Here is a 57,671-nt window from a genome sequence, read left to right as displayed (position 1 = left end):
TGCCAAACAGCGGTCGGACGCCAGGCCCAAGGCTAGAACAATAACCGGCGTAACGAGATGTTTTAGTTGGACTATCGGCGTCATGGGTAGGACAACTCGAAGTTGGCTACTGCAGAAAAACTGCCTGCCTCGATGGTTCTATTCGGCAGCTTGAGCACGTAGGCCTTGAAGGGCAACCGCTCCTGGGTGCCCCCGGAAATGTTGAAACTAAGGGTGTCACTGTTAAGTTTGATGGGCTCGTCCGCCGATGTTTCAAGACTGATGGCGATTCCGGAAGCAGCACCAGTGATTGCTAATGCCCCGCTGGCCAGCGCTTCCTCCTGCCCTTTGAAGATGATATTGATCTTGCTGGCGGATGCGCAGGTTTTTACCGTAATGAAAAACGGCATTGCCGCGCTCTTGCCGGTCAGCATCAAGTCCTTCTTGCTGTAGTCATCAAACTTTACCGTCTGCTCCGGGTTATCCACGGTGAGTTCGCAGGTTGGCACAATCAGATTTCCTGAAAAGTTCAAGCGTATTTCATCGGCGATGACATCGCTGCCCGACAGCAGCAGAGCACTTAATGTGCCTAGCCCTATGAGTATTTTTTTCATTGCGTCAACCTGAAAACCCAGCACAGTGTATGAATACGTTATTCATTTTTCGGATCAGGACTTCTGTGCTTCCTTGTTTAACTGGCAGGTGCTGGTGTCACAGCGGTATTTGAGTTGGTGATAGCCGCCAAAGTCATTGATGTAGGTCAAAACCGGCTGAGTGACCTTGCCGTCGGGAACAACCTCTAGAGTGGAGAAGGGCGCAAGCATGACCGGACTGAAGTCTGTCTCGCCACGGAGGTTCGAGGCATCGACGATCTCGTTGATGGTGATGTAGTAGGGCGTCGGGTTCTCAAGAGTGAAACCACGACCGTTTTTCTTCACCGTCAAGCGCTCCTGCCAGATATCACCTCGTTCCGGGGCGATGTTAGCCGGGCGATAGAAGAGTTTGACTTTTGTTTGTAGCGCGATTTGCATGGTGTTGCTGGTTTCCGCGCGCGGGGGAACTTCACGCAGGTTGAAGTAAAAGAGGGTTTCGCGGTCTTTTGGCAACTGCTCGACTTCAGCGGACTTCAATATTTTTACCTGCCCACCGGAGGTCGGTTCCAGCCGTTGCAAAGGCGGTAAAACGATGAGCGGCCCGGTTACTTTTTTTTGCTGGTCGTTCTCGATCCACGACTGAGCCAGAAACGGCAGCTCTTTGTTGTCGTTACGGATACTGAGACTCAACGATTTGTTTTCGCCGTTGAAAATGACCCGAGTACGGTCCAGCGAAATCGCTGCCTGAGGCGCGAGCCCGGGGGCGATTAAACATCCGGCAACTGCCAGGTATTTGAAGAACTGCGTATTGATCAGCATATAAGATCCTCAAGTCAGGATTGGGGTTGGCAGAGCAGGGTGTAGCGCTGCTCCGACTGCAGGTTGTCGGGCAGGTTGAGGTTGCAGCGTTTGTTGCGGCCCCAGACCACTTGGAACTCGGAGTTGGTATTGATACCGGTGAGATAGGCGAACCCACTGTCGGCGACAATCGCGACTTCACGCCCGGATGCATCCAGCAGGCTGGCACCGAAAGGTGGGTATGAGCCATCTGGCAATTTCAGGGTAACCATTGCCTTTTTGCCCTGAATCACGGTGAGCTTGCGATAACCAATGGCGCCTTCAGTCAAGGTGGCTTCGGTAACCGATTTGCTCGCGTCCATGTCATCGGGCAGGCGATTCAGGTCGATCTGAACATCGGTACGGTAATAGCTGTTGAAGGTTGGCAATACCGCCACCCCCATGGCGTTGGTGCGGGTCTCACCATTTTGCAGCGGCACCCCGGCAACACCGTCAGTGTCGAGCATGATCCGCGTGCCGCCGTTGAGCGCAGGTGGGTGCAAGGCCGCGCCTTTGGCCGTGACGGTAGCCCCCCCGCGCACGGACAGGCCGACACTTTGGCTGCCGTTCTCGCGGTAACTGCCGTTGAGGCTGTAGTCGGCCTGAGCGGTATGCTGGCTGTAGTAACCCTGAATACCGTCACCATCGAGCCCAGTGGTACCGCGGATCTGGTAGTTGTGATCTGGCGTGTATTTCGAGTAGCTGGCGCCGTGACGCACCCCACCTCTGCTGGCGTAGGCGTCGTAACCGATACGTTGACCGTCACCAAAGGGCAGGGTCAACGACAGCGACAGGCTATTGTCGGACTCCCAATTGTTACGGGTCCGATTCAAAGACAGGGTCATGGAGAGGCCTTTGAACCTACCCACATCGAAGTAGCGGCTCAAGTAAGCACTCACGTTTTCGCTGGAGCTTTGATCCCAGTAATTCTCATGGGTGTAGGACACGTGGGTGCTGAAGCCCAGGTCGCGGAACGACTTGCTGGCCAGTAGGGTATAGGCGGTTTTGCTGTTGCGCTGGACGCCATCGTTATTACGCGCGTTGAGAAAGTCATCCATGGTCATGAACTGACGCTGGGAGAAGCGATACCCGGCAAAGTTGAGTTCGCTGTCGTATTCATCAAAGCGCTTCGCATAGTTCAGGCGCAGGGAGCTACCGCGCAGTTCACCACGCTCAGGGACTTCTGCGTTGGTGTGGGTGACGTCCACAGACACCACGCCAAACTCATGGAGGTTGCGGCCAATACCGCCAGCGACCGCGGTGTAGTCTTGGGTCAGCAGGCTGCCACCGAACAGCGACCAGTCGCTGTTCATGCCCCAGGACATTTCGCCGGCGGCAAAGGTCGGTCCGGTGTCTTCCCGGTCATAGCTGGACGGCCGGCCCACTGTCATGTTGTAGCGAAAATATCCCGGCCGACTCAGGTAAGGGACGTTTGCCGTTTCGGTCTGGTAGCTCTGGGTGCTGCCATCATCCTCGCTGATCTCGATGTCCAGCTTGCCGCTGACCGCGCTATTAATGTCGCGAATGCGAAAGGGCCCCGGTGGCACCGTGGTTTCATAGAGCACGCGATCATCCTGGCGCACCGTAACCCGTGCGTTACCTTTGGCTACGCCCACGACTTCCGGGGCATAGCCGCGCAGGCTCGGCGGCAGCATTTGATCGTCGGTGGCCAAGTTGATGCCCTGGTAGCGGAAGGAGTCGAACAGTTTCGAGTTCAGGTTGACTTCACCAACCATCAGCTTTGCCCCTTGCCGTGGCAGGGGGCGATAGGCATAGAAGCTGCTCCAGGAAAAGTCCTGACTCTTATAGGCACGGGACTGCGAGCTGCTGCCCTGAAAGTCGCCGCGCAGACGCCATGCGCCCGCGTTGAAGCCCATGGTGCCGTTACCGCTGATCTGGCGGGTGGTGCCGGAGCTGCTGTACTGGCTTAACGAGGAGTTAAGGTTGTAGTCCAGAATGAAACCGGGGATGCCTTCATCCCATTCACTGATCGGGCTCCAGTTAGGATCGCGATACTCCATCCAGGCCTGTGGAACACTCAAGCGCAGCACGCTGTGCTCCATGTCAGGCGTTAGCCGCAAGCCTTGAATACTTTCCAGATCCGCACAGTTGTCCTCGCCATGCCAGCTGGCGAGCTTTTTCAGAATGTCTTCTTTCAGGCCCAGGCTGGGTGCCTGGGACATGGGCACGCAAACCCGGGTAGTAGTAGCGTCCGGGTCTGTGGCATAGAAATGCAGGCTGCGTTCCGCGAGTTTTCGATCATTGACCTGAATACCCATCAGGTACTCGCCGGGCATGACGTAGTTCGCCGTTTTGAAACGGCTGAGGTCGATGCTGCCGCGCTCGTCCACATCCATGACGTCGAGGTTGAAGTCGACGGCCAAGGACGTCAGCGGCAAAGCCAGTGAACTGATCAGTACCCCCAGCGAAAGAGTGATCTTGCCTGCAGTCATATTAATTCAAATAAAAAATGGAAGTTATCGACTGTTTATCCAGTCAATCGACGGCAACTAAATAACTTCATGCTCGGCACGTGGCAAAGTAAAAGTACGAAAATACGGGGCGAGCTAACTTAGTCACGGTCGGCGCTAATGCTCGGCATGTGAATATATGTTGATAAAAACTTTTATAGTTTGCCGATGCGGCCAAATTGAAAGGATTAATAATATCGAGACTGTAAAGTCTCGATATTATTGAAAATCACAACCTAGGAGAGAGCGCACGCTCTCGGCGGTTGCTTTATTCGTAAGCCAGCATGAAGTTGGCAGTGGCGGTGAATTCGCCTGGGGTAACCGCTACGTCTTTAGCGGTGGTACCACGCAGGAAGGCGCCGAATGCCAGGGTGTTGTTGCCTTCCAGCAGGGTACGGGCTGCAGACGCTTCACCCAGCTTGACTTGAGCACCGGAACCGTTGGTCAGAGCAATGCCTGCGCCTTTTGCCGAACCGGCGATACCCAGAAGAGTCGGGTCGGTCAGGTCGGCGTCGCCACCGAAGGTGACCTTGACCTTCTTCAGTTTGCTGATATCGCACTGCTTGAGCTCAATGTTGAAGCTCTGCATCGACGATTCGCCTTGGTCTGCCAGCGTTTTGTTGGAGATTTCATCCATGCGAACAGTCTGGTCCTTGCTTTCTGCATCCAGCGAGCATGGCGCGTCGATAATGCTACCGACAAAGTTGACTTTGCCACTACCACCGACTGCAGAAGCTGCTGCGGGCGGAGTTACAGTGTCTTCAGCATAAGCGGCGCCGCTAGCCAGTACCAAAGCAGCCAACATTGCCAGAGGAGTTTTATGGAATTTCATTCTTCATCCTTAATTTAAAACCGGGGGAGCAGTGCGTCACATGAAGCCTCCTTGGAGTAACGGAAGAGTGATCGCACGGGTTTCAATACTAAAGATTCGAACAACGGGTTCTAAGAGGGCCGCTCCTACAGCTTAGTGGGACGATTCCTACAGGCCAGTATGTAATTCTTAACCTGAGATCTAAAACAGCGAAACAACTCGAAAGAGGAGAGGCCACTGGCTGAACAGGCGATCTGAGGCCCGTTTCAGCCAACGCGGGCCAGCATGAAAGACATAGCCAGACTCAATCTGAGGGGAGGTTTGCCAACGCTTGTTCCAGTTCAAAGATCGCCTGTTCAACTGAATCACTTACTTCCAACAGAACCTCGTAAGGCTGATCTTGGCGAGTGCAGACCTGCTCCAAGTGTGAGCAGCAGGTGATCAACCGGTTGGCGGTCACCACTCGAGCAGCGCCTTTTAACCTGTGTCCAAGTTCCGACAAACCAGCGCGGTCCTGATCCTCAACCATCTGGATCAATTCCTCCAAGTCCTTGCGATTGCTGGCCAACAGCTGGTCGACAAGATGCTTGATCAACGTGGGGTCGCCGTTAGTGAGTTCCACCAATGGCGCAAGATCAAACAGTACAGTCTGATCAAAGTACAACGCAGGCAACGACATACTGATCGGTTGGGCATCAGCGTTTTGCCGAACCACTCGGTAAATGCTGGTGATGCGTTCCGCGAGTTGATCCAGCCCTACTGGCTTGATCAAGCAATCGTTCATACCGGCCTGAATACTACGCTCTAGTTCTTCGGGCTGAGCATCGGCGGTGAGACCGACAATCACGCAGGCTGGGCGTTGTTGTTCACTCTCTTCCTGACGTATCGCTATGGCCAGTTCCGGGCCGCTCAACAGAGGCATGTGACAGTCGGTCAGCACTACATCAAAGTCGCCCTTACGCCACTTGTCCAAAGCCACCGAGCCATTGTCGGCCTCCGTCACTACGTGCCCAAGGAAGTTCATCTGCTGGCGTAGGATTTCCCGGTTGATAGCGTGATCATCTACTACTAGCACCCTCCAGCACTGCCTGATTTCTGATAGTGGTTTGACGCTATCTATCGGATGAGTCTCGACTGGCTCAAGGACGTTGACCAGCAGTTCGACTTGAACAAGCGTACCTTTGCCACGGGTACTGGTCATGGCCAGGCGACCTCCCATGAGTTCACACAGAGAACGGCTGATCAACAGTCCTAGACCGGCACCCTCCTGACCTTTGTGGACACCGTCGGCAGCCTGGGAAAATGGCTTGAACAGCTTTTTTTGATCTTCGGCCGATATGCCGATGCCGGTGTCTTCGATCTGTAGGTACACATTGATGCGCCCCTGCTCGATGATTTCACCTCTGAGGTTTACTTTGACACTGCCTTCGTCGGTGAACTTGATGGCGTTGCTCAGGAGGTTGGACAACACCTGTTTGAAGCGCAGCGGATCAATCCAGACATCGCAGTGGGTGCTGGAGTCGATATCCAGTTGTAAATCCAAGCCCTTCTGTAAGGACAGGCTTTCGAACACCAGCACCACCGATTCCATCAACTCTCGAAGGTTGGCCCGCTTTGGTGACAAGCTCAAGCGTCCGGACTCGATGCGGGCGATGTCGAGAATGTCACCGATCAACCCCAACAGGCTCTTGGCCGATGAGTACGCAATCTCGATGCTGGCCTGATCAAAGGTGCCTTGCTCACTTCGTTTGAGTACCAGCTCAAGAATTCCGATCACCGCGTTCATTGGTGTACGAATTTCATGACTCATCGAAGCCAAAAAGGTAGTTTTGGTGCGGCTGGCTTCATCAGCGATATTCTTCGCGGTTTCCAGCTCATCCATCATCCGGCGATGTTCTGTAATGTCCAGCCAGCCACAGTTCACGCCATTAACCGCTCCAGAGCTATCATGGAAGGGTTGAATCCAGTGCTCGATCCACAGCGTTTTCCCGCTAAGTTCAACGACACATGAACCGCTGATGACGCGATCTTCATCCATAGCTATCAAGTAACTACCGTGTAGATCGGGGATCGAGGCACTATAGCTATCAATGATCTGCTCGACAGTCTGTCCCAGCACCTGGTCCAGGGACAGCCCTGTCGCCTGCAAATAGCTGTGGTTGCACGACAGCATACGACCTTCACGGTCGCGCACATACACCGGGTGCGGCATGCCGTCGGTCAAGGTCTGCATGAGTGTCAGCTGTGCACGTAATGTCTGTTCGCTGGCGGCACGTTTGATGATCTGACGACGTAATAGAAAGATCAAACCCAACGCCATCAATGCTATCAACATGGCGCCGGCTACGATGGCGGCGATTACTCCCCGATAGTCTCGCCAGTTCTGCCCGCTCATAGAGGCGTTGGCTCGCCAGCGATTGGACACTTCGCTCAATTGGTCTGGTGGAATACTCTGCAAAGCCTTGTCCAATATGGACTGCAGTTCGGTTTCGCTGCGGCTCATGGCAAAGGAACCGCTTGCCTGACCGTTATCAATGATATTGGCAACTTTGAGCTCTTGCTCATAGAGCCGCGCCACGTAGTAGCGTGCAACACTCAAAGACATGAGTGCCGCATCGGCCTCACCATCGTTGACCAGGCTCAGTGCGTCGATCGAAGTGGAAGTAGAGACTAATCGGATCTGTGGAAATTCCTCAGCGATCTTGTTGAACAGCACATGCCCCTCGGCAATTGCCAAACGTTTGCCTTGCAGGCTCGCGAGATCGACGGCAGCATTGGAGGATTTGGCGCTTGTCACCAGCGAGAACGTGGTCACGCCAAATGGGCGGCTAAAGCGTAGGAACGCCTCCCGATCAGGGCTGGCAGTCAAAATTCCCAGGTCTGCCTGCTTATTCTTGAGGGCCTTCATGATGTTGGTGAAACTGGCGCTGCGTTGCACCTCAAATTGCAGGCCGGTGCGCATGGAAATCATCACCAGCAAATCGGCGACGATGCCGCTGAAGTTGCCATCGGTGTTGTAGTAAGCGATGGGCGCCAGATCGTCGTTGATCACCAGGCGCACTTTCGGATGGCGATCGATCCAGCGCTTTTCCTGAGGAGTCAGTGCCAGCTTACCTTCTGCCAGAGCGACATCACCGCCGGTCCAGAGTTTGACGATGGCTTGTTGCCGGTCCTCTCCCAGCGTATCAATCACCCGATCGATGATACGCCGCAAGCGCGGATTACTTTTATTGATGGCAAAGCTGAAACCAGCAGTATCCAGGTCGAGCAAGCGCTCGAAACGCACTTCATTGTAGAAGCTCTGGTTGATCATATTGAATGCAGAGAGGTTATCACCTAGATACAGGTCAGCCCTGCCAAACGCCAGCTCAGCCATGGCCTCCAGGTGCGACTTCATCGGCTTTATGTGTGCCGTAGGGAAACGACTCTGTAACTCGGCCAGTTGAATGTAGTCAACGGGCGTGACGATCGTCAATCCATTCAAGTCTTTGGGGAAACTACGCATTTCGCCTTGGCGCCTGAACAGTGCCGGCCGATCCTTAACATAAGGTTTACTGAGTACCACCGACGGATCGCGCCGTTCAAAGCTGTTTGAGCTGCCTAGCAGGTCTATCTTTCCCGAGGCCAGGAGTGCGAGCCCGGTGGCCCTGTCAGGTACAGTGACTACTTGCAACTCGATATTCAGCAGTCGGCCGGCCAAGGCGAAGTAGTCGGCGGTGATACCTTCGTAGTCCTGGTTGCTATAGAGGTTGTCATAGGGCGGAAAGCGCGATGCCGACACCCCTAACACCAATCGCTGTTTTTGCCGCAGCCAATGCCAGTCACTTCCCTCTAGCTCTATTTCAGTTGAACCGATAGTCATTCGACTGTTGATGTTGAGCTGCTGGAATGTAGCGTCTTTGGCCCAAACGAGGCTGCTAAACAGCCCAAGGCAAGCCAGGAGCAAAATTCGCCGTAAGCGATTGAAAATAGGCAAAGCAGACAATTGGGACTACCTGGTTGGAGCGGGGAACTGCTAGTAAGCTAGTTCAGGCAAGAGTGAAATGTACGAGGCGCTCGCAGAAGCTACTGACAACCATAATTGTCCGGCGACCGAGTCATTTTCCCTCACTCGGGATCAATTTGGCTTATGCATTTTAATATTTTGGTCTTGGCAGTAGGAGATAAAATGCTTGCCGGGCATCGGACGGGCGAAGAGAAAACCCTGGGCTAAGGTACAGCCAAGACCGAGTAACAGTTGTACCTGTTCCTGCGTTTCTACGCCCTCGACCACCAACGACAGTCCAAGAGCTTCGGCGAGCGTTACGGCGCTACGGATGATTGCTTTGCTTCGCGGCTGAAAGTCCAGTTTGCGAACGAAAGAGGCGTCAAGCTTGATCTGGCTGAACGGAAACTCGCATAGCCGCTCAAGGGAAGAGTAACCGGCCCCAAAATCGTCCATGGCCAGACCGCATCCCAGCAGCCGCAGCCTGAGTAAGGTTTCCAAACTACTGGCCGGTGCTTGTATCAATCCCGACTCGGTCACTTCAAACAACAAGCCACTGGCGGGCAACTGGAACTGCTCCAAAGATTGCCTGACTTGGTTTACCAGCTCGACAAATGCTAGCTGCGAGACGTGCAGGTTGAAGGCCAGCTCTACGGGGTACTGCAGGTGCGTCAACTGGCGCTGCAGAGCAATTCCCTGGCCTAGCAAAGCCGTGAACAACTGGCCAATCAGCTCGTTGGCTTCCATGACCGCAAGAAAGCGCGCGGGCGGTAAAATTCCCAATTGCGGGTGGTTCCAGCGGGCCAATACTTCGGCGCCGCGCAACTGCCCGCTGCTCAGGTCCACCTTGGGTTGGTAGTAGGCCTCGAACTCGCCGTTATTCAGGCCGCGTACGATATCTGAAACAGATAATGGCTTAGGGTTTTCTGTAGGCGCGGCCAAGTGTGGCTGTGGGCGACTGTAGCGCTCCAGCAATGACTTGAACCTGCCAAGATTGAAGGGCTTACCCAAGTCACCGAGAAACTCCAGGCCCAGGGACTGAATCATCGAAGCTGTAGCCTGGCGAAGGACCGGGTCCAGATCACTGCTAAGAATTACCGAGCTCAACAGGCCACTCTGACTGGCATGATGCAAAAATGTCAGGCCATCCATGCCGCTCATGTGCAGATCACAAATGGCCACATCGACCCCACCACTGGCTTTGAGGGCCGCAAGTGCTTCGTCTCCGTCGGCCGCCTCATAAACCTGGCCGATTTCGGCTTTCCTTAACGCCGAGACAGCAACCAGTCTCTGAAAGGGCTGGTCCTCAAGTACCAATATGCGGATTTTGGGCATGAAAGACTGTCTGAAAAAAGGTGGATAACACTATCTTCAGCGATTTTTCGTACAAAAGCTTTCAGCCCGTTCCTGCATGTGCTGTGGGAAATTTCCCACAAGAAAGAAGAAAATCTTCGCCACCTGTAAATACATCTTGTTTATCCAAGAATGCATAGATTTTCACAAAATTGCAAAATCCGGAGCCTTTACAAAAAATCCTCAGTACTTCTTAATATATAGATGGATTACGGTTTTAGGTCGTTCTAAATGTGGAATCCTATCGACTGCTCAGCGCAACGAACGTTAATCAGTTCCACTGGAAGCCGAAACTCCAATATTTTGTCAGTGATGTGAAAAATGAAAAGAGCATTGATTGTCGATGATCATCCAGTCATTAGATCCGCACTAAGAATTTCGTTGACTAACCATGGTCTGGAAGTTGTCGGCGACACCGATAATGGCGTTGATGCCGTGGGCCTTGTCAGACAGCTTCAGCCAGACATAGTGATTCTCGATATTGGCATTCCGAAGCAAGATGGCCTGGAAGTCATCACTCGGATTCGCGCTCAGGAGCAGCCGGTATTAATCCTGGTGTTCACCTCACTGCCAGTGGACGTCTATCTCAACCGCTGCATAGCGCTCGGTGCCAATGGTTTTGTCAGCAAGGAGGAAAATATGCATAGCCTGAACAATGCAATCACCGCCTTGCTTGATGGCTATTCATACTTCCCGAACCGCTCCTTGAACGCTTCAAGCGTAAGTGAGATCAAAGCCGGTGATGCGGCTCGGGTAAGGAAGCTCACAGACAGAGAAGTGGTGATTCTGCAACAGCTTGCACTGGGCTATAGCAACAAGGTTATCGCGGAAAAGATGTTGCTCAGCAACAAGACCATTAGCACCTATAAGACCAGAATATTACGCAAAATTAATGCTGACTCGTTCTTGGAGCTCGTTGATTTCGCCAAGCGCAACAACATGATCAGCTAGGTACTTATTGAAATCTCATACTAGAGGCTTCTGATTGGTAATGATAAATAGGGCGGAATTTCTTGAATGAATTCCGCCTTATTTTTTGAGCCTCCGCTTGTACTCCCCTCACATGGGCACTTCACAGCAAAGAGAAAGGCCAGCCCACTAAGACAGGGTAGGGCAGTAAAAAACCATAGGAAATAGACACAAAAAGGCCCGCTTTCGCGGGCCTTTTTGCGTGACCGACCAGACGTTTAGCCTGTGCCTGAGCGGTCACTCTTCTGTGAGGTCGCGTCACTATTTCGCGAACCTACATCCTAATCAGAAGTCCAGATTCGACACCGCCAGGGCGTTGCTTTCAATGAACTCACGACGCGGCTCAACGGCGTCGCCCATCAGGGTATTGAAGATCTGATCGGCAGCGATCGCATCCTCAATGGTCACCTTAAGCATACGGCGCACGGTTGGGTCCATGGTGGTTTCCCACAGTTGATCAGGGTTCATCTCACCCAGACCTTTGTAGCGCTGGATGGTGTGACGCTTGGTGCTTTCGGTCATCAACCAGTCGAGCGCTTCCTTGAACTCAGTGATCGCCTTCTTGCGCTCGCCACGTTGCACATAGGCACCTTCGCCGAGCAGGGTGCTCAACTGCGCGCCCAGAGCAGTGACGGTGCGGTAGTCGTTACTACCGAAGAAGTCACGGTTGAAGGTGACATAGCTGGCCAGGCCATGGGAGGTGATTTCCACTTCCGGCAGCCAGACATTACGTTCCTTGTCTTCACGCAGGCTGGCCTTGTACAGCAGGCCGGACTTCTCGCTGATACGCAGACGCTCTTCGAACTTGCCCAACCACTCCTGCATGGCAGCGTGGTCAGCCAGCTGCTCCAGGGAAACGGCCGGCAGGTAGATGAAGTGCTCGGTCAGCTCCTGAGGATACAGGCGCGACAGACGCTTGAGGGTCTTCATCACGGTACGGAATTCGTTGACCAGGCGCTCCAGCTCAACACCGGAAACCGGTGGTGCCGATTCGTCCAGGTGCAGGCTGGCGTCTTCCAGAGCCGACTGGGTCATGTACTCTTCCATGGCCTCATCGTCTTTGATGTACTGCTCCTGCTTACCTTTCTTAACCTTGTACAGCGGCGGCTGCGCGATGTAGATATAACCACGCTCAACCAGTTCCGGCAGCTGACGGAAGAAGAAGGTCAGCAACAGGGTACGAATGTGCGAACCGTCAACGTCAGCATCGGTCATGATGATGATGTTGTGATAACGCAGTTTGTCGATGTTGTACTCTTCGCGACCAATACCACAGCCCAGTGCAGTGATCAGCGTACCGACTTCCTGGGACGAGATCATCTTGTCGAAACGCGCTTTCTCGACGTTGAGGATCTTACCCTTGAGCGGCAGGATCGCCTGGGTTTTGCGGTTACGACCTTGCTTGGCCGAACCACCTGCGGAGTCACCCTCCACCAGGTACAGTTCAGAGAGGGCAGGGTCCTTCTCTTGGCAGTCAGCCAGTTTGCCCGGCAAGCCTGCAATATCCAGCGCACCTTTGCGGCGGGTCATTTCCCGCGCTTTACGCGCTGCTTCACGAGCACGTGCAGCATCGATCATCTTGCCGACAACCGCTTTGGCTTCGTTCGGGTTTTCCAGCAGGAAGTCGGAGAAGAACTTGCCCATCTCCTGCTCCACGGCGGTTTTCACCTCCGAGGAAACCAGCTTGTCTTTGGTCTGCGAGCTGAACTTAGGATCTGGAACCTTCACCGAGATGATCGCGGTCAGACCTTCACGGGCGTCGTCACCCGTGGTCGATACCTTGTTCTTCTTGGCCAGGCCTTCCTGCTCAATGTAGTTGTTCAGGTTACGGGTCAATGCCGAGCGGAAACCAACCAGGTGAGTACCACCGTCACGCTGCGGAATGTTGTTGGTGAAGCACAACAGGTTCTCGTTGAAACTGTCGTTCCACTGCAGGGCGATTTCTACGCCCACACCGTCTTCGCGTTGAACGCTGAAGTGGAATACCTGGTTGACCGGAGTCTTGTTGGTGTTCAGGTATTCAACGAAGGCACGCAGGCCCCCTTCGTACTTGAAGTGCTCTTCCTTGCCCGAGCGCTCATCCTTCAGCAGGATGCCAACACCAGAGTTAAGGAAAGACAGTTCACGAATCCGCTTGGCCAAGATGTCCCAGCTGAAGTGGATATTCTTGAAGGTCTCAGACGACGGCTTGAAATGGATATGGGTACCGGTGGTTTCACTGTCACCAACGATTTTCATCGGGGCTTGTGGAACACCATGAACGTAAGTCTGTTCCCAAATCTTGCCACTGCGGCGAACAGTCAGAATCAGCTGTTCAGAGAGGGCGTTAACTACAGACACACCTACACCGTGCAGACCGCCGGATACTTTGTAGGAGTTGTCGTCGAACTTACCGCCAGCGTGCAGGACGGTCATGATGACCTCGGCGGCGGATACGCCTTCCTCTTTGTGCACGTCGACTGGAATGCCGCGACCGTTGTCGCGAACACTAATGGATTCGTCCGGGTGAATGATTACGGTAATGTCATCACAGTGGCCGGCGAGTGCTTCGTCGATCGAGTTATCGACCACCTCGAACACCATGTGGTGCAGGCCGCTACCATCATCGGTGTCGCCAATGTACATACCGGGACGCTTGCGCACGGCATCTAGCCCTTTCAGCACTTTAATGCTGGAGGAGTCGTACGTTTGATTTTCGCTCATGCCTTCACTCCCGATGGTCGTGGGTCTGGGTGATACGGCCCTGTTCCACGTGGAACAAAGCAACTGGCGTTTCCGTCTGCCAGCCTTCCCTCAATAATTCGTGATCTACACAGGTGATAAACACCTGGCAGCGTAAGTCTTCCAACAAGCGACAAAGTGCGCGGCGGTGCTGCTCGTCCAACTCGGACGGCAGGTCATCCACTAGATAAATACATTGGCCGCGTCGAGCCTGGCTAACCAAATGTCCTTGGGCGATGCGCAATGCACAGACCACAAGTTTCTGCTGGCCCCGAGACAAAATATCGGCGGCGTTATGAGCGCCTAGCCTCAGACGTAAATCAGCGCGTTGTGGCCCGGCCTGGGTATGGCCCATGTGCTGATCACGTTGTAAGGACGAAGCGAGTACTTCACTGAGTTCTCGATCCTTGTCCCAGCCACGGTAATAGCTCAGGGTCAGCCCTTCGAGTTCGACCAAATCGCTCAGGGTTTGCTCAAAGACGGGCTTCAAGGCCTTGATGTAATTTCGGCGGTATTCATCTATTTCAGCACTGGCCAGGCACAGTTCCCGGTCCCAAGCCGCTTGCGAAACAGCGTCAAGTGTACCATGCCGCAACCATGAGTTCCGCTGCCGCAAAGCCTTCTGCAGGCGTTGCCATGTGGCCATGAAGCGTGGTTCCACGTGGAACACACCCCAATCAAGGAACTGTCGGCGGATTTTCGGCGCGCCTTCGAGTAAGCGAAAGCTGTCCGGATTGATCAATTGCAGCGGCAGAATCTCTGCTAATTGCGCTGCACTTCGGGCGTTCTGCCCGTCAATTCGAATGGTGAACTCACCTTGCCGGTCCCGCGAAATCCCCAGGTTGCTGGAACCGCCCTCGCTCAGCTCGACCTGTCCAAAGACGGTACACGCCAATTGCTCATACTGGATGACAGGCGTCAGGCGAGTACTGCGAAAGGAGCGGGCCAGGCCCAACAGATGAACGGCTTCAAGCACGCTGGTTTTACCGCTGCCGTTAGCGCCGTACAGGATATTGATGCGGGGGGAGGGAGAGAAAGTCACCGGGTGCAGGTTACGCACCGCGGTGACAGAAACGCGACTGAGGGACATCTAGAGTCTGCTGAACAAATTACAGACGCATCGGCATGACAACGTAAGCCGAGTCGTCGTTATCGGCTTCCTGCAGCAGCGCGCTGCTGTTGGAATCCGACAGGATCAGGCGAACTTGCTCAGTGGTCATGACGCCCAGTACGTCGAGCAAGTAGCTGACGTTAAAGCCGATCTCCAGCGAGCTACCGTTGTAGTCAACGCTGATTTCTTCTTCCGCTTCTTCCTGCTCTGGGTTGTTCGCCTGGATCTTCAACTGACCATTGGCCAGTTGCAGACGAATACCGCGGTACTTCTCGTTGGACAAAATGGCAGTACGGCTAAACGCTTCACGCAGCGCTTGGCGATCACCGATTACCAGTTTGTCGCCGCCTTTAGGCAAAACACGCTCGTAGTCCGGGAACTTGCCATCGACCAGCTTGGAGGTGAAGGTGAATTCACCCGTGGTGGCGCGGATGTGGTGTTGACCCAGAACGATGCTGACCATGCCATCAGGCTCGGTAAGCAAACGTGCCAACTCAAGGATACCTTTACGCGGCACGATGACCTGGTGACGGTCAGCCTGGCCGATATCAGCCGTCATCGAGCACATAGCCAGACGGTGACCGTCGGTGGCCACAGCACGCAGGGTGTTGGTCGACACTTCCAGCAGCATACCGTTGAGGTAGTAACGCACGTCCTGCTGGGCCATGGCGAAGCTGGTGCGTTCGATCAGACGACGCAGACGGCTCTGCTCAAGGTTGCAGGTCAGCGAACCTGGGCCTTCTTCAACAGTCGGGAAGTCGTTGGCTGGCAGGGTCGACAGGGTGAAACGGCTGCGCCCAGCCTTGACCACGATCTTCTGCTCATCGAGCTTGATGTCGATCAGCGCGTCGTTGGGCAAGCTCTTGCAGATGTCCATCAGCTTGCGCGCAGGCACAGTGATCTCGCCGGGTTCGGCGGGCTCTTCCAGTTGGACTCGGCCAACCAGTTCCACTTCCAGGTCAGTACCGGTCAGGGAAAGCTGCTGCCCCTGAACAACCAGCAGTACGTTAGACAGTACTGGCAAGGTCTGGCGGCGCTCGACGACGCCTGCGACCAGTTGCAGGGGTTTCAACAGGGCTTCGCGTTGAATGGTGAAATGCATGGTCTAGTCCCTTGCCTTAATAAGCTGCGCTGACGTCAATCACGTCGTCAGAGTCCGCAGCAGGTTCTTGTAGTCCTCGCGGATATCCGCGTCGGATTCCTTGAGTTCGTTGATCTTGCGGCACGCGTGCAACACCGTGGTGTGGTCGCGGCCGCCAAAGACATCACCGATTTCCGGCAGGCTATGGTTGGTCAGCTCCTTGGACAGGGCCATGGCCACCTGACGCGGCCGGGCAACCGAACGGGAGCGCCGTTTGGACAGCAGATCGGAAATCTTGATCTTGTAGTACTCGGCAACGGTGCGCTGGATGTTATCCACACTCACCAGCTTGTCCTGCAATGCCAGAAGATCCTTGAGCGATTCACGAATCAGCTCAATGGTGATGTCGCGTCCCATAAAGTGCGAATGAGCGATAACCCGCTTCAAAGCACCTTCAAGTTCACGGACGTTAGAGCGAATGCGTTGAGCAATAAAGAAGGCCGCATCATGGGGCAAGTCTACCTTGGCCTGGTCGGCTTTCTTCATCAAGATCGCAACGCGAGTTTCCAGCTCTGGGGGTTCGACGGCTACTGTCAGGCCCCAGCCGAAACGCGACTTCAGACGTTCTTCCAGCCCTTCAATTTCTTTCGGATAACGGTCACTGGTGAGAATCACCTGCTGACCGCCTTCGAGCAGGGCGTTAAAGGTGTGGAAAAACTCTTCCTGGGATCGCTCTTTGCGGGCAAAGAACTGAATGTCATCGATGAGCAGGGCATCGACCGAGCGGTAGAAGCGCTTGAACTCGTTGATGGCATTGAGCTGCAGCGCCTTGACCATGTCCGCAACAAAACGCTCGGAATGCAGGTAGACCACCTTCGCATTCGGGTTCTTCTTGAGCAGATGGTTACCCACAGCATGCATCAAGTGCGTTTTACCCAAACCTACGCCGCCATAAAGGAACAGCGGGTTGTAGCCATGCTTGGGATTGTCGGCGACCTGCCAGGCAGCCGCACGGGCCAACTGGTTGGACTTACCTTCGACGAAGTTTTCGAAGGTGAAAGTGCGGTTCAGGTAGCTGGTGTGCTTAAGCGCACCCTCGACCTGCACCGTACGTTGCTCGGTACGGCCACTTGGCACCGGAGCAGCATTGGACTCACCCATGGAGTCGAAGCTGTCACGCGAAGGCGCTTGCTCGACTTCAGCCACCGTCGGGGCAGCCACAGGCGCGGCGACGGGTTCGTTGACCACGGCCGTTTGTGCAGCCTGCGCCTGAGAGGCGGCAACGGCGGCAGCCAATGGCGCATTAGGGGCGGCACGCGGCGTTGAGCTACGTCTGCTGCCTATTAATAAGGAAAGGGCAGGCGCGATGCCGTTGCCATGCTCGCCCAACAGCTCGAGCAGACGGCTTAGGTACTTTTCATTGACCCAATCGAGAACGAAGCGGTTGGGCGCGTAGACGCGCAACTCGTCGCCTTCGGCTTCGACCTGTAGCGGACGGATCCAGGTGTTGAATTGCTGGGCAGGCAGTTCATCGCGCAGAAGCTCCACGCACTGCTGCCAAAGTTCCACTGACACGGATATCCCCTGAGTTGAAAGCCGGTGAGGCAAAAACAAGCCCCCATTGTACCGAGCACCAGCGCAGTTATCCACATGCAGCTGCGTTGAGGATGGCGATAAATCAGCAGCTTAGTGACCAAAATGACCTTTTCGCGCTGTGAATAAGCTCTGTGGATAACCGCACCTGAGGCCTTTGCACAACTGGGGGTTGAAATCAGTGGATAACCGGCCTGTGGATAACCACCGATTTGATCCACAGCTTTTCCGAGGCTTCGACACAGCCAGAGCACCTCTTCTCGACAAGGTTTCAGTTCTCTGTACATAACGTAAATAAAGGCCTGTGGCACTTTATCCACAGATATCTTCCACATAAGCTTTATAAGATTTACAGAAAAGCTTTAAATAATTCCTCTCTCTTTTTTTATGTTTAAGCGTGTGATGGTTCTCCTTCCTCGACCTTTCCCTGAAAACCGACGATTTCCCGTCTATAAGGAAAAGCTGGTTGGAAATTGACCTATGGCCGCGCTTTCTCTAGAATCGCCGGTCTCTTAAAACGGGGGCCATTCCGGCCCGTAGTCGACGAACCAGGTAACACGCCATGAAACGTACTTTCCAACCAAGCACCATCAAGCGCGCTCGCACTCACGGTTTCCGTGCCCGTATGGCCACCAAGAACGGTCGTGCCGTTCTGTCGCGTCGCCGTGCCAAAGGCCGTAAGCGCCTGGCAGTTTGATTTTTCGGCACTGGTGGTGAGTCAGGACTTCAGTCGGGAAAAGCGTCTGCTTATCCCCCGACACTTCAAAGCGGTCTTCGACTCCCCAACCGGCAAGGTTCCAGGGAAAAACCTGCTGCTCCTTGCCCGCGAGAACGGTCTGGATCACCCCCGTCTGGGGCTTGTGATCGGGAAAAAGAGCGTCAAGCTCTCCGTTCAACGCAATCGCCTGAAACGCCTGATGCGCGATTCGTTTCGCCTGAACCAGCACTTGCTTGCTGGTTGGGATATCGTGATCGTCGCGCGCAAAGGGTTGGGCGAGATTGAAAACCCAGAATTGCACCAACATTTTGGCAAGCTCTGGAAGCGCCTCGCACGCAGTCGGCCCGCTCCAGTGGTTAACACCGACTCTGTGGGGGTAGACAGTCAAGATGCGTAAACTGGCACTCGTTCCGATCCAGTTTTACCGCTATGCCATTAGTCCTCTGATGGCCAGTCACTGTCGTTTCTACCCCAGTTGCTCCTGTTACGCGTTAGAAGCCATCGAAAACCATGGTCTTTTACGTGGCGGGTGGCTAACCGTTCGTCGCCTGGGGCGTTGTCATCCGTGGAATGCCGGCGGTTTTGACCCGGTTCCGCCAGCTCCCTCTTCCCGTTCTTCTTCGATAGCCGAGTAATCATGGATATTAAACGCACGATCCTGATCGTCGCCCTGGCAATCGTGTCCTACGTCATGGTCCTTAACTGGAACCAGGACTATGGCCAGGCTGCCCTGCCGACTCAGAATACTGCTGCCAGCAACGCTGCCCCGGCATTGCCGGACACCGCGAAGGCCGGCAACACTGGCGCCAGCGCCGATGTGCCGAGTGCCAACGCTGAATCCAGCCCTGCCGAACTGGCTCCGGTTGTCGTCAGCAAAGACCTGATTCGGGTCAAAACTGACGTCCTCGACCTGGCTATCGACCCGAACGGTGGTGACATCGCCCAGCTGATGCTGCCTAAGTATCCGCGCCGCCAAGACCATCCGGACATTCCGTTCCAGCTGTTCGACAACGGTAGTGAGCGTACTTACCTGGCTCAAAGCGGCCTGACCGGCGCCAATGGCCCGGATGCCCGCCCAACAGGTCGTCCGCTGTACGCCGCTGATCAGAAAAGTTATCAACTGGTTGATGGCCAGGACCAACTGGTCGTCGACCTGAAGTTCAGCGATAACGGCGTCAACTACATCAAGCGCTTCAGCTTCAAGCGCGGTGAGTACGACCTGACCGTTACCTACCTGATCGACAACCAGAGCGCACAGCCTTGGACCGGTAACCTGTTTGCGCAACTGAAGCGCGACGCAAGCTCGGATCCATCCTCGAGCACTGCGACCGGTACTGCGACTTACCTGGGTGCTGCCCTGTGGACAAGTTCGGAACCCTACAAAAAAGTGTCGATGAAAGACATCGACAAGGGAAATCTGAAAGAAAATGTTACTGGCGGCTGGGTAGCCTGGCTGCAGCACTACTTCGTTACTGCCTGGATTCCAAACAAGTCTGACAACAACATTGTTCAGACCCGTAAGGACAGCCAAGGTAACTACATCATCGGTTTCACTGGCCCAGCGCTGAATGTCGCCCCTGGTGCCAAGGCCGAAACCAGCACCATGCTGTACGCCGGTCCAAAGATTCAGGAGAAACTCAAAGAGTTGTCCCCAGGTCTGGAACTGACTGTCGACTACGGCATTCTGTGGTTCATCGCTCAGCCAATCTTCTGGCTGCTGCAACATATCCACAGCCTGCTCGGCAACTGGGGCTGGTCGATCATCGTCCTGACCATGCTGATCAAGCTGCTGTTCTTCCCGCTGTCCGCCGCCAGCTACAAGTCGATGGCGCGCATGCGTGCCGTGGCGCCGAAATTGGCTGCGCTGAAAGAACAACATGGCGATGACCGGCAGAAAATGTCGCAAGCCATGATGGAGCTGTACAAGAAAGAGAAGATCAACCCGCTGGGCGGCTGCTTGCCAATCCTGGTGCAAATGCCGGTCTTCCTCTCGCTGTACTGGGTGCTGCTGGAAAGCGTCGAGATGCGCCAGGCGCCATGGATGTTCTGGATCACTGACCTTTCGATCAAAGATCCGTTCTTCATTCTGCCGATCATCATGGGCGCGACCATGTTCATCCAGCAGCAACTGAACCCGACTCCACCGGATCCGATGCAGGCCAAGGTGATGAAGCTGATGCCAATCATCTTCACCTTCTTCTTCCTGTGGTTCCCAGCAGGTCTGGTGCTGTACTGGGTTGTGAACAACTGCTTGTCGATCGCACAGCAGTGGTACATCACCCGCAGCATCGAAAAAGCTACCAAGAAAGCCGCTGCTTGACGGGTTAGCCAGCTAACCTGTGGATAAACGCCCCCTCGTGGGGCGTTTTGCTATCTGTCGTTTTTGTCGTGAGGCCTTCGAGCATGAACACTGTGCGTGAAACCATTGCCGCCATTGCCACCGCCCAGGGACGTGGAGGAGTAGGTATCGTGCGGCTTTCCGGCCCCCTGGCACAACAAGCGGGCCTGGCAATCTTTGGCCGGGCGCTGACGCCGCGGCATGCCCATTACGGGCCGTTTCGCGCCGATGATGGTTTGGTCATTGATGAAGGCATCGCCTTGTTCTTCCCTGGACCCAACTCGTTCACCGGTGAAGATGTACTGGAACTCCAGGGCCATGGTGGTCCGGTGGTGTTGGATATGCTCCTGCAGCGCTGTGTACAACTGGGTTGCCGATTGGCTCGCCCAGGTGAATTCAGCGAACGTGCATTCCTCAATGACAAGCTCGACCTGGCCCAGGCCGAAGCGATTGCAGACCTTATCGAAGCCAGTTCTGCACAGGCTGCGCGCAACGCCTTGCGTTCGTTACAGGGGGAATTTTCTCGTCGTGTGGATAACCTCACCGAGAAATTGATCAGCCTGCGCATCTACGTCGAAGCCGCTATCGATTTCCCAGAGGAAGAAATCGACTTCCTCGCCGATGGCCATGTATTGAACATGCTTGATGACGTACGTACGAATTTATCCACAGTGCAGCGTGAGGCCGGGCAGGGCGCTTTGTTGCGTGATGGTATGACAGTCGTCATTGCCGGTCGGCCGAATGCTGGCAAATCGAGTCTGCTCAATGTTCTGGCCGGGCGCGAGGCAGCGATTGTCACCGATATCGCCGGCACCACCCGGGACATCTTGCGTGAACATATCCACATCGACGGTATGCCGTTGCATGTTGTCGACACGGCCGGCCTGCGCGACACCGATGATCATGTGGAAAAGATCGGTGTGGAACGTGCGCTCAAAGCTATCAATGAAGCCGATCGGGTGTTGTTGGTAGTCGATTCAACAGCACCTGAGGCCAGCGATCCATTCGCCTTATGGCCCGAGTTCCTCGATCGGCGCCCGGATCCTGCCAAGGTTACGCTGATTCGCAACAAGGCTGACCTCAGCGGCGAGGCCGTGGCCATGGAACAAAGCGAGGATGGTCACGTCACCATCACCCTCAGCGCCAAGGACACCGACATGGGCCTTGAGCTGCTACGTGATCACCTCAAAGCCTGTATGGGCTATGAGCAGACCGCCGAAAGCAGCTTCAGCGCCCGTAGGCGCCATCTGGAAGCGCTACGCCAGGCCAGTTCGCACCTGGAGCACGGTCGCGCTCAATTGACCCTGGCTGGCGCAGGTGAGCTGTTAGCCGAAGATTTGCGCCAGGCTCAGCAAGCGTTGGGTGAAATTACCGGCGCCTTCAGCTCTGACGATCTACTGGGGCGAATTTTCTCCAGCTTTTGCATCGGTAAGTAAGCACCGTTATCCACAACCGGGTCTGCAACGGACCCGGTCGCTGCACACCTTTCTTCTCATTTTCCTATCTGTCAGGACAGCCCATGCGCTGATTCTGCGTTGTCGGCTGCGCGTCTATCCACAATTGTGTGGAATAAGCCCTGTGGAAAACCCGCCTTCAGCTCCGTTGATAAGTCGCCCTCAAGGCTGGAGATAACTCCGCCTGTGGGTAAGTAGGCATTTCATCCACAGGCTTAAAGGGCTTATCCAGAACGCTCATGGCCGGTAGACCACAGGGTTTTGAATCTCTGTACATAAGGTAAATAGAGGCCTGTAGAACTTTATCCACAGAAAAGGTGGTGCATAAGAATAAACATAAAAACAAAGCTTTAATAAATTTCTCTCTTTTAATTTCTATTGCTCGCCACTCATCCACAGCCTGGTTAAATTTTGTGCAAAAGGTTCCTTTAGAGGGGGGTAAGTCCCTATACTTGTGCGTTATCCCTATCTATTCCCGAAACAGGCACGAGGTGCGTGGTGGATTTCCCTTCCCGTTTTGAAGTGATCGTCATCGGCGGCGGCCATGCCGGTACCGAGGCTGCGCTTGCGTCTGCACGCATGGGCGTAAAAACCCTGCTGTTGACCCATAACGTGGAAACCCTCGGTCATATGAGTTGCAACCCGGCTATCGGTGGTATCGGCAAGAGCCACCTGGTCAAGGAAATCGATGCGCTCGGCGGCGCTATGGCGCTGGCCACTGACAAGAGCGGTATCCAATTCCGTGTTTTGAACAACCGCAAAGGCCCAGCCGTGCGCGCTACTCGCGCCCAGGCAGACCGTGCCATCTACAAAGCGGTAGTACGTGAGATTCTTGAGAATCAACCCAACCTGTGGATATTCCAGCAGTCCTGTGATGACCTGATCGTCGAGCAGGACCAGGTACGCGGTGTGGTGACTCAAATGGGTCTGCGTTTCCTCGCGGACTCCGTGGTACTGACCACCGGGACCTTCCTCGGTGGACTTATCCACATTGGTTTGCAGAATTACTCCGGTGGTCGCGCCGGTGATCCGCCCGCGATTGCCCTGGCCCACCGTCTGCGTGAATTGCCGCTGCGCGTCGGCCGTTTGAAAACCGGCACCCCGCCGCGTATCGACGGGCGTTCTGTGGATTTCTCGGTAATGACCGAACAGCCAGGCGACACGCCGATTCCGGTGATGTCGTTCATGGGCTCCAAAGAACAGCATCCGCGCCAGGTCAGTTGCTGGATTACCCATACCAACGCCCGCACCCACGAGATCATCGCGTCGAACCTCGACCGTTCACCGATGTACTCTGGGGTTATCGAAGGCATTGGCCCGCGTTACTGCCCGTCGATCGAAGACAAGATCCATCGCTTTGCCGACAAGGAAAGCCACCAGGTGTTCATTGAGCCGGAAGGCCTGAACACCCACGAGCTGTACCCGAACGGGATATCCACATCCTTGCCGTTCGACGTACAACTGCAGATCGTCCGCTCGATCCGCGGCATGGAAAACGCGCACATCGTGCGCCCGGGTTACGCCATCGAGTACGACTACTTCGATCCGCGTGATCTCAAGTACAGCCTGGAAACCAAAGTCATTGGTGGTCTGTTCTTCGCCGGACAGATCAACGGCACCACCGGTTACGAAGAAGCCGGTGCGCAAGGTTTGCTCGCCGGTACCAACGCCGCACTGCGCGCGCAAGGCCGCGACAGCTGGTGCCCGCGTCGGGATGAGGCCTACATCGGTGTATTGGTCGACGACCTGATTACCTTGGGTACCCAGGAGCCGTACCGCATGTTCACTTCGCGCGCCGAATACCGGTTGATCCTGCGTGAAGACAACGCCGACCTGCGCCTGACCGAAAAAGGCCGCGAGCTGGGTCTGGTCGATGACCAGCGCTGGGCTGCGTTCAGCGCCAAGCGCGAAGGTATTGCCCAGGAAGAGCAACGGTTGAAATCGACCTGGGTACGTCCGGATACCGCGCAAGGTCAGGCCATCGCCGAGAAATTCGGCACGCCGCTGAGCCATGAATACAACCTGCTCAACCTGCTGACCCGTCCGGAAATCGACTACGCTGGCCTGATGGAAGTAACCGGCGGCAGCGAGATTGACCCGCAAGTGGCCGAACAGGTCGAGATCAAGACCAAATACGCCGGTTACATCGACCGGCAACAGGAAGAAATCGCTCGCTTGCGTGCCAGCGAAAATACCCGCCTGCCCGACGATATCGACTACACAGGTATTTCCGGGCTGTCCAAGGAGATCCAGAGCAAGCTCGGCCAGACCCGACCTGAGACTTTGGGCCAGGCATCGCGTATTCCCGGCGTGACCCCGGCGGCGATTTCCCTGTTGCTGATTCATCTGAAAAAACGCGGCGCTGGCCGCGAGTTGGAGCAAAGCGCTTGAGTTCTCAGGTCACCCCTCAACACGCCGAAGAGTTGTCCACAGGCGCCCGCCAGCTCGGTGTCGAGCTGAGCGAGGCCCAGCACGCGCAATTGCTGGCCTACCTGGCCTTGCTGATCAAGTGGAACAAGGCCTACAACCTGACTGCCGTACGCAATCCGGACGAAATGGTTTCCCGCCACCTGCTCGACAGCCTGAGCGTAATGCCGTTTATCCACAGCGAGCGCTGGCTGGATGTCGGCAGTGGTGGCGGCATGCCCGGCATTCCCTTGGCTATCCTGCATCCGGACAAGCAAGTCACGGTACTGGACAGCAATGGTAAGAAAACCCGCTTCCTGACCCAGGTAAAACTGGAGCTCAAGTTGGACAACCTGACAGTTATCCACAAGCGGGTCGAAGAGTTCCAACCGCCACAGCCTTTCACCGGAATTGTTTCCCGTGCTTTCAGCAGCATGGAGAACTTCACCAACTGGACGCGCCACCTGGGCGACGAACAGACGCAGTGGTTGGCAATGAAAGGGCTGCATCCTGCAGATGAGCTGGTAGCATTGCCGGCAGATTTCAGAGTGGATAGCGAGCAGGCCTTGACCGTTCCGGGTTGCCAAGGTCAGCGCCATCTGCTGATACTGCGCCGCACAGCATGATTGGGAACACAAGCAAGAATGGCTAAGGTATTCGCTATCGCGAACCAGAAAGGTGGTGTGGGCAAGACCACCACCTGTATCAACCTCGCAGCGTCGCTGGTCGCTACCAAGCGCCGGGTGCTGCTGATCGATCTCGATCCACAGGGCAACGCCACCATGGGTAGCGGTGTGGATAAACACGTCCTGGAACATTCGGTCTACGACTTGCTGATCGGTGAATGCGATCTGGCCCAGGCCATGCATTTCTCCGAGCACGGTGGTTATCAACTGCTGCCGGCCAACCGCGACCTGACCGCCGCGGAAGTGGTGCTGCTGGAAATGCAGATGAAGGAAAGTCGCCTGCGTACGGCGCTGGCGCCGATCCGCGAGAATTACGACTACATCCTGATCGACTGCCCTCCGTCGCTGTCGATGCTGACCCTCAACGCTTTGGTCGCCGCCGACGGCGTGATCATTCCGATGCAATGTGAATACTTTGCCCTGGAAGGTTTGAGCGACCTTGTGGATAACATCAAGCGGATCGGCGAGCGGTTGAACCCGCAGTTGAAAGTCGAAGGCCTGCTGCGGACCATGTACGACCCGCGCTTGAGCCTGATCAACGATGTCTCGGCTCAGCTCAAAGAGCATTTCGGCGATCAGTTGTACGACACCGTGATTCCGCGCAACATCCGCCTGGCCGAGGCACCGAGTTTCGGCATGCCAGCACTGGCCTACGACAAGCAATCGCGCGGAGCGTTGGCTTATCTGGCCCTGGCCGGGGAACTCGTACGCCGTCAGCGCCGTCCATCACGCACTGCACAAACAACTTAAGGAATCCGTATGGCCGTTAAGAAACGGGGTCTCGGACGTGGGTTGGATGCACTGCTCAGTGGTCCTACCGTCAGCGCGCTCGAAGAGCAGGCTGTGAAGGTCGACCAAAACGAACTGCAACATCTGCCGCTCGACCTGATCGAGCGCGGCAAGTATCAGCCACGCCGGGACATGGACCCGCAAGCGCTGGAAGAACTGGCGCAGTCGATCAAGAACCAGGGCGTGATGCAGCCCATTGTGGTTCGCCCGATCGGTGATAAGCGCTACGAGATCATTGCCGGTGAACGCCGCTGGCGTGCCAGCCAGCAAGCCGGGATGGAGACCATTCCGGCGATGGTGCGTGATGTGCCCGATGAAGCGGCCATTGCCATGGCCCTGATCGAGAACATTCAGCGCGAAGACCTCAACCCGGTGGAAGAGGCGATCGCTCTGCAACGTCTGCAGCAGGAGTTCCAACTGACCCAGCAGCAGGTCGCTGACGCTGTGGGTAAGTCACGGGTGACTGTGGCCAACTTGCTGCGTCTGATTTCGTTGCCGGAAGTCATCAAGACCATGCTGTCCCATGGCGACCTGGAAATGGGTCACGCTAGAGCATTGCTCGGTTTGCCGGATGAGCAGCAGGTGGAAGGGGCGCGTCATGTTGTCGCACGCGGCCTGACTGTGAGACAGACAGAAGCACTGGTTCGCCAGTGGCTCAATGGCAAGCCAGAGCCGGTCGAACCCGCCAAGCCAGACCCGGACATTACCCGGCTTGAACAGCGTCTGGCAGAGCGTTTGGGCTCGGCAGTACAGATACGTCATGGCAATAAGGGCAAAGGCCAGTTAGTTATCCGTTACAACTCGCTAGATGAGTTGCAAGGTGTGCTAGCTCACATCCGCTGAAACAATTCCTTTTGTAGCGCGTAGTCGGAAATCACTACCCGACAGTTGAATAGGGGTTAAACCGCCCCTATACTCTGCGCGCATTTTGTCGGCACAAATTATGCCAAGTCATAGCTGACTGGTTAGTCGACTTTTGAGGAGCAGTTGTGATGGAAACCCGCACGCCAAACCGCTTGCCTTTCCATCGCTGGGCGGTTTTTCCGGTACTGTTGGCTCAGTGTGTCGTGTTTTTGCTGGCAACTTTGACGTTGTGGCAGTGGCACGGGGCGGTCAGTGGATATTCAGCACTCTGCGGAGGGTTGATTGCCTGGCTGCCAAATGTGTATTTCGCCTGGAAGGCTTTTCGTTACACAGGAGCCAGGGCAGCGCAGGCTATCGTCAAGTCGTTTTACGCTGGCGAAGCAGGCAAATTGATTTTGACGGCAGTGCTTTTTGCACTGACGTTCGCAGGAGTGAAGCCATTGGCGCCGTTAGCAGTCTTCGGTGTCTTTCTGCTGACCCAGTTGGTCAGCTGGTTCGCGCCCCTGCTGATGAATATAAGACTTTCGAGACCTTAGGGCGTTTGAGGCAACCATGGCAGCAGAAACCGCTTCGGGCTATATCCAGCACCACTTGCAGAACCTGACCTTCGGTCAACTACCAGACGGCGGTTGGGGCTTTGCCCATTCCGCAGCAGAAGCCAAAGCAATGGGCTTCTGGGCTTTCCACCTGGATACCCTGGGGTGGTCGGTGGCACTGGGTCTGCTTTTCGTATTCCTGTTCCGTATGGCAGCCAAGAAGGCGACTTCCGGCCAGCCTGGCGGCCTGCAGAACTTCGTTGAAGTGATGGTTGAGTTCGTCGACGGCAGCGTCAAGGACAGCTTCCACGGTCGCAGCCCGGTGATCGCCCCACTGGCGCTGACCATTTTCGTCTGGGTCTTCCTGATGAACGCCATCGACCTGATCCCGGTCGACTGGATTCCTCAGCTGGCCATGCTGATCTCCGGTGATCCGCACATTCCGTTCCGCGCGGTCTCGACCACCGACCCGAACGCGACCCTGGCCATGGCCTTCAGCGTGTTCGCTCTGATCATTTTCTACAGCATCAAGGTCAAGGGCATCGGCGGCTTCCTCGGCGAACTGACCCTGCACCCGTTCGGCAGCAAGAACATTTTCGTTCAGATCCTGCTGATTCCGGTTAACTTCCTGCTCGAATTCGTCACCCTGATCGCCAAGCCGATCTCGCTGGCCCTGCGTCTGTTCGGCAACATGTATGCCGGCGAGCTGGTGTTCATCCTGATCGCTGTGATGTTCGGCAGCGGCCTGCTGTGGCTGAGCGGCCTGGGTGTGGTGCTGCAATGGGCGTGGGCTGTATTCCACATCCTGATCATCACCCTGCAAGCGTTCATCTTCATGATGCTTACCATCGTCTACCTGTCGATGGCTCACGAAGATAACCATTAAGACCGCCTGGCGTGTCTGATGACCCTTCTGCAGGTACTGGGGAGGGTCGAAAAAGTCCGCAAGGGCAGCTGTACCAAACGATTTTGTTTTACCGCTTCAAACTAAAAAACCTAACCAATACGACGTAAAAGTCGGGAGGAAAGATGGAAACTGTAGTTGGTCTTACCGCTATCGCTGTTGCTCTGCTGATCGGCCTGGGTGCCCTGGGTACCGCCATTGGTTTCGGCCTGCTGGGCGGCAAGTTCCTGGAAGGCGCTGCTCGCCAGCCAGAGATGGTTCCAATGCTGCAAGTTAAAATGTTCATCGTTGCCGGTCTGCTCGACGCCGTAACCATGATCGGTGTTGGTATCGCTCTGTTCTTCACCTTCGCTAATCCCTTCGTTGGTCAAATCGCCGGCTAATCACTCGAATTCTCGAGTGGTTTGGTGTGATGGACAAAGAACGAGCGAGGTGTTGGCGTGAACATTAATGCAACCCTGATTGGTCAGTCCGTTGCGTTCTTCATTTTTGTGCTGTTCTGCATGAAGTTCGTGTGGCCTCCGGTCATCGCGGCATTGCAAGAACGTCAGAAGAAGATCGCGGATGGACTGGACGCTGCCAACCGAGCAGCTCGCGACCTGGAGTTGGCCCAAGATAAAGCGGGTCAGCAACTGCGCGAAGCGAAAGCTCAGGCAGCCGAAATCATTGAGCAAGCCAAGAAACGCGGTGCTCAGATCGTCGAGGAAGCCCGTGATCAGGCCCGCGTCGAAGCTGACCGTGTGAAGGCTCAGGCTCAGGCCGAGATCGAACAGGAAATTAACAGCGTCAAAGACGCGCTGCGCGCCCAAGTGGGTAGCCTGGCCGTTGGCGGTGCTGAAAAGATCCTTGGCGCCACAATCGATCAAAACGCGCATGCGGAGCTGGTTAATAAACTGGCCGCTGAAATTTAAGCGAGGGCGATCATGGCAGAACTGACCACGTTGGCCCGACCTTACGCTAAGGCGGCCTTTGAGCACGCCCAGGCCCATCAGCAACTGGCCAATTGGTCAGCCATGCTCGGCCTGGCTGCTGCAGTGTCGGAAGACGGCACTATGCAGCGCCTGCTCAAGGCCCCGCGACTGACGAGCGCAGAAAAGGCCGCCGCGTTTATTGACGTGTGCGGTGACAAGTTTGATGTACAGGCACAGAATTTCATTCATGTTGCCGCGGAAAACGACCGCCTCCTGCTGTTGCCGGAGATTGCGGCTTTGTTCGAGCTGTATAAGGCCGAACAAGAGAAATCCGTGGACGTGGAAGTCACTAGTGCTTTTGCGTTGGACCAAGAACAGCAAGACAAACTCGCCAAGGTTCTCAGTGCACGGCTCAGCCGGGAAGTGCGCCTGCATGCGACGGAGGACGCCTCCCTTATCGGTGGTGTCGTTATCCGCGCCGGCGACCTGGTAATCGATGGCTCGGTTCGCGGCAAACTCGCGAAACTGGCCGAAGCATTGAAATCTTGAGTTTGAAGGGGCAGCAGAGCAATGCAGCAACTCAATCCTTCCGAAATTAGTGACATCATCAAGGGCCGCATCGAGAATCTCGATGTAGCCTCTCAAGCCCGCAACGAAGGTACCGTCGTCAGCGTTTCTGACGGTATCGTGCGGATTCACGGTCTGGCCGACGTCATGTACGGCGAAATGATCGAGTTTCCAGGTGGCGTGTTCGGTATGGCCCTCAACCTGGAGCAAGACTCCGTTGGTGCGGTAGTACTGGGCGCATACGACACCCTCGCTGAAGGCATGAGTGCCAAGTGCACCGGCCGCATCCTGCAGGTTCCGGTTGGTAAGGAACTGCTGGGTCGCGTAGTCGACGCACTGGGTAACCCAATCGACGGCAAAGGCCCACTGGGCAATACCGAATTCGACGCAGTCGAAAAGGTTGCTCCGGGCGTGATCTGGCGTAAGTCGGTAGACCAGCCTGTACAGACTGGCTACAAATCCGTCGACGCCATGATCCCTGTCGGCCGTGGCCAGCGTGAGCTGATCATCGGTGACCGTCAGATCGGTAAGACCGCCATGGCGATCGACGCCATCATCAACCAGAAAGACTCCGGTATTTTCTGTGTTTATGTTGCTGTCGGCCAAAAGCGTTCCACCGTTGCCAACATCGTTCGCAAGCTGGAAGAAAACGGCGCTCTGGCCAACACCATCGTGGTTGTTGCCAGTGCTTCGGAATCCGCCGCACTGCAATTCCTGGCGCCATACGCCGGTTGCACCATGGGCGAGTTCTTCCGTGACCGCGGTGAAGACGCGCTGATCGTATACGATGACCTGTCCAAGCAGGCCGTTGCCTACCGTCAGATCTCCCTGCTGCTGCGCCGTCCACCAGGACGTGAAGCGTACCCAGGTGACGTGTTCTATCTCCACTCCCGTCTGCTGGAGCGTGCATCGCGCGTTTCCGAAGAGTACGTTGAGAAGTTCACCAACGGCGCTGTAACTGGCAAGACCGGTTCCCTGACCGCACTGCCGATCATCGAAACCCAGGCTGGCGACGTTTCCGCGTTCGTTCCGACCAACGTGATTTCCATCACCGACGGTCAGATCTTCCTGGAATCGGCCATGTTCAACTCGGGCATCCGCCCTGCAGTTAACGCCGGTGTTTCGGTATCCCGTGTAGGTGGTGCCGCTCAGACCAAGATCATCAAGAAGCTCTCCGGTGGTATCCGTACCGCTCTGGCTCAGTACCGTGAGCTGGCGGCATTCGCCCAGTTCGCTTCTGACCTGGACGAAGCCACCCGTAAGCAACTCGAGCACGGTCAACGTGTTACCGAGCTGATGAAGCAGAAGCAATACGCTCCAATGTCCATCGCGGACATGGCGCTGTCGCTGTATGCCGCTGAGCGTGGGTTCCTGACCGACGTTGAAATCGCCAAAGTCGGCAGCTTTGAACAAGCGCTGATTGCTTACTTCAACCGTGATCACGCCGAACTGATGGCGAAGATCAACGTGAAGGGTGACTTCAACGACGAAATCGACGCTGGCATCAAAGCCGGTATCGAGAAGTTCAAGGCCACCCAAACCTGGTAAGCCGCAGCGGGGGCTTTGCAGCCCCCGCTTGCTAACCTGATAGGTGTTACATGGCAGGCGCAAAAGAGATTCGCAGTAAGATTGCGAGCATCAAAAGCACGCAAAAAATTACCAGCGCCATGGAAAAAGTGGCGGTCAGCAAGATGCGCAAGGCTCAAATGCGCATGGCTGCTAGCCGTCCTTACGCGGAGCGTATCCGCCAGGTTATTGGTCATCTGGCCAACGCTAACCCGGAATACCGCCACCCGTTCATGATCGACCGCCCTGTAAAGCGCGTTGGTTATGTCGTCGTGAGCAGTGACCGTGGTCTGTGCGGTGGTTTGAACACCAACCTGTTCAAGGCCCTGGTCAAGGACATGGCGGTCAACCGCGAGCAAGGGATCGAGATTGATCTTTGCGTGGTTGGCAGCAAAGGTGCGGCGTTTTTCCGCAGCTTCGGCGGTAACGTCGTTGCAGCAATCAGCCACCTGGGCGAAGAGCCGTCGATCAATGATCTGATCGGCAGCGTCAAGGTCATGCTGGACGCTTACCTGGACGGTCGTATTGATCGTCTGTCCGTGGTATCGAACAAGTTCATCAATACCATGACGCAAACTCCAACGGTCGAGCAGTTGATTCCGTTGGTTGCAACCCCGGATCAAGAACTCAAGCACCACTGGGACTACCTCTACGAACCTGACGCCAAAGAGCTGCTGGACGGCCTGATGGTGCGTTACGTGGAGTCGCAGGTCTACCAGGCGGTGGTCGAGAACAACGCAGCTGAACAAGCTGCCCGGATGATCGCGATGAAGAACGCCACCGACAACGCCGGTGATTTGATCAGCGAATTGCAGCTGATCTACAACAAGGCGCGTCAGGCTGCGATCACCCAAGAGATCTCGGAAATCGTCGGCGGCGCTGCCGCGGTTTAACGGTTCAAATATTCAGAGGATCCAGCTATGAGTAGCGGACGTATCGTTCAAATCATCGGCGCCGTCATCGACGTGGAATTCCCACGTGACAGCGTACCGAGTGTCTATAACGCGCTGAAAGTAGTTGGCGCGGAAACCACCCTGGAAGTTCAGCAGCAGCTGGGCGACGGTGTGGTTCGTACCATTGCGATGGGTTCCACCGAAGGCCTGAAACGCGGCCTGGACGTAAACGATACTGGCGCAGCGATCTCGGTACCGGTCGGTAAAGCGACCCTGGGCCGTATCATGGACGTTTTGGGTAACCCAATCGACGAAGCCGGTCCTATCGGTGAAGAAGAGCGTTGGGGCATCCACCGTGATGCGCCTTCGTTCGCTGACCAAGCAGGCGGCAACGACCTGCTGGAAACCGGCATCAAGGTTATCGACCTGGTTTGCCCGTTCGCCAAGGGTGGTAAGGTTGGTCTGTTCGGTGGTGCCGGTGTAGGCAAAACCGTAAACATGATGGAACTGATCCGTAACATCGCCATCGAGCACAGCGGTTATTCCGTGTTCGCCGGTGTGGGTGAGCGTACTCGTGAGGGTAACGACTTCTACCACGAGATGAAGGATTCCAACGTACTGGACAAGGTTGCTCTGGTATACGGCCAAATGAACGAGCCACCAGGAAACCGTCTGCGCGTAGCGCTGACCGGTCTGACCATGGCTGAGAAGTTCCGTGACGAAGGTAACGACGTTCTGCTGTTCGTCGACAACATCTATCGTTACACCCTGGCCGGTACCGAAGTATCCGCACTGCTGGGCCGTATGCCTTCGGCAGTAGGTTACCAGCCGACCCTGGCTGAAGAGATGGGCGTTCTGCAAGAGCGCATCACTTCGACCAAGGAAGGTTCGATCACCTCGATCCAGGCCGTATACGTACCTGCGGACGACCTGACTGACCCGTCGCCAGCGACTACCTTCGCCCACTTGGACGCCACCGTCGTACTGTCCCGTGACATCGCCTCCCTGGGTATCTACCCAGCGGTCGATCCACTGGACTCGACTTCGCGCCAGCTGGACCCGAACGTCATCGGCAACGAGCACTACGACACCGCTCGCGGCGTCCAGTACGTGCTGCAGCGCTACAAAGAGCTGAAGGACATCATTGCGATCCTGGGTATGGACGAACTGTCCGAATCCGACAAGCAGCTGGTATCCCGTGCTCGTAAGATTCAGCGTTTCCTGTCCCAGCCGTTCTTCGTGGCAGAAGTCTTCACCGGTTCTCCAGGCAAATACGTTTCCCTGAAAGACACCATTGCTGGCTTCAGCGGCATCCTCAAAGGTGACTACGACCACCTGCCAGAACAAGCGTTCTACATGGTCGGCGGCATCGAAGAAGCGGTCGAGAAAGCCAAGAAACTGTAATCCCGGCGCCCCGCAAGGGGCGCTAATTAGGTTGAGGCAAGCAGATGGCTATGACAGTCCATTGCGATATCGTCAGCGCGGAAGGAGAGATTTTCTCCGGTCTGGTCGAGATGGTGGTTGCGCACGGTAACCTGGGTGATCTTGGTATCGCTCCAGGCCACGCGCCGCTGATCACTAATCTGAAGCCAGGTCCGATCACGCTGACCAAGCAGGGTGGCGCCCAAGAGGTGTTCTACATCTCTGGTGGTTTCCTCGAGGTCCAGCCGAACATGGTCAAGGTGCTTGCCGATACCGTGCAACGTGCTGCCGACCTGGACGAAGCTCAGGCTCAGGATGCCCTCAAGGCTGCTGAGAACGCCCTGCACGAAAAAGGCGCGGAGTTCGACTACGGCGCCGCTGCCGCACGTCTGGCCGAGGCCGCAGCCCAGCTGCGTACCGTCCAGCAAATGCGCAAAGGCAAGTAATCTGGCTCAGGCCGATCACTTCTGCTGCGATTGAGTTAAAGGGTAGCCTCGGCTACCCTTTTTCTTTTTCTGCGATTTATATTCAGGTCTCTTCACTGACCTTCCAGGATTGGTAGCCCGTCAATGTCTCTCGATATCGTTATTCTTGCCGCAGGCCAAGGCACCCGCATGCGTTCTGCGCTGCCCAAGGTACTGCACCCGGTCGCCGGCGATTCCATGCTCGGCCATGTTATCCACAGCGCCCGCGAGCTACAGCCGCAAGGCATTCATGTGGTGATCGGACACGGCGCTGAATTGGTGCGTGAGCGTTTGGCGGCCGATGACCTGAATTTCGTTCTGCAAGACAAGCAACTGGGTACCGGCCATGCCGTGGCCCAAGCCTTGCCGGGTCTGAGCGCTGATACTGTGCTGATCTTGTATGGTGATGTGCCGCTGATTGAGGTGGATACCCTCAAGCGCCTGCTGGCCAAGGTCACTCCCGAGCAGTTGGGCCTGTTGACCGTTAACCTGGACGACCCAACCGGCTACGGTCGCATTGTTCGCGATGCTCAGGGTCAGGTGGCAGCGATCGTTGAGCATAAGGATGCCAACGACGCGCAAAAAGCCATCAAAGAAGGCAACACCGGGATTCTGGCGGTACCGGGTGCACGCCTGGCTGAATGGCTGGGACGACTGTCGAACAACAACGCCCAAGGCGAGTACTACCTCACCGACGTGATTGCCATGGCCGTGGCCGATGATCTGGTGGTTGCCACCGAACAGCCGCTGGACCCAATGGAAGTGCAGGGCGCCAACGATCGTCGGCAACTGGCAGAGCTTGAGCGTCATTTCCAGCTGCGTGCAGGGCGTCGCCTGATGGCCCAGGGCGTGACCTTGCGTGATCCGGCACGTTTTGATGTGCGTGGTGAAGTGACTGTGGGTCGCGACGTGCTCATCGACATCAACGTCATCCTTGAAGGCCGTGTGGTCATCGAAGACGACGTGGTCATTGGCCCGAACTGCGTGATCAAGAACAGTACCCTACGCAAAGGCGTCGTGGTCAAAGCCAACAGCCACCTCGAAGGCGCGATCATGGGTGAAGGCAGCGATGCCGGTCCTTTCGCCCGTCTGCGTCCTGGCAGCGTGCTGGAAGCGCGTGCCCATGTGGGTAACTTTGTCGAACTGAAGAATGCTCACCTGGGTGAAGGCGCCAAGGCCGGTCACCTGACCTATCTGGGTGACGCCGAGGTCGGCGCACGCACCAACATTGGTGCGGGTACCATTACTTGCAACTACGATGGCGCGAACAAGTTCAAGACTGTTCTCGGTGAGGACGTGTTCATCGGTTCGAACAACTCTCTGGTGGCCCCTGTGGATATCCTTGACGGCGCCACCACGGCGGCTGGCTCGACGATCACTCAGAATGTCGAGGCTGCTCAGCTAGCGGTTGGCCGCGCACGTCAGCGCAACATCGACGGCTGGAAGCGGCCAGAGAAGATCAAGAAGACCTGAGTTATACACAGATGAAAAAGAAGGCCGACTGGATTGTGTATAAGTCGGCCTTTTTGCATTCTGTGGTCGATTTTATGCTCAGAGGCGCGCTGTGGATAACATATTCCAAGTGGAAAATCACACGCCCGACTTGACGCCCCGAAAGCTTTAGGTTTTGATTGGCATCACTAACTTTCGAAACGAAACTTAAAGACGCCATGTCGAAACGTAACACCCCCCAACGCCGCCACAATATCCTCGCCTTGCTCAATGAACAGGGAGAGGTGAGCGTCGACGCGCTGGCCAAACGTTTCGAAACTTCAGAAGTGACCATTCGCAAGGATCTCGCGGCGCTGGAAGCCAACGGCCTGCTCCTGCGCCGCTACGGTGGTGCGGTGACCATGCCGCAGGAACTGATCGCCGATCAGAGCCAGCCCGTCTCCCTCTATAAGCAAGCAATTGCGCGGGCTGCCGTTGAACGTATCCGTGAACATGCGCGCATCATTATCGACAGCGGCAGCACCACAGCGGCGATGATTCCCGAGCTCGGCCATCAGCCCGGCCTGGTGGTGATGACCAACTCACTAAATGTTGCCCGTGCTCTGAGCGAGCTGGAACATGAGCCAGTACTGTTGATGACCGGCGGCACCTGGGACCCACATTCCGAATCCTTCCAGGGCCAGGTCGCCGAGCAGGTACTACGCTCATACGATTTCGACCAGCTGTTCATTGGCGCCGATGGCATCGACCTGGCGCGCGGTACTACCACGTTCAATGAGTTGCTTGGCCTGAGCCGGGTCATGGCCGAAGTGGCCCGTGAGGTGATTGTGATGGTCGAGTCGGACAAGGTCGGGCGCAAGATCCCCAATCTCGAGCTGCCCTGGGGCAGCGTCAATACCCTGATTACTGATGAGCGCTTGCCCACTGAGGCGCGCGAACAAATTGAAGCCCGCGGCGTCCATGTGATTTGTGCCGCACTCTCCAAGGAGCATAACTAATGTGTGGAATCGTTGGTGCCGTCGCCGAACGTAATATCACCACCATCCTCATCGAAGGCCTCAAACGCCTGGAATACCGCGGTTATGACAGCGCAGGTCTAGCGGTTTATACCCAGCAAGGAACCTTGGAGCGTCGTCGCCGCATCGGTAAGGTTAGTGAGCTGGAAGCCGCTGTTGCCGCCGATCCGCTGACCGGCCAGTTGGGTATCGCTCACACTCGTTGGGCCACCCACGGTGCGCCAACAGAAGGCAATGCCCACCCGCATTTCTCCGGTCACGAGCTGGCGGTGGTGCATAACGGCATCATCGAGAACCATGAAGAGCTGCGTGAACAGCTTAAGAGCTTGGGTTATGTATTCAGCTCTGAGACCGACACCGAAGTCATCGTCCACCTGCTGCATCACACCTTGAAGACCGTTCCTGACCTGGCCGATGCCCTGAAGGCCGCAGTCAAGCAGCTGCATGGCGCTTATGGTCTGGCAGTGATCAGCGCCCGCCAGCCTGACCGCCTGTTGGCGGCCCGCAGCGGTAGCCCGCTGGTGATTGGTCTGGGCCATGGGGAAAACTTCCTGGCTTCCGATCAACTGGCTTTGCGCCAAGTGACCGACCGCTTCATGTATCTGGAAGAAGGCGACATCGCCGAGATCCGCCGCGACCAGGTGACTATCTGGGATGTCAGCGGAACCAAGGTACAGCGCGAAACCGTGCAGTACCACGAAGGCGCCGAAGCTGCCGACAAGGGTACCTATCGCCACTTCATGCTCAAGGAAATCCACGAGCAACCGACCGTGGTGCAGCGCACCCTGGAAGGGCGTCTGGGCAAAGACCACGTCATGGTTCAGGCCTTTGGTCCACAAGCCGCCGAGCTGTTCGCCAAAGTACGCAATGTGCAGATTGTGGCCTGTGGTACCAGCTATCACGCTGGTATGGTTGCTCGTTACTGGCTGGAAAGCCTGGCTGGTATCCCGTGCCAGGTCGAAGTGGCCAGCGAGTTCCGCTACCGCAAGGTGGTGGTGCAGCCGGACACCCTGTTCGTCTCGATCTCCCAGTCGGGTGAAACCGCCGACACCCTGGCGGCGCTGCGTAACGCCAAGGAGCTGGGTTTCCTTGGCAGCCTGGCGATCTGCAACGTCGGCATCAGTTCGCTGGTACGCGAGTCGGACCTGACCCTGCTGACCCAGGCCGGTCCGGAAATCGGTGTGGCGTCGACCAAAGCGTTCACCACCCAGCTGGTGTCGCTGATGCTGCTTACCCTGTCCCTGGGCCAGGTCCGTGGCACCTTGGCGGCCGGAGTCGAAGCCGAGCTGGTCGAAGAGCTACGCCGCCTGCCGACGCGCCTGGGCGAAGCCTTGGCGATGGACGCCATCGTCGAGAAAACCGCTGAACTGTTCGCAGACAAGCATCACACGCTGTTCCTGGGCCGTGGTGCGCAGTTCCCGGTGGCGATGGAAGGGGCACTCAAGCTCAAGGAAATTTCCTATATCCATGCCGAAGCCTATCCGGCTGGTGAACTGAAGCATGGTCCGTTGGCGCTGGTTGACAGCGACATGCCAGTGGTGACCGTTGCGCCGAACAACGAACTGTTGGAGAAGCTCAAGTCCAACCTGCAGGAAGTGCGCGCCCGTGGTGGTGAACTGATTGTCTTTGCCGACGAACACGCTGGCATGAGCAATGGCGAAGGTACCCATGTGATTGCCGTGCCGCACATCATCGATGCCCTGGCGCCGATCCTCTACACCATCCCGCTGCAGTTGCTGTCGTACTACGTGGCTGTGCTCAAAGGGACTGACGTTGACCAGCCGCGTAACCTGGCAAAATCCGTGACGGTAGAGTAACGATCGCTGCTGTTTAAACCAAAACTAAATCCAGGGAATTAAACCTGTCGCCCGAGAACTAAGGTATTTGATTGACACGCGTGTCACTCTGTATAGCCTTGTAGTTGAGGACCGCAACTGCGCATTCGTCGGGACTGGGTACCAGCAAGAGCCCCCCGTAATTTTGGCAGCTGAGAAAGCTGGTTTCTCTGAAGTAGTGACGACGGGCATAGCCGGTCGGATTCTGAACCCAAGGTCGCAAGGCTGGGAGTTAAGGGATCGCTGCGACTACTCCTCAAACCTACCGAAAAGGCACCTTTGGGTGCCTTTTTTACACCTGATTTCTGGCGTCGGTTGCTCAACCGCAGCCTTTGAACGATGACGCGGGATCTGTCGCTGAGGGGCCAACCCATCCATGCTGTTGCGTATCCAACCTGATGAATCTCTGCGCTCATATGTTGACCGCAATTTGCTCGCGAATTTTATGGATTGGACGGTAGACAGATTACGCTGGCTTTCTGAAGGAGTGATGACTCACCAAGCGGTTAAGGTGATCGCCTCAACGATGGGGTGGGAAGGGTGCTATGGCTTCAACCGCCGACTGCACCAACACACCCATCTGCCTCTTCAGTTTGTCATCAGGGATACCCGAGATGTCACCTATTCTCGAACGTCCTATCTCAAACCTCGCATGGCGATTAATGATCCCGACGCTGCTGCGCATGCTGTAAGCGCCTAATAGCTTTTTCGTTAGTAAATGAACTAGCCGCTCAAGACACTAACGCATCAGCCAGGACTACAATGACCGGGACACGAAATCGACGACACAAGACAACCCGGGGGCTGGGGGCGACTCCAACACCACCGGCATGATCAAGGCACTGTTGCGCAATGGCGCCAAGAATGCCGCTGTCGGTCTTATCGTCGATCCGATTGCTGTCCAGGTCGCGATTGATGCCGGTGTAGGTGCCTTTGTCGAACTTGAACTCGGTGGACAATCAAACATACTTGGCGACACGCCCCTGAGCGGGCGCTTCGAAGTGATACACCTGTCCGACGGACGCTGCCGATTTGACGGCCCCATGATGAACGGCATGCGCGTGGACGTTGGGCCAGTGGCGTGCCTGAAAATCGACGACGTGCAGATAGCCGTCAGCTCAAGCAAAAGCCAGATGCTGGACCGCAACCTTTTTCGCATTGCAGGCATACAGCCCGAAGAGAATAGCTTCGTGGTGAACAAAAGCTCTGTGCATTTTCGAGCCGACTTCAGCGCAATTGCCGAGCAGATTTTGATCGCCAAGGCCCCGGGCCCCATGAATGCCGACCCGGCCGATCTGCCATGGACCCGACTTGCGCAGGGCATCCGCCTCAAACCTAATGGAAAGCCCTTCAAGACGCCTTGCTGAACCGCCCCGCGCGCTGGAGCGGGGCTGATCATCAACGAAATCCCTTCGTTGTTGGTACAGGGGCACCAGGCCTGGCGCTGAAAAATCGTTATTCAGAAATTTTCAGCTTTTTTCATCGCTGGGCAGGGCTCGGTTCAGGCCATTTCAGAGCAGATGTGAGGGGGCGCATGCGTTACTGCAATGACTTGGCAGAAGACGCGAGCTTATGCTTCCCGACAATTGAGCGATAACCACAATAAGTGCTTATCTAACCCTGAGGTCATCCCATGCTTTCGAGACTCAGTATTATTCAGAAGTTAAGCGCTGGTTTTGGCTTAATTGTTCTGATTATCTGTATTTTGATCGGTTTGGTTCGCAATACTTTCAGCACAATCGAAGATACCACTAATTGGAACATCCACACCTACAAGGTTCTCGAGATCAGCAATAAACTCCTCATCAGTCTCACCAATATTGAGACGGGGATGCGGGGTTTTGCACTGAGTGGCGAAGACGATTTTCTGGAACCTTTGACGGCTGGAAAAATGAGCTTCGACAAGTCGCTTGGGGAACTTCAACAGCTGACCTCCGATAACCCGGTGCAACAAGGACGCTTGAGCCAGATTAAGGCAACTCAGCAACAATGGTATCGCGAAGACATCGAGGGGGCGGTGGCCCTTAGGCGCTCTGTGACGGCAGGAAAAGCGACGCTTGACGATGTGGTGGTACGCATCAACCGGCGTCAGGACAAAGTAAAAATGGATGACATGCGCAAGTTGATTACCGACGTGCAAGCGGAAGAGCAGAAGCTCTTGGCGTCACGCTCCGAGGCCTTGCAGGATGCCACCACCGCTGCCAATTTCAGCATGTTCCTCGGTGGCCTCATTGCGGCACTGGCGGCGCTGGTGATGGCCTACGGCCAATCATCGTCGATTCGTAAGCGCTTGAACCTGGCGGTTGATGCTGCCAAAAATATTGCCGCGGGCCGTCTCGACATCCAAATCGATAACGTAGGCCATGACGAGATTGGCAAGCTGCTCGAAGCATTTACCGAAATGCAGTCACGGTTGCGCACAATGATCACCGAGATCAAGAGCGGGGCTGAAAAGTTACTGAGCGCTGCCACTGAGATTTCCCACACCTCCGATGCCTTGTCCACAGCAGCATTGGAACAATCTCAATCAGCCTCTTCAATGGCTGCCACCGTTGAAGAAATGACGGTCAGCATCAGTCATGTCGCTGCCAGCGCAAGTGAAGCACATGGCATCTCGACTGACTCCGGAAAGCACTCGATCGAGGGTGGCATGGTGATTCAAAACACACTGCAAAGCATGAACCTGATCGCTGGTACCGTGCAGAGTTCTGCTCTACAGATTTCTGATTTGGGCCGTGACATTGAGCAAATCACCTCCATCGTCAACGTCATCAGTGCAATTGCCGAGCAAACCAACCTATTGGCGTTGAATGCCGCCATCGAGGCTGCACGAGCAGGTGATCAGGGCCGTGGCTTTGCCGTTGTCGCCGATGAAGTGAGATTGCTGGCGCAGCGCACCGGCGCGTCGACGTCTGAAATCGGCAAAATGATCCAGAGCATTCAGATCAGTGCACAAGACGCTGTCAAACAGATGGAAGTGGGTGTGGAACAGGTCAATAGTGGGTTGCTATTGGCCAACTCGGCCAACACCGCCATTGACCAGATTCGTGGTGGTGCTAACCAGATTGTTGGCGTGGTCGATCAAATCTCAATGGCGCTTAACGAACAAAGTGCTGCGAGCCAGGACGTTGCCCGCAATGTCGAACGCATCGCGCAGATGGCCCAAAGCAACAGCGAGAGCATCTCAGCAGCATCGCGAAATGCATCCGCCATCGAGCAGTTGGCGTTGACGCTCGATAAGCATGTATCGCAGTTCAGGATTTAGGGCTGAATCTCAGCGTGCAACATCCGAAACCTGACGGCCGAAATATTACCAAAACCCCGTTTTCGGGGTTTTGTGTTTTTGTAAGGTTATCGTTAAATTGAGTGGCAAGCGCGGTAGGCTTCGGATATGGATATTTACTGGAGTATTAAATGGATTATTTTAGTCAGGTCATTCCTACCAATAAGGTGGCTGGTCCTGACTGACAAGGTCAATCAAGTTATTCCGATTTCCACTGTAATATCCGTGATCAGCCTAATTCCCGTCTTCCTGCTGTTTGGGTACATTGCTCTTTTTTACCTACCGCGGTTTTGCATCCTTCGATGGAACGATACGAAAGCATGATCAGGAGGTCTGGTTGTTGGCCTAGGTCAAGGAATTGAGACCGTTATTGGCATAGTGTTCTTAGTCCCAAACCCTTTTCACGGACGAAAGGCGCTATGCAAACACTGGATCGAAAACTCGACATCCAGCCCCTGTCGCGGGCTGACATGACCATCCATCTCAACGGCCAACCGGTCGAAGTCGCTTCCGGCGAAACGGTGCTGACCGTGCTCAACGCTGTGGGGCTGCGCCAGGTGGCGCGCAACGATCACGCTCAATTGACCGGGGCTTTTTGTGGCATGGGCGTGTGTCATTGTTGCCTGGTTTCAATCAACGGCCGACCTAAACGTCGCGCCTGCCAGACCGTGGTTCAGCCCGGTATGCAGGTGGAAACCCTGAGCAACCGTATTACCGAGCAGGAGGCACTATGAGTCTGCGTCCTGTGATTGTGGGTGGCGGTTCGGCAGGCATGGCCGCTGCTATCGAATTGGCGCGTCACGGCGTGTCCAGTCTGTTGTTCGATGAGGCCTCGCGGCCAGGCGGGGTTGTGTACCGCGGGCCACTGCGCGAAGGCGTTGATCTGGGCTATCTGGGCGCGCGCTACAGCAAAGCGCTGAAAACCCTGCATAAGGAATTCGCCGCCTGCGCTGACCGCATCGACCTGCGCCTGAATCACCGGGTAGTCGGCGGTGATGAGCAGCGCTTGATGGTGCTTGACGGTGAAGAAACGTTGCACGAAATCGACTACTCGCACCTGGTGCTGTCGGCGGGATGCCACGAGCGCAACATCCCGTTTCCAGGCTGGACCCTGCCCGGCGTTCAGTTGCTCGGTGGCTTGCAGTTGCAGATCAAGAGCGGTGTCGTCAAACCGTTGGGCAGCACGGTGATTGCGGGTACCGGCCCATTGTTGCCGCTGGTGGCCTGCCAACTGCACGCCGCCGGGGCGAAAGTTGCCGGTGTCTATGAGGCGTGCGCGTTCGGCAAAATCGCCAAAGAGAGTCTGGCACTGCTGAACAAGCCGCAATTGTTCCTCGATGGCTTGAGCATGCTTGGCTACATGAAGCTCAATGGCATTCCGATGTATTACGGCTGGGGTGTGGTTGAGGCGAAGGGTGAAGGCGAGCTTGCCCAAGTCATCGTGGCGCCTTATGACAACAACTGGAAGCCCGACCACAGTCGCGCCCAGCGTGAATCTGCGCAAACGCTCGCGGTAGGCTACGGCTTCATCCCACGCACTCAATTAAGTCAGCAGTTAGGGCTGGAGCATGGCTTCAGTGATGACGGTTATCTGCGCGCGAAGAGTAACGTCTGGCAACAGAGCAGCCAGCCACACATTCATCTGGCCGGCGACATGGGCGGTATCCGTGGTGGTGAGGCCGCCATGCTGACCGGGCGCATTGCTGCGGTGTCGATCCTGTTGCAGCGCGAAGTGCTCAATGCCGAGCAGGCCATCGAACTGCGCGAGCAGTATCTGGGTCAGTTGGCAGCCATCAAGCGCTTTCGTGCCGGGGTAGAACGTTATACCCGGCGGGGGACGCGGCAGATCGATTTGCCCCAGGCTGATACGGTGATCTGCCGCTGTGAACACGTGACTCGAAGTGATATCGACCTGGCCCTGGAGCAGGGTGTGCAAGACATGGCCGGGTTGAAAATGCGCACGCGGGTGAGCATGGGCGACTGTCAGGGGCGTATGTGCGTGGGGTATTGCAGCGACCGTTTGCGCCAAGCCACTGGCCGCGTTGATGTCGGCTGGCTACGCCCGCGCTTTCCGATCGACCCGATTCCGTTCTCGGCATTTCAGCAAGCTGGCACGGAGGCCTAACGCATGAACAGAACCTATGACGTAGTCATTGCCGGCGGTGGCGTTATCGGCGCCTCCTGCGCTTATCAGCTGTCCAAACGCAAGAATCTGAAGATCGCCCTGATTGATGCCAAACGCCCCGGCAATGCTACGCGGGCTTCGGCGGGTGGCTTATGGGCGATAGGTGAGTCGGTTGGCCTGGGCTGCGGGGTGATTTTCTTTCGGATGATGTCGGCCCAGCATAAGCGCCAGGCACACGGTGCTGCCGTGGCCGTGGATGCCAGTACGCCGCATATCCTGCCGCAGTCGTTTTTCGACTTTGCCCTGCAATCCAATGCACTTTATCCACAGCTGCACCAAGAGTTGATCGAGCGTCACGGCATGGACTTCAAGTTCGAACGCACAGGCCTGAAGTATGTGATCTACGACGATGAAGACCAGCTGTACGCCGAACACATCGTCGCGCAAATCCCGCACCTGGCCGAGCAGGTGCACTGGCTCGATCGCCAGACCCTGCGCCGGGCGGAACCGGCGGTCAGCCATCAGGCGCGTGGTGCTCTGGAGTTTCTCTGTGATCACCAAGTCAGCCCATTCCGCCTGGCGGATGCCTATATGGAAGCCGCGCGCCAGAATGGTGTGGATCTTTTCCACAACACCAATGTCACCGGTGTGCTGCACCAAGGTTCGCGGGTCAGTGGTGTGCTGACCGCCGAAGAAGGCACCTTTCATTGCCAGACCTTGATCAATGCCGCCGGTGCCTGGGCAGCTGAACTCAGTGAACAGGCCACAGGCCTGCGCATTCCGGTTTCTCCGGTGAAGGGCCAGATCATTCTCACCGAGCGCATGCCCAAGCTGCTGCAGGGTTGCCTGACCACCAGTGATTGCTACATGGCGCAGAAGGACAACGGCGAAATCCTGATAGGCAGCACCACCGAAGATAAGGGCTTCGACGTCAGCAACACCTTCCCGGAAATCAACGGCTTGGTGCAGGGCGCAATTCGCTGTATTCCGCAGCTGGCGCAGATCAATCTCAAACGTACCTGGGCCGGCTTGCGGCCGGGATCTCCCGATGAGTTGCCCATCCTTGGACCGGTGCCGGAGGTGTCCGGTTATCTGAATGCCTGTGGACACTTTCGCACCGGTATCCTGACCTCGGCGATCACCGGGGTGATGATCGACAAGGCACTGCACGAGGAAACCTCGCCTGTGGATATCACCCCATTCCTGGCTGAACGCTTCTACTCCGGGCCTGTGGATAAAACTATGGCCATTGGATAAGTGGTGTGTGGCCGATCTTAGTGGTCGGCCATGCGCTTGATCAGTTCGAGGCAATGCCTGACCTGCGGCGAGTTATCCCCAAGGCGGCGACTGAGGATAATCGGTGAAACCGCCGCTGATTCGCTCAGTGGTGCATAAACAATATCGTCGCGGTGCTGGCGCTGGACCGAAGCGGGCACCAACGTTATCCCCAGGCCCGCGGCCACTAGACCGAGCGCGGTTTGTAGCTCGTTGGTCCACTGGATAACGTGCACCGCGAGCCCTTGGCCGGCGAACAACGCCATGATGTGATCGGCATAACTCGGACGCGGCGTGGCCGGATAGAGGACAAAAGGTTCAAAGGCCAGGCGCACCAGATCAATCGGCTGGCCGATCAACGGATGGCCGCAGGGCAGGGCCACCACCAGCGGGTCTTGGCGCAGTACCTGCTGGTCGATGGCTGGGTCGTTGATGTGGATGCGACCAAAGCCGATATCGATGCGTCCGGCTTTTAGTGCTTCGACCTGTTGCAGGGTGATCATTTCCTGCAGACCCAGCTCCAACGCTTCGTTGCGGCGCAATTGGCGAATCAGCTCCGGTAACAGGTCATACAAGGTCGAAGGGGCGAAACCAATGCGCAGCCATTGTCGCTCGCTATTGGCTATCCTCCGCGTACCTTCGGAAATCTGTTCAAGCTGATCAAGCAGCATCGCACTTTGTTCGTAAAAGTAGCGCCCAGCTTCGGTCAGGCGCAGTGGACGGCTGCGCTCCAGCAGCTCGACCCCCAGGGTTTCCTCCAACTGACGTATCTGCCGGCTCAAGGGCGGTTGGGCAATGTGCAATTGCTCGGCAGCGCGGGTGAAGTTGAGGGTCTGCGCGAGCACCCGGAAGTAACGCAGATGGCGCAGTTCCATGATACCTCCTGGGTATTGTTGCCTACCCAACAGATATTGGACTGCCTGCTGTGGCTGACGCAAGCTGGCGCTCTGTGGATAACCAGACCCTGTGGATATCATCCAGCCAGAATAAGAAGAGGGCAGCCCATGAGCAGCCACCTGTTGAGCGAGCGTAGTTGTGTGTTTCAGCGCGCCGACCCTTATGCCGTGTCCGAGTATGTGAATCAGCATGTCGGTGGTCATAGCCTGAGCTTGCCCAGGACTGGCGACCTGCAGGCGAGCATCAATCACCGAAAATTTGCCAGCCTGGATCTGTGCCGCCTCAGTTACGGTGGCAAGGCACGGATTACTTCGCCCGCGCTAGGTACCCTGTATCACCTGCAGATTCTGCTCAAGGGCCATTGCCGGTCCAGCTGTCGTGGCGACGAGCATCACTACGTGCCCGGAGAACTACTGCTGATCAACCCGGACGATCCGGTAGACCTGACGTATTCTGCCGACTGCGAGAAGTTCATCCTCAAGCTGCCGGTCAACTTGTTGGAGCAGGCTTGCCTGGAGCAGCGCTGGCAGTTGCCCGATGGCGGCATTCGCTTCAGCCGTGCGCGTCATGTCACCGGGGAGCTGGAAGGGTTTATCGGCCTGCTCGGGTTGATCTGCGCAGAGGCGGAATCTACTGACTCGCTGCTGCAGGTACAGGAGCATTACGGACGCATCGTTGCCAGCAAGCTGCTCAGTTTGCTGGGCAACAACGTGCAGCGTGCTGAACCTGTGCAGCAAACCCATTCGTTTGAACAGTTGGCGGCCTACATCGATGCCCATCTGGAGCAGGACATCAGTGTTGCGCAACTGATGAATGTGGCGCGGGTCAGTGAGCGTTCCCTGTACACCTTGTTCGAACGGCATGCCGGCTTGTCACCCAAGGGCTATGTGCGCCAGCGCAAGCTTGAGCGGATTCATGCTGCCTTGCAGGACCCGGCAAGCTCGGTGCGCAACGTCACCGAGATCGCTCTGGACTACGGATTTTTGCACCTGGGGCGCTTTGCCGAGAGCTATCGCCAACGCTTCGGCGAGCTGCCGTCGGCCACCTTCAAACGGCATCGCTGACACCTTGTCAGCCCTTGCGCAAACTGGATAGCGATTCGCAGGAAACGGCTATTGGCCCTTTTGTACTGCTCCTAACCTGAGGCTGCGAACACTGCTCGACAGGTTCGCCATTCGGGTTTCGATAACAACAACAAAAGAGACACGCCACATGCGAGCGATCGATATCAATAGCCTGATCGATCAGGCCAAGTTCAATGCCTTTCACTGGCGGGTGCTGTTCTGGTGCGCGCTGATCATCATCTTCGACGGCTATGACCTGGTCATTTATGGCGTGGTGTTGCCGGCGTTGATGCAGGAGTGGGGCATGACCCCGTTGCAGGCCGGTGCCCTGGGCAGCTACGCGCTGTTTGGCATGATGTTCGGTGCCTTGTTGTTCGGGCCGCTGTCGGACCGCATCGGGCGCAAGAAAGCCATCATGATCTGTGTGATCCTCTTCAGCGGCTTCACTGTGCTCAATGGTTTTGCCCGCAACCCTACCGAGTTTGGCATCTGTCGCTTCCTGGCGGGTTTGGGCATCGGCGGGGTGATGCCCAATGTGGTGGCATTGATGAACGAGTATGCCCCCAAGCGCATGCGCAGCACCCTGGTGGCGATCATGTTCAGCGGCTACTCGGTCGGCGGCATGCTCTCCGCAGGTTTGGGCATCGTTCTGTTGCCGGCGTTTGGCTGGCAGTCGGTGTTCTACGTGGCAATCATCCCTTTGCTGCTGTTGCCGTTGATCCTGCGCTTTTTGCCCGAATCCCTGGGATTTCTGGTGCGTCAGGGACGTACTGAACAAGCCCGCCAACTGCTGCAGCGGGTAGAGCCCAGTTATCAACCGCAGCCGGGCGATCGCCTGGAGGTGGTCACCGGTGCTCAGGACGGTGGCTCGGTGCCGCAGTTGTTTCGTGAAGGCCGGACACTGAGCACCTTGATGCTCTGGGTGGCGTTCTTCTGCTGCCTGTTGATGGTCTATGCGCTCAACTCCTGGCTGCCAAAACTGATGAACAATGCCGGTTACGGTTTGGGCTCGAGCCTGGCTTTTCTTCTTGTGCTCAACTTCGGTGCGATTTTCGGCGCGGTGGGCGGCGGCTGGATTGGTGATCGCTTCAGGCTCGACCGGGTCCTGGTGGTGTTCTTTGCACTGGCAGCGTTGTCGATCAGCCTGTTGGGTTTCAAGAGCCCGACAGCAGTGCTGTACCTGCTAATTGCCATTGCAGGGGCCACCACAATCGGCACGCAGATTCTGGCGTACGCCTGTGTCGCTCAGTACTACCCGATGGGCATTCGCTCCACGGGCCTTGGCTGGGCGTCGGGGATTGGTCGCAGTGGGGCGATTGTTGGGCCGATTCTGGGCGGTCTGCTGCTGGGGATTCAGCTGCCGCTGGCGCTGAACTTCATGGCTTTTGCCGTGCCGGGGGCCGTGGCGGCGGTCGCGATGATGGTGTTTGCCAGTCGGAGTGTGGCGCAGGCCCACGCTGAGTTGCAGTCAGCGGTCTAGCCGAACCCGCGATGCAGACGCCGCAGTTCTTAAATCAAAAACAACAATAAAAAGAGCACCTCATCATGAACAACCTCCGTCCAGCCGGGTTGCTAACTTCGCTCGCCCTGAGTTTCTCTGTCCAGGCCGCCGAACCGGACTTCTTCAAGGACGCCACGGCGACGCTACAAGCGCGCAATTACTACTTCAGCCGTGATTTCTCCGGCATAGTCGGCGCCAATCAACAGTCCAAGGCCGAGGAGTGGGGGCAGGGCTTCATCCTCAATTTCAAGTCAGGTTACACCCCGGGAATCGTTGGCGTTGGCCTCGATGCCATCGGCCTGCTCGGCATCAAGCTCGACAGCAGCCCTGACCGCACCGGTACCGGCCTGCTGCCAGTTCAGGACGATGGCCGCGCGGCGGATGAATACAGCCGGGCAGGCGCCACTTTGAAGCTGCACTACTCAAAAACCGAACTCAAGGTCGGTGAACTGCAGACCAATCTGCCGATCCTGCAGTACAACGATTCACGCCTGCTGCCGCCAACCTACCAAGGCGCCAGCATCAGCTCATCCGAGATTAATGGCCTGACCTTGCAGGCTGGGCACCTGAGCTCCACCAGCCTGCGCAACGAAGCCGGTGATGAAAAGCTGATAGCCATGCTTGGACACTTACCGCAGCGTCAGGCCGACAGTGATGCCTTCAATTTTGCCGGGGGCGACTACAGCTTCAACGCCAACCGCAGCACTTTGAGCCTCTGGTATGGCCGACTTGAGGATATCTATCAGCAGGGTTTTGTCGGGCTCAAGCACAGTCAGCCGGTGGGCGATTGGGTGTTAGGGGCAAACATTGGGTATTTCAGCGCCAAGGAGCAGGGCGAAAGCCGTATCGGCGACATCGACAACCAGGCGTTCTATTCGCTGCTGTCGGCCAAGCGTGGCGGGCATACGTTCAGCGTGGGTTATCAGGGAATATTTGGCGAGAACGCTTTTCCTCGAGTATTTCCGAACATTTCACCATTGGGTAACGAAGTGCCGACCTATGAGTTTTCGTATGCCGATGAACGCTCCTGGCAGGTGCGTTATGACTACGACTTCGTCGCCATGGGCGTACCAGGGTTGACCGCCACCGTGCGCTACCTGAAGGGCAACAACGTTGACACCGGTCTGGGCTTTGAGGGCAAGGAGCATGAACGTGATCTGGACCTGGGCTATGCGGTGCAGAGCGGTGTGTTCAAAGGGCTGGGGATCCGTCTGCGCAATGCCATGGCGCGGTCGAACTATCGCTCGGATATTGATGAAAATCGGGTGATTCTGAGTTACACCTGGACCTTGTTGTAACGCTTATGCCTGTGGGAACCGGTCTTGCCTGCTCCCACAAAATCAAGCAAGTCAGTGGCTGCTACAAGTCTTGATTGGAAACACACCGTCCATCCCGGGATTGGTCGCAGTGTGCTGCTATCGCTTAGACTCGCAGGATAACTACAACGAGTGTCCTGGTATGGAGAGTCCCCTGCTCAGCGAGCGCAGCCGGGTTTTCGATCGTGCCGATCCTTATGCCGTGTCGACCTATGTCAATCAGCATGTGGGCGTGCACCACATCCGCCTGCCGCGTTACGGGCATCCCGAGGCGTGCCTCGATCATCGCAAATTCGCCAGCCTCGATCTGTGCCGGATCAGCTACGGTGGCGAAGTGCGGGTGATGTCGGCTGCGTTGGAAGACGTCTTTCACCTGCAAATTCTGCTGCGCGGCCATTGCCTGTGGCGACGTGGTCGCGATGAGCGCTTGCTGGGGCCCGGTGAGCTGCTGTTGATCAATCCGGACGAGCCGGTGGATCTGGCCTATTCGGCCGACTGCGAAAAATTCATTCTCAAACTGCCCAATCGCTTGCTTGAAAGTGTTTGCGATGAACAACGCTGGCAGCGTCCCGGTGAAGGCGTACGCTTTATTCAGAATCACTACCAGTTGCTGGCGCTGGAAGGGTTTGCTGGGTTATTGGCCATGGTCTGTCACGAAGCCGAAGCCAGTGAGCCGCTGCTGCGGGTGCAGGAGCACTACAGCCAGATCGTTGCCAGCAAGATGCTGACCTTGATGCCGACCAACGTCAGCCGTGAAGCCTTGAACAGTCAAGCCGTGACCTTCGACCGGATTGCCGGCTACATCGAAGGCAACCTCAAGCTGGATATCTGCAGCGAGCAATTGGCGCGTCAGGCCAGCATGAGCCTGCGCTCGCTCTATGCGCTGTTCGAACGCAATGCCGCTACCACGCCAAAAATCTACATTCGCCAGAAGAAACTCGAACGCATCCACGCCTGCCTTGCCGACTCCAACTGCCCGGTGCGCAGCATCACCGAACTTGCCATGGACTATGGCTTCGTTCACCTGGGCCGGTTCTCGGAAAACTACAAGTCGCTGTTCGGCGAACTGCCCTCCGATACCCTCAAGCGTCGTTCCTGACACTTTGCAGAAAACGGATAAAGGTCTGCACAAAGCGGATATTTGCCGTTTCTCGCGCTCCTTAACCTGACATGGCCTGAACACAATAACAACGGAGGCCCCGGCCATGTCCCTGGGATTCGATTACGTTAATGCCCTGCTTGAAGAAGATCAGGAGAAGGGCGTCTATCGCTGCAAGCGAGAGATGTTCACCGACCCCCGTCTGTTCGATCTTGAAATGAAACACATCTTCGAGGGCAACTGGCTGTACCTTGCCCACGAAAGCCAGATTCCTGAAAAGAACGACTTTCTCACCACCACCATGGGGCGCCAGCCGATTTTCATCGCGCGCAACAAGGATGGCGTGCTCAACGCCTTCCTCAATGCCTGCAGCCACCGCGGTGCGATGCTTTGCCGGCACAAGAGTGGAAACCGCTCGTCCTATACCTGCCCGTTCCACGGCTGGACCTTTAATAACTCCGGCAAGCTGCTCAAGGTCAAGGATCCGGTTGATGCCGGCTACCCGGCGAGCTTTAACTGCGAAGGCTCTCACGACTTGACCAAGGTCGCCCGCTTCGAGTCCTATCGCGGTTTCCTCTTCGGTAGCCTGAACCCGGACGTGGTGCCGTTGGTTGAGCATCTGGGCGAGTCGGCAAAGATCATCGACATGATCGTCGACCAGTCTCCGGAAGGTCTGGAAGTGCTGCGCGGCTCGTCCTCCTACATCTACGAGGGTAACTGGAAGCTGACCGCCGAGAATGGCGCCGATGGCTACCACGTCAGTGCCGTGCACTGGAATTACGCCGCCACCCAGAACCAGCGCAAACAGCGCGAGGCCGGTGGTGAAGTGAAAACCATGAGTGCTGGTGGCTGGGCCAAAAGCGGCGGTGGTTTCTACTCCTTCGACAAAGGTCACCTGTTGCTCTGGACCCGTTGGGCCAACCCCGAGGATCGCCCGCTGTTCGAGCGTCGCGATGAGCTGGCAGCCGATTTTGGCCAGGCGCGCGCCAACTGGATGATCGAGAACTCGCGCAACCTGTGCCTGTACCCGAACGTCTACCTGATGGACCAATTCAGCTCGCAGATCCGTATCGCTCGGCCAATCGCCGTGGACAAGACCGAGATCACCATCTATTGCATTGCGCCCAAAGGCGAGAGTGACGAGGCCCGGTCGCAACGTATCCGTCAGTACGAAGACTTCTTCAACGTCAGCGGCATGGCCACCCCGGATGACCTTGAAGAGTTCCGCTCCTGCCAGATGGGCTATCAGGGCGGGCGCGGTTGGAACGACATGTCCCGTGGCGCTACCCACTGGGTCGAAGGCGCTGATGCGGCTGCCCAGGAAATCGATCTGCATCCGCAACTGAGCGGCGTACGCACCGAAGACGAAGGCCTGTTTGTGCTGCAACACAAGTACTGGCAGGAAACCATGCTCAAGGCGCTCGCCGCCGAGCAGGAACTGATCCCAGTGGAGGCCGTGCAATGAGCATCTCCTTCGAGCACGTGCGCGACTTTCTCTACGAAGAGGCGCGCTACCTGGACGACAGCCAGTGGGATAACTGGCTGGAGTGCTACGCCGCCGACGCCACCTTCTGGATGCCGGCCTGGGATGACAACGACCAGCTCACCGAAGACCCGCAACGGGAAATTTCGCTGATCTGGTACGGCAACCGCGGCGGCCTGGAAGACCGGGTGTTCCGGATCAAGACCGAACGCTCAAGCGCGACCATGCCCGACACGCGGACCTCGCACAACATCAGCAACATTGAACTGCTGGAGCAGGGCGAAGGCTTGTGCAAGGTGCGCTTCAACTGGCACACCCTGAGCTTTCGCTACAAGACCGTGGACAGTCACTTCGGCACCAGTTTCTACACCCTTGATGTGCGCGGCGAGCGGCCGCTGATCAAGGCCAAGAAGGTGGTGCTCAAGAACGACTACGTGCGTCAGGTCATCGACGTTTATCACATCTGAATCCAGCTTTTCTGCGAGGTGCGCCATGCACAAGATCGCCTTGAATTTCGAGGACGGGGTTACCCGTTTCATTGACGCCACTGCTGACGAAACCGTGGCTGACGCCGCCTACCGCCAGGGCATCAACATTCCGCTGGACTGCCGTGATGGCGCTTGCGGTACCTGCAAATGTTTTGCCGAGGCCGGCCGTTACGACCAGGGCCAGGAATACATCGAAGATGCCTTGAGCGAGGAAGAAGCTGCCCAGGGCTATGTATTGACCTGCCAGATGCGCGCAGAAAGTGATTGTGTCGTGCGGGTGCCGGCATCGTCGCAGGTCTGCAAGACCGAGCAGTCCAGCTATCAGGCCAGCATCAGTGCCGTGCGCCAGCTCTCCGACAGCACCATAGCCCTGTCGATCAAAGGCGAAGCGCTGAGCCGCCTGGCGTTTCTGCCAGGGCAGTACGTCAACCTCGGCGTGCCCGGTAGTGAACAGACCCGCGCCTACTCCTTCAGCTCGCTACAGAAGGATGGCGAGGTCAGTTTCCTGATTCGCAATGTGCCGGGCGGCTTGATGAGCAGCTTCCTCACCGGTTTGGCCAAAGCCGGCGACAGCATGACTCTGGCTGGTCCTTTGGGCAGTTTCTACCTGCGTGAAATTCGCCGGCCGCTGCTGTTGTTGGCCGGTGGCACCGGGCTGGCGCCGTTCACCGCGATGCTCGAGAAGATCGCCGAGGAGGGTAGCGAGCATCCACTGCACCTGATCTATGGCGTAACCAACGACTTCGATCTGGTCGAGCTCGATCGTCTGCAGGACTTCGCCACGCGCATTCCCAACTTCAGCTTCAGTGCCTGCGTGGCCAACCCCGAGAGCCAGCACCCGCTCAAGGGCTATGTCACCCAGCACATCGAGCCACGTCACCTTAACGAAGGCGATGTCGACGTGTACCTGTGTGGTCCGCCGCCGATGGTCGAAGCGGTCAGCCAGTACATCCGCGAACAGGGCATCAGCCCGGCGAACTTCTACTACGAAAAATTTGCCGCCGCCGCTGCCTGAACCCGTTTTATGGGGCCGGACGCATCGTGCGGGTACGGTCGGTCCCTTTTTTATTCGAGGTTGTCATGAACAGATTCACCAACAAGGTCGCGCTGGTTACTGGCGCGGCGCAGGGGATCGGTCGCCGATTGTGTGAGCGCTTGCTTGAAGAGGGTGCGACGCTGGTGGCTGTAGACCGCTCAGAACTGGTGCATGAACTGCAAGGTGACGGTGTGCTGAGCCTGACCGCCGACCTTGAGCAATACGGCGAATGCAGTCGAGTAATGGCGGCTGCGGTAGAGCGTTTCGGTCGCCTCGACGTACTGATCAATAACGTCGGTGGGACCATCTGGGCCAAGCCCTTCGAGCACTACGAAGCGGCACAGATCGAAGCCGAAGTACGCCGCTCGCTGTTTCCCACCCTGTGGTGCTGTCATGCGGCGTTGCCGTACATGCTTGAACGCGGCAGGGGCGCCATCGTCAACGTTTCTTCTATCGCCACGCGCAGCGTCAACCGCGTGCCGTACGGCGCGGCCAAGGGTGGCGTGAATGCGCTGACCGCCTGCCTGGCGTTTGAAACCGCAGGCCGTGGCGTGCGGGTCAACGCTACAGCACCGGGCGGCACCGAAGCACCGCCGCGCCGCGTCCCGCGCAACAGCACCGAGCAAAGTGCCGAGGAAAAAGTCTGGTACCAGCAGATCGTAGATCAGACCCTCGATAGCAGCCTGATGAAGCGCTACGGCAACCTCGACGAGCAGGTCGGCGCGATCCTCTTTCTGGCCTCCGACGAGGCTTCCTACATCACCGGCACGGTGTTGCCGGTCGGCGGCGGCGACCTCGGTTGAGCGGCGCCTGGAGATTTAAATGAGTCATCCCCTGATTGAACGCATCTCGACGCTGATCGTCGACCTGCCCACCATTCGCCCGCACAAGCTGGCGATGCACACCATGCAGCAGCAGACCCTGGTGATCATCCGGCTGCAGTGTTCGGATGGCATTGAAGGCCTTGGTGAATCGACCACCATCGGTGGTCTGGCCTATTGCAACGAAAGCCCGGAAAGCATCAAGCAGAACATCGACAGCTACTTCGCGCCATTATTGGTTGGCCAGGACGCGAGCAACATCAATGCCGCCATGCAACGCCTGGACAAGGTGATCAAAGGCAACACCTTTGCCCGTTCCGGCATCGAAAGCGCATTGCTCGATGCTCAAGGCAAGCGTCTCGGTGTGGCGGTCAGCGAACTGCTGGGCGGGCGTGTGCGCGACAGCCTGGAGGTGGCCTGGACCCTGGCCAGTGGCGACACCGCGCGAGACATTGCCGAAGCCGAGCAGATGCTCGACCTGCGTCGCCACCGCATCTTCAAGCTGAAGATCGGCGCCAACGAAGTCGCCCATGACCTCAAGCATGTGATTGCCATCAAACGCGCGTTGGGCGAGCGCGCCAGTGTGCGCGTCGACGTCAATCAATACTGGGACGAGTCCCAGGCGATTCGCGCCTGCCAGGTGCTGGGTGACAACGGTATTGACCTGGTCGAGCAGCCAATTTCGCGCATCAACCGGGCCGGCCAGGTACGTCTTAACCAGCGCAGTCCGGCGCCGATCATGGCCGATGAATCGATCGAAAGCGTCGAGGACGCCTTTAGTCTGGCGGCCGACGGTGCTGCCAGCATCTTCGCCTTGAAGATCGCCAAGAACGGTGGCCCGCGTGCCGTACTGCGCACCGCACAGATTGCCGAAGCAGCGGGGATCGCCCTATACGGTGGAACCATGCTCGAAGGCTCCATCGGCACCCTGGCCGCTGCTCACGCCTTTGTCACCCTGAACAAACTGACCTGGCACACCGAGCTGTTCGGCCCGCTGCTGCTGACCGAAGAGATCGTTATCGAAGCGCCGGTCTATCGCGACTTTGCTCTGCACGTACCCCGCACCCCAGGCCTGGGCCTGACCCTGGATGAAGAGCGCCTGGCGTTCTTCAGCCGCAAGTAAGGAGAGATGCCATGTTGTTCCACGTGAAAATGACCGTGAACTTGCCGCTGGACATGGACCCGGCCCTCGCTACCCGGCTCAAGGCTGACGAAAAAGAACTGGCTCAACGCCTGCAGCGCGAAGGCAGCTGGCGCCACCTGTGGCGAATTGCGGGCCACTACGCCAACTACAGCGTGTTCGACCTGCCCAGTATCGAGGCGCTGCACGACACCCTGATGCAGTTGCCGCTGTTCCCCTACATGGCCATCGAAATCAACGGCCTGTGCCGCCATCCGTCATCAATCCACAGCGACGACCGCTGAACACCAAGTGCCGATAACAACAATTCGAGGTAAACCATCATGACCGTGAAAATTGCTCACACTGCCGATATCCAGAAATTCTTCGAAGAAGTCAGCGGCCTTAACAACGACCTGGGCAGCCTGCGCATGAAGCGGGTGACCAACCGCATCGTCAACGATGTGGCGCGCATCATCGAGGACCTGCAAATCACCCCGGATGAGTTCTGGAAGGCAGTGGATTACCTGAACCGTCTGGGCAGTCGCCAGGAAGCAGGCCTGCTGGTGGCAGGGCTTGGTGTTGAACACTACCTGGACCTGCAACTGGATGCTCAGGATGCCGAAGCCGGTATCAGCGGTGGCACCCCGCGGACCATCGAAGGGCCGCTGTATGTGGCGGGTGCACCGATGGCCGAAGGCGAAGTGCGGATGGACGATGGGGTTGATCCGGGCACGGTGATGTTTCTTCAGGGGCGCGTGCTGGATGAGCAGGGCCAGCCGGTGGCCGGTGCGGTGGTGGACCTGTGGCATGCCAACACCCAGGGTACTTACTCGTATTTCGACAGCACCCAGTCGGACTACAACCTGCGTCGACGCATTGTTACCGATGCCGAGGGCCGCTACCGAGCGCGCAGCATCGTCCCCTCGGGTTACGGTTGCCCAGCAGACGGGCCGACCCAGGAACTGCTCAATCAGCTTGGCCGCCATGGCAATCGCCCGGCGCATATCCACTTCTTCATCTCGGCTCCGGGTTACCGGCACCTGACCACCCAGATCAACCTGGCGGGTGATGAGTATCTGTGGGACGACTTCGCCTACGCCACCCGTGATGGCCTGATTGGCGAGCTGCGTTTTGTCGAGGATGCGGCAGCCGCCGATGCGCGCGGTATAGAAGGGCGATTTGCCGAGATGGATTTTGACTTCCAGCTGCTCAGTGCGCCCAAGCCTGCCAGTGAAGCGCGCAGCCAGCGGCCGCGGGCGTTGCAGGACGCTTGACGTCGGGTTGAGCCCATCGCCGGCAAGGCCGGCTCCCACAAGTACCGGGAGTGTTCTTGTGGGGGCTGGCGTTGCCAGCGATGATGCCTATCCCGAACCCATACTTTCGGGGGCGCCATCATGACAATAAGAAACAACATGAAGAATGTATTCCAGGACTTCTCCCTCTCTGCCTTGGTCGCCGGCTTCATCGCCACCCTGATTTCCTACGCCGGCCCCTTGGTGATCATTTTCCAGGCTGCCCACAGCGCACAGTTGTCGGCAGCTGAACTGTCGTCATGGGTCTGGGCGATTTCCATCGGCAGTGGGGTACTGGGTGTGGTGCTCAGCCTGCGCTTCAAAGTACCAGTGGTGATTGCCTGGTCGGCGCCGGGCTCGGCCTTGCTGGTGGCGTTGCTGCCGGATATTGCTTTTGCTGAAGCGATCGGTGCCTACATCGTCGCCAACCTGGTGATCCTTGTGGTGGGGGTTTCTGGTGCCTTCGACCGGGTCGTCAGCAAGCTGCCCCCGGCGATCTCCGCCGCGATGCTGGCGGGCATCCTGTTCAGCTTCGGTACGGGC

General features: G+C 56.7%; 52 protein-coding genes and 1 pseudogene (2 of these 53 cut by a window edge). 41 read left to right on the top strand and 12 right to left on the bottom strand.

Going from position 1 to position 57,671, the window contains the following annotated elements; genetic code table 11:
• The 7 genes from CX511_RS00805 to CX511_RS00775 form a co-directional block, all read right to left on the bottom strand.
• A protein-coding gene (locus CX511_RS00805) for a fimbrial protein (protein WP_101293836.1) crosses the window boundary here: on the bottom strand, positions 1–84 show its 5' portion. 420 nt of this gene lie to the left of the window's left edge; only the first 84 of its 504 coding nucleotides appear in the window; its start codon is at positions 82–84; its stop codon lies beyond the left edge, outside the window.
• Positions 81–593: a fimbrial protein gene (locus CX511_RS00800; RefSeq protein WP_052675594.1), complete on the bottom strand. Its 513-nt coding sequence runs from the start codon at positions 591–593 to the stop codon at positions 81–83. Before CX511_RS00800 ends, CX511_RS00805 begins: the two co-directional genes overlap by 4 nt.
• A gap of 54 nt (positions 594–647) precedes the next feature.
• Positions 648–1,391, bottom strand: a complete 744-nt coding sequence (locus tag CX511_RS00795) for a fimbria/pilus periplasmic chaperone (protein ID WP_101293837.1) — start codon at positions 1,389–1,391, stop codon at positions 648–650.
• 14 nt (positions 1,392–1,405) lie between these two features.
• Positions 1,406–3,862 carry a fimbria/pilus outer membrane usher protein gene (locus CX511_RS00790; RefSeq protein WP_045186368.1) on the bottom strand — a complete coding sequence of 819 codons (2,457 nt, stop codon included), beginning with the start codon at positions 3,860–3,862 and terminating at the stop codon, positions 1,406–1,408.
• Between the two features lie 286 nt (positions 3,863–4,148).
• Positions 4,149–4,712: a fimbrial protein gene (locus tag CX511_RS00785; protein ID WP_045186366.1), complete on the bottom strand. Its 564-nt coding sequence runs from the start codon at positions 4,710–4,712 to the stop codon at positions 4,149–4,151.
• 283 nt (positions 4,713–4,995) lie between these two features.
• Complete coding sequence (locus CX511_RS00780; protein WP_143527809.1) at positions 4,996–8,676, bottom strand: transporter substrate-binding domain-containing protein; 3,681 nt, start codon at positions 8,674–8,676, stop codon at positions 4,996–4,998.
• 132 nt (positions 8,677–8,808) lie between these two features.
• Complete coding sequence (locus CX511_RS00775) at positions 8,809–10,011, bottom strand: EAL domain-containing response regulator (RefSeq protein WP_045186364.1); 1,203 nt, start codon at positions 10,009–10,011, stop codon at positions 8,809–8,811.
• A 339-nt stretch (positions 10,012–10,350) separates the two neighbouring features.
• Between CX511_RS00775 and CX511_RS00770 the strand changes: the two genes are divergently transcribed.
• Positions 10,351–10,980 carry a response regulator transcription factor gene (locus CX511_RS00770; protein WP_045186362.1) on the top strand — a complete coding sequence of 210 codons (630 nt, stop codon included), beginning with the start codon at positions 10,351–10,353 and terminating at the stop codon, positions 10,978–10,980.
• 303 nt (positions 10,981–11,283) lie between these two features.
• On the opposite strand, the gene gyrB is transcribed toward CX511_RS00770, so the two are convergent.
• Genes gyrB through dnaA form a run of 4 tightly spaced genes read right to left on the bottom strand, consistent with a single transcriptional unit; the run spans position 11,284 to position 17,486 of the window.
• Entirely contained in the window at positions 11,284–13,701 is a 2,418-nt protein-coding gene (gyrB, locus tag CX511_RS00765) for a DNA topoisomerase (ATP-hydrolyzing) subunit B (protein ID WP_045186361.1), read from the bottom strand.
• Between the two features lie 4 nt (positions 13,702–13,705).
• Positions 13,706–14,809 (bottom strand): DNA replication/repair protein RecF, encoded by a 1,104-nt coding sequence (gene recF / locus CX511_RS00760; RefSeq protein WP_045186360.1) that lies wholly within the window; start codon positions 14,807–14,809, stop codon positions 13,706–13,708.
• Between the two features lie 19 nt (positions 14,810–14,828).
• A complete protein-coding gene (gene dnaN, locus CX511_RS00755; protein ID WP_045186359.1) occupies positions 14,829–15,932 on the bottom strand; it encodes a DNA polymerase III subunit beta in 1,104 nt (367 codons plus the stop codon).
• Positions 15,933–15,971: 39 nt separating this feature from the next.
• Positions 15,972–17,486 carry a chromosomal replication initiator protein DnaA gene (gene dnaA / locus CX511_RS00750; RefSeq protein WP_045186357.1) on the bottom strand — a complete coding sequence of 505 codons (1,515 nt, stop codon included), beginning with the start codon at positions 17,484–17,486 and terminating at the stop codon, positions 15,972–15,974.
• A 580-nt stretch (positions 17,487–18,066) separates the two neighbouring features.
• On the opposite strand from dnaA, the gene rpmH reads away from it, so the two are divergent.
• The 28 genes and pseudogenes from rpmH to hcnC all read left to right on the top strand — a co-directional run bounded on the left by rpmH (position 18,067) and on the right by hcnC (position 44,990).
• Positions 18,067–18,201, top strand: a complete 135-nt coding sequence (gene rpmH, locus CX511_RS00745) for a 50S ribosomal protein L34 (protein WP_002551315.1) — start codon at positions 18,067–18,069, stop codon at positions 18,199–18,201.
• A 13-nt stretch (positions 18,202–18,214) separates the two neighbouring features.
• Complete coding sequence (gene rnpA / locus CX511_RS00740) at positions 18,215–18,619, top strand: ribonuclease P protein component (RefSeq protein ID WP_045186563.1); 405 nt, start codon at positions 18,215–18,217, stop codon at positions 18,617–18,619.
• Complete coding sequence (yidD, locus tag CX511_RS00735) at positions 18,612–18,857, top strand: membrane protein insertion efficiency factor YidD (protein ID WP_082071379.1); 246 nt, start codon at positions 18,612–18,614, stop codon at positions 18,855–18,857. Before rnpA ends, yidD begins: the two co-directional genes overlap by 8 nt.
• A 2-nt stretch (positions 18,858–18,859) precedes the next feature.
• Positions 18,860–20,542, top strand: coding sequence for a membrane protein insertase YidC (yidC, locus tag CX511_RS00730; RefSeq protein WP_101293839.1), 1,683 nt, complete (start codon positions 18,860–18,862; stop codon positions 20,540–20,542).
• A gap of 83 nt (positions 20,543–20,625) precedes the next feature.
• Positions 20,626–21,996, top strand: coding sequence for a tRNA uridine-5-carboxymethylaminomethyl(34) synthesis GTPase MnmE (mnmE, locus tag CX511_RS00725; protein WP_101293840.1), 1,371 nt, complete (start codon positions 20,626–20,628; stop codon positions 21,994–21,996).
• A gap of 516 nt (positions 21,997–22,512) precedes the next feature.
• Complete coding sequence (gene mnmG, locus CX511_RS00720; RefSeq protein WP_101293841.1) at positions 22,513–24,405, top strand: tRNA uridine-5-carboxymethylaminomethyl(34) synthesis enzyme MnmG; 1,893 nt, start codon at positions 22,513–22,515, stop codon at positions 24,403–24,405.
• Positions 24,402–25,046, top strand: coding sequence for a 16S rRNA (guanine(527)-N(7))-methyltransferase RsmG (rsmG, locus tag CX511_RS00715; protein ID WP_045186350.1), 645 nt, complete (start codon positions 24,402–24,404; stop codon positions 25,044–25,046). Before mnmG ends, rsmG begins: the two co-directional genes overlap by 4 nt.
• 18 nt (positions 25,047–25,064) lie before the next feature.
• Positions 25,065–25,856, top strand: a complete 792-nt coding sequence (locus CX511_RS00710) for a ParA family protein (protein WP_045186348.1) — start codon at positions 25,065–25,067, stop codon at positions 25,854–25,856.
• 9 nt (positions 25,857–25,865) lie between these two features.
• Positions 25,866–26,738 carry a ParB/RepB/Spo0J family partition protein gene (locus CX511_RS00705; protein ID WP_045186346.1) on the top strand — a complete coding sequence of 291 codons (873 nt, stop codon included), beginning with the start codon at positions 25,866–25,868 and terminating at the stop codon, positions 26,736–26,738.
• A 149-nt stretch (positions 26,739–26,887) separates the two neighbouring features.
• On the top strand, positions 26,888–27,295 hold the full coding sequence (locus CX511_RS00700) for a F0F1 ATP synthase subunit I (RefSeq protein ID WP_101293842.1): 408 nt from the start codon (positions 26,888–26,890) through the stop codon (positions 27,293–27,295).
• Between the two features lie 16 nt (positions 27,296–27,311).
• Positions 27,312–28,181, top strand: a complete 870-nt coding sequence (atpB, locus tag CX511_RS00695) for a F0F1 ATP synthase subunit A (protein WP_038616144.1) — start codon at positions 27,312–27,314, stop codon at positions 28,179–28,181.
• A 143-nt stretch (positions 28,182–28,324) separates the two neighbouring features.
• A complete protein-coding gene (gene atpE, locus CX511_RS00690; protein ID WP_003097235.1) occupies positions 28,325–28,582 on the top strand; it encodes a F0F1 ATP synthase subunit C in 258 nt (85 codons plus the stop codon).
• Between the two features lie 57 nt (positions 28,583–28,639).
• The gene (locus CX511_RS00685) at positions 28,640–29,110 is read left to right on the top strand and encodes a F0F1 ATP synthase subunit B (protein ID WP_028942553.1); all 471 of its coding nucleotides are present in this window, start codon (positions 28,640–28,642) and stop codon (positions 29,108–29,110) included.
• 12 nt (positions 29,111–29,122) lie between these two features.
• On the top strand, positions 29,123–29,659 hold the full coding sequence (locus CX511_RS00680) for a F0F1 ATP synthase subunit delta (protein WP_045186339.1): 537 nt from the start codon (positions 29,123–29,125) through the stop codon (positions 29,657–29,659).
• A gap of 21 nt (positions 29,660–29,680) precedes the next feature.
• A complete protein-coding gene (gene atpA / locus CX511_RS00675; RefSeq protein WP_045186337.1) occupies positions 29,681–31,225 on the top strand; it encodes a F0F1 ATP synthase subunit alpha in 1,545 nt (514 codons plus the stop codon).
• Positions 31,226–31,275: 50 nt separating this feature from the next.
• Complete coding sequence (gene atpG, locus CX511_RS00670) at positions 31,276–32,136, top strand: F0F1 ATP synthase subunit gamma (RefSeq protein WP_028942550.1); 861 nt, start codon at positions 31,276–31,278, stop codon at positions 32,134–32,136.
• A gap of 27 nt (positions 32,137–32,163) precedes the next feature.
• The gene (gene atpD, locus CX511_RS00665) at positions 32,164–33,540 is read left to right on the top strand and encodes a F0F1 ATP synthase subunit beta (RefSeq protein WP_045186335.1); all 1,377 of its coding nucleotides are present in this window, start codon (positions 32,164–32,166) and stop codon (positions 33,538–33,540) included.
• 44 nt (positions 33,541–33,584) lie between these two features.
• Positions 33,585–34,004 (top strand): F0F1 ATP synthase subunit epsilon, encoded by a 420-nt coding sequence (locus CX511_RS00660; RefSeq protein ID WP_045186333.1) that lies wholly within the window; start codon positions 33,585–33,587, stop codon positions 34,002–34,004.
• Between the two features lie 123 nt (positions 34,005–34,127).
• The gene (glmU, locus tag CX511_RS00655; protein ID WP_101293843.1) at positions 34,128–35,495 is read left to right on the top strand and encodes a bifunctional UDP-N-acetylglucosamine diphosphorylase/glucosamine-1-phosphate N-acetyltransferase GlmU; all 1,368 of its coding nucleotides are present in this window, start codon (positions 34,128–34,130) and stop codon (positions 35,493–35,495) included.
• Positions 35,496–35,692: 197 nt separating this feature from the next.
• Positions 35,693–36,472 carry a DeoR/GlpR family DNA-binding transcription regulator gene (locus tag CX511_RS00650; protein WP_101293845.1) on the top strand — a complete coding sequence of 260 codons (780 nt, stop codon included), beginning with the start codon at positions 35,693–35,695 and terminating at the stop codon, positions 36,470–36,472.
• The gene (gene glmS / locus CX511_RS00645) at positions 36,472–38,307 is read left to right on the top strand and encodes a glutamine--fructose-6-phosphate transaminase (isomerizing) (protein WP_101293846.1); all 1,836 of its coding nucleotides are present in this window, start codon (positions 36,472–36,474) and stop codon (positions 38,305–38,307) included. Before CX511_RS00650 ends, glmS begins: the two co-directional genes overlap by 1 nt.
• A 394-nt stretch (positions 38,308–38,701) precedes the next feature.
• Positions 38,702–39,025: a hypothetical protein gene (locus CX511_RS00640; RefSeq protein WP_143527811.1), complete on the top strand. Its 324-nt coding sequence runs from the start codon at positions 38,702–38,704 to the stop codon at positions 39,023–39,025.
• Positions 39,026–39,071: 46 nt separating this feature from the next.
• A complete protein-coding gene (locus tag CX511_RS00635) occupies positions 39,072–39,692 on the top strand; it encodes an MlrC C-terminal domain-containing protein (RefSeq protein ID WP_269216856.1) in 621 nt (206 codons plus the stop codon).
• A gap of 266 nt (positions 39,693–39,958) precedes the next feature.
• A pseudogene (locus CX511_RS25515) lies at positions 39,959–40,735 on the top strand (CHASE3 domain-containing protein); the annotation flags it as partial.
• Positions 40,727–41,590 (top strand): methyl-accepting chemotaxis protein, encoded by an 864-nt coding sequence (locus CX511_RS25510; RefSeq protein ID WP_409077873.1) that lies wholly within the window; start codon positions 40,727–40,729, stop codon positions 41,588–41,590. The pseudogene CX511_RS25515 and the gene CX511_RS25510, both read left to right, overlap by 9 nt.
• A 437-nt stretch (positions 41,591–42,027) precedes the next feature.
• On the top strand, positions 42,028–42,342 hold the full coding sequence (gene hcnA, locus CX511_RS00625; protein ID WP_045186312.1) for a cyanide-forming glycine dehydrogenase subunit HcnA: 315 nt from the start codon (positions 42,028–42,030) through the stop codon (positions 42,340–42,342).
• Positions 42,339–43,733 carry a cyanide-forming glycine dehydrogenase subunit HcnB gene (gene hcnB / locus CX511_RS00620; RefSeq protein ID WP_045186310.1) on the top strand — a complete coding sequence of 465 codons (1,395 nt, stop codon included), beginning with the start codon at positions 42,339–42,341 and terminating at the stop codon, positions 43,731–43,733. Before hcnA ends, hcnB begins: the two co-directional genes overlap by 4 nt.
• A 3-nt stretch (positions 43,734–43,736) precedes the next feature.
• A complete protein-coding gene (gene hcnC, locus CX511_RS00615; RefSeq protein WP_045186307.1) occupies positions 43,737–44,990 on the top strand; it encodes a cyanide-forming glycine dehydrogenase subunit HcnC in 1,254 nt (417 codons plus the stop codon).
• Between the two features lie 17 nt (positions 44,991–45,007).
• Here hcnC and CX511_RS00610 read toward each other — a convergent pair whose 3' ends face one another.
• Positions 45,008–45,883 (bottom strand): LysR family transcriptional regulator, encoded by an 876-nt coding sequence (locus tag CX511_RS00610; RefSeq protein ID WP_045186305.1) that lies wholly within the window; start codon positions 45,881–45,883, stop codon positions 45,008–45,010.
• 129 nt (positions 45,884–46,012) lie between these two features.
• Here CX511_RS00610 and CX511_RS00605 point away from each other — a divergent pair, with 129 nt between their 5' ends.
• The 12 genes from CX511_RS00605 to CX511_RS00550 form a co-directional block, all read left to right on the top strand.
• Positions 46,013–46,969 (top strand): AraC family transcriptional regulator, encoded by a 957-nt coding sequence (locus CX511_RS00605; RefSeq protein WP_101293851.1) that lies wholly within the window; start codon positions 46,013–46,015, stop codon positions 46,967–46,969.
• A 148-nt stretch (positions 46,970–47,117) separates the two neighbouring features.
• On the top strand, positions 47,118–48,449 hold the full coding sequence (locus tag CX511_RS00600) for an aromatic acid/H+ symport family MFS transporter (RefSeq protein ID WP_045186301.1): 1,332 nt from the start codon (positions 47,118–47,120) through the stop codon (positions 48,447–48,449).
• Positions 48,450–48,514: 65 nt separating this feature from the next.
• Positions 48,515–49,768 (top strand): OprD family porin, encoded by a 1,254-nt coding sequence (locus tag CX511_RS00595; protein WP_101293852.1) that lies wholly within the window; start codon positions 48,515–48,517, stop codon positions 49,766–49,768.
• A gap of 160 nt (positions 49,769–49,928) precedes the next feature.
• Positions 49,929–50,885, top strand: coding sequence for an AraC family transcriptional regulator (locus CX511_RS00590; protein ID WP_045186298.1), 957 nt, complete (start codon positions 49,929–49,931; stop codon positions 50,883–50,885).
• A gap of 106 nt (positions 50,886–50,991) precedes the next feature.
• Entirely contained in the window at positions 50,992–52,350 is a 1,359-nt protein-coding gene (gene benA / locus CX511_RS00585) for a benzoate 1,2-dioxygenase large subunit (RefSeq protein ID WP_045186296.1), read from the top strand.
• Positions 52,347–52,835 carry a benzoate 1,2-dioxygenase small subunit gene (benB, locus tag CX511_RS00580; protein ID WP_045186294.1) on the top strand — a complete coding sequence of 163 codons (489 nt, stop codon included), beginning with the start codon at positions 52,347–52,349 and terminating at the stop codon, positions 52,833–52,835. The genes benA and benB overlap by 4 nt, the downstream gene beginning before the upstream one ends.
• A 25-nt stretch (positions 52,836–52,860) precedes the next feature.
• On the top strand, positions 52,861–53,871 hold the full coding sequence (gene benC / locus CX511_RS00575) for a benzoate 1,2-dioxygenase electron transfer component BenC (protein ID WP_045186292.1): 1,011 nt from the start codon (positions 52,861–52,863) through the stop codon (positions 53,869–53,871).
• Between the two features lie 65 nt (positions 53,872–53,936).
• Positions 53,937–54,695, top strand: coding sequence for a 1,6-dihydroxycyclohexa-2,4-diene-1-carboxylate dehydrogenase (locus tag CX511_RS00570; RefSeq protein ID WP_101293853.1), 759 nt, complete (start codon positions 53,937–53,939; stop codon positions 54,693–54,695).
• A gap of 19 nt (positions 54,696–54,714) precedes the next feature.
• Positions 54,715–55,836, top strand: a complete 1,122-nt coding sequence (locus tag CX511_RS00565; RefSeq protein ID WP_101293854.1) for a muconate cycloisomerase family protein — start codon at positions 54,715–54,717, stop codon at positions 55,834–55,836.
• A gap of 11 nt (positions 55,837–55,847) precedes the next feature.
• Positions 55,848–56,138, top strand: coding sequence for a muconolactone Delta-isomerase (catC, locus tag CX511_RS00560; protein ID WP_045186284.1), 291 nt, complete (start codon positions 55,848–55,850; stop codon positions 56,136–56,138).
• A gap of 39 nt (positions 56,139–56,177) precedes the next feature.
• On the top strand, positions 56,178–57,110 hold the full coding sequence (catA, locus tag CX511_RS00555) for a catechol 1,2-dioxygenase (protein WP_045186283.1): 933 nt from the start codon (positions 56,178–56,180) through the stop codon (positions 57,108–57,110).
• Between the two features lie 138 nt (positions 57,111–57,248).
• Positions 57,249–57,671, top strand: partial view of a benzoate/H(+) symporter BenE family transporter gene (locus CX511_RS00550; RefSeq protein ID WP_101293855.1) — the beginning only. It continues 783 nt past the right edge of the window; the window shows 423 of its 1,206 coding nt (coding positions 1–423); it begins with the start codon at positions 57,249–57,251; its stop codon lies off the right edge, out of view.

It is taken from the genome of Pseudomonas sp. S06B 330 (genome assembly GCF_002845275.2).
Taxonomy (GTDB): domain Bacteria; phylum Pseudomonadota; class Gammaproteobacteria; order Pseudomonadales; family Pseudomonadaceae; genus Aquipseudomonas.
The sequence above is the reverse complement of the archived record's forward strand: the minus strand, read 5'-3'. Positions and strand labels throughout refer to the sequence as shown.

Bases quoted from the DNA above. Each gene is read 5' to 3' on its own strand.
- CX511_RS00800 (WP_052675594.1), bottom strand. From the start codon at position 593: ATGAAAAAAATACTCATAGGGCTAGGCACATTAAGTGCTCTGCTGCTG.
- CX511_RS00795 (WP_101293837.1), bottom strand. From the start codon at position 1,391: ATGCTGATCAATACGCAGTTCTTCAAATACCTGGCAGTTGCCGGATGT.
- CX511_RS00790 (WP_045186368.1), bottom strand. From the start codon at position 3,862: ATGACTGCAGGCAAGATCACTCTTTCGCTGGGGGTACTGATCAGTTCA.
- CX511_RS00785 (WP_045186366.1), bottom strand. From the start codon at position 4,712: ATGAAATTCCATAAAACTCCTCTGGCAATGTTGGCTGCTTTGGTACTG.
- CX511_RS00775 (WP_045186364.1), bottom strand. From the start codon at position 10,011: ATGCCCAAAATCCGCATATTGGTACTTGAGGACCAGCCCTTTCAGAGA.
- CX511_RS00770 (WP_045186362.1), top strand. From the start codon at position 10,351: ATGAAAAGAGCATTGATTGTCGATGATCATCCAGTCATTAGATCCGCA.
- gyrB (WP_045186361.1), bottom strand. From the start codon at position 13,701: ATGAGCGAAAATCAAACGTACGACTCCTCCAGCATTAAAGTGCTGAAA.
- recF (WP_045186360.1), bottom strand. From the start codon at position 14,809: ATGTCCCTCAGTCGCGTTTCTGTCACCGCGGTGCGTAACCTGCACCCG.
- dnaN (WP_045186359.1), bottom strand. From the start codon at position 15,932: ATGCATTTCACCATTCAACGCGAAGCCCTGTTGAAACCCCTGCAACTG.
- rpmH (WP_002551315.1), top strand. From the start codon at position 18,067: ATGAAACGTACTTTCCAACCAAGCACCATCAAGCGCGCTCGCACTCAC.
- yidD (WP_082071379.1), top strand. From the start codon at position 18,612: ATGCGTAAACTGGCACTCGTTCCGATCCAGTTTTACCGCTATGCCATT.
- yidC (WP_101293839.1), top strand. From the start codon at position 18,860: ATGGATATTAAACGCACGATCCTGATCGTCGCCCTGGCAATCGTGTCC.
- mnmE (WP_101293840.1), top strand. From the start codon at position 20,626: ATGAACACTGTGCGTGAAACCATTGCCGCCATTGCCACCGCCCAGGGA.
- CX511_RS00710 (WP_045186348.1), top strand. From the start codon at position 25,065: ATGGCTAAGGTATTCGCTATCGCGAACCAGAAAGGTGGTGTGGGCAAG.
- CX511_RS00705 (WP_045186346.1), top strand. From the start codon at position 25,866: ATGGCCGTTAAGAAACGGGGTCTCGGACGTGGGTTGGATGCACTGCTC.
- CX511_RS00700 (WP_101293842.1), top strand. From the start codon at position 26,888: ATGGAAACCCGCACGCCAAACCGCTTGCCTTTCCATCGCTGGGCGGTT.
- atpB (WP_038616144.1), top strand. From the start codon at position 27,312: ATGGCAGCAGAAACCGCTTCGGGCTATATCCAGCACCACTTGCAGAAC.
- atpE (WP_003097235.1), top strand. From the start codon at position 28,325: ATGGAAACTGTAGTTGGTCTTACCGCTATCGCTGTTGCTCTGCTGATC.
- CX511_RS00680 (WP_045186339.1), top strand. From the start codon at position 29,123: ATGGCAGAACTGACCACGTTGGCCCGACCTTACGCTAAGGCGGCCTTT.
- atpA (WP_045186337.1), top strand. From the start codon at position 29,681: ATGCAGCAACTCAATCCTTCCGAAATTAGTGACATCATCAAGGGCCGC.
- atpG (WP_028942550.1), top strand. From the start codon at position 31,276: ATGGCAGGCGCAAAAGAGATTCGCAGTAAGATTGCGAGCATCAAAAGC.
- atpD (WP_045186335.1), top strand. From the start codon at position 32,164: ATGAGTAGCGGACGTATCGTTCAAATCATCGGCGCCGTCATCGACGTG.
- CX511_RS00660 (WP_045186333.1), top strand. From the start codon at position 33,585: ATGGCTATGACAGTCCATTGCGATATCGTCAGCGCGGAAGGAGAGATT.
- glmU (WP_101293843.1), top strand. From the start codon at position 34,128: ATGTCTCTCGATATCGTTATTCTTGCCGCAGGCCAAGGCACCCGCATG.
- CX511_RS00650 (WP_101293845.1), top strand. From the start codon at position 35,693: ATGTCGAAACGTAACACCCCCCAACGCCGCCACAATATCCTCGCCTTG.
- glmS (WP_101293846.1), top strand. From the start codon at position 36,472: ATGTGTGGAATCGTTGGTGCCGTCGCCGAACGTAATATCACCACCATC.
- CX511_RS00640 (WP_143527811.1), top strand. From the start codon at position 38,702: ATGCTGTTGCGTATCCAACCTGATGAATCTCTGCGCTCATATGTTGAC.
- CX511_RS25510 (WP_409077873.1), top strand. From the start codon at position 40,727: ATGCAGTCACGGTTGCGCACAATGATCACCGAGATCAAGAGCGGGGCT.
- hcnA (WP_045186312.1), top strand. From the start codon at position 42,028: ATGCAAACACTGGATCGAAAACTCGACATCCAGCCCCTGTCGCGGGCT.
- hcnB (WP_045186310.1), top strand. From the start codon at position 42,339: ATGAGTCTGCGTCCTGTGATTGTGGGTGGCGGTTCGGCAGGCATGGCC.
- hcnC (WP_045186307.1), top strand. From the start codon at position 43,737: ATGAACAGAACCTATGACGTAGTCATTGCCGGCGGTGGCGTTATCGGC.
- CX511_RS00610 (WP_045186305.1), bottom strand. From the start codon at position 45,883: ATGGAACTGCGCCATCTGCGTTACTTCCGGGTGCTCGCGCAGACCCTC.
- CX511_RS00605 (WP_101293851.1), top strand. From the start codon at position 46,013: ATGAGCAGCCACCTGTTGAGCGAGCGTAGTTGTGTGTTTCAGCGCGCC.
- CX511_RS00600 (WP_045186301.1), top strand. From the start codon at position 47,118: ATGCGAGCGATCGATATCAATAGCCTGATCGATCAGGCCAAGTTCAAT.
- CX511_RS00595 (WP_101293852.1), top strand. From the start codon at position 48,515: ATGAACAACCTCCGTCCAGCCGGGTTGCTAACTTCGCTCGCCCTGAGT.
- CX511_RS00590 (WP_045186298.1), top strand. From the start codon at position 49,929: ATGGAGAGTCCCCTGCTCAGCGAGCGCAGCCGGGTTTTCGATCGTGCC.
- benA (WP_045186296.1), top strand. From the start codon at position 50,992: ATGTCCCTGGGATTCGATTACGTTAATGCCCTGCTTGAAGAAGATCAG.
- benB (WP_045186294.1), top strand. From the start codon at position 52,347: ATGAGCATCTCCTTCGAGCACGTGCGCGACTTTCTCTACGAAGAGGCG.
- benC (WP_045186292.1), top strand. From the start codon at position 52,861: ATGCACAAGATCGCCTTGAATTTCGAGGACGGGGTTACCCGTTTCATT.
- CX511_RS00570 (WP_101293853.1), top strand. From the start codon at position 53,937: ATGAACAGATTCACCAACAAGGTCGCGCTGGTTACTGGCGCGGCGCAG.
- CX511_RS00565 (WP_101293854.1), top strand. From the start codon at position 54,715: ATGAGTCATCCCCTGATTGAACGCATCTCGACGCTGATCGTCGACCTG.
- catC (WP_045186284.1), top strand. From the start codon at position 55,848: ATGTTGTTCCACGTGAAAATGACCGTGAACTTGCCGCTGGACATGGAC.
- catA (WP_045186283.1), top strand. From the start codon at position 56,178: ATGACCGTGAAAATTGCTCACACTGCCGATATCCAGAAATTCTTCGAA.